53 protein-coding genes, 1 tRNA gene and 2 pseudogenes (1 of these 56 running past the window's edge) are annotated in these 56,702 nt (G+C 66.7%); 31 read left to right on the plus strand and 25 right to left on the minus strand.

Annotated features, from left to right (window positions below):
- Window positions 1-147 precede the first annotated feature (147 nt).
- Together ACJH7A_RS20185 and sigI are read right to left on the minus strand one after the other, a co-directional pair.
- Window positions 148-516 carry an STAS/SEC14 domain-containing protein gene (locus ACJH7A_RS20185; protein ID WP_406774225.1) on the minus strand — a complete coding sequence of 123 codons (369 nt, stop codon included), beginning with the start codon at window positions 514-516 and terminating at the stop codon, window positions 148-150.
- A gap of 43 nt (window positions 517-559) precedes the next feature.
- Window positions 560-1,417, minus strand: coding sequence for an RNA polymerase sigma factor SigI (gene sigI / locus ACJH7A_RS20190; RefSeq protein WP_406774224.1), 858 nt, complete (start codon window positions 1,415-1,417; stop codon window positions 560-562).
- 91 nt (window positions 1,418-1,508) lie between these two features.
- Here sigI and ACJH7A_RS20195 point away from each other — a divergent pair, with 91 nt between their 5' ends.
- Together ACJH7A_RS20195 and ACJH7A_RS20200 are read left to right on the plus strand one after the other, a co-directional pair.
- The gene (locus ACJH7A_RS20195) at window positions 1,509-2,360 is read left to right on the plus strand and encodes an NmrA family NAD(P)-binding protein (protein ID WP_406774223.1); all 852 of its coding nucleotides are present in this window, start codon (window positions 1,509-1,511) and stop codon (window positions 2,358-2,360) included.
- On the plus strand, window positions 2,353-2,796 hold the full coding sequence (locus ACJH7A_RS20200) for a nitroreductase/quinone reductase family protein (protein WP_406774222.1): 444 nt from the start codon (window positions 2,353-2,355) through the stop codon (window positions 2,794-2,796). Before ACJH7A_RS20195 ends, ACJH7A_RS20200 begins: the two co-directional genes overlap by 8 nt.
- 2 nt (window positions 2,797-2,798) lie before the next feature.
- On the opposite strand, the gene ACJH7A_RS20205 is transcribed toward ACJH7A_RS20200, so the two are convergent.
- The 5 genes from ACJH7A_RS20205 to fabG all read right to left on the minus strand — a co-directional run bounded on the left by ACJH7A_RS20205 (window position 2,799) and on the right by fabG (window position 8,111).
- Complete coding sequence (locus ACJH7A_RS20205; protein WP_406802604.1) at window positions 2,799-4,142, minus strand: MFS transporter; 1,344 nt, start codon at window positions 4,140-4,142, stop codon at window positions 2,799-2,801.
- 153 nt (window positions 4,143-4,295) lie between these two features.
- The gene (locus ACJH7A_RS20210) at window positions 4,296-4,979 is read right to left on the minus strand and encodes a GntR family transcriptional regulator (protein ID WP_061005220.1); all 684 of its coding nucleotides are present in this window, start codon (window positions 4,977-4,979) and stop codon (window positions 4,296-4,298) included.
- Window positions 4,963-6,156 (minus strand): acyl-CoA dehydrogenase family protein, encoded by a 1,194-nt coding sequence (locus tag ACJH7A_RS20215; RefSeq protein ID WP_061005218.1) that lies wholly within the window; start codon window positions 6,154-6,156, stop codon window positions 4,963-4,965. The genes ACJH7A_RS20210 and ACJH7A_RS20215 overlap by 17 nt, the downstream gene beginning before the upstream one ends.
- Window positions 6,153-7,373 carry an acetyl-CoA C-acetyltransferase gene (locus ACJH7A_RS20220; protein ID WP_406802605.1) on the minus strand — a complete coding sequence of 407 codons (1,221 nt, stop codon included), beginning with the start codon at window positions 7,371-7,373 and terminating at the stop codon, window positions 6,153-6,155. The genes ACJH7A_RS20215 and ACJH7A_RS20220 overlap by 4 nt, the downstream gene beginning before the upstream one ends.
- Window positions 7,374-8,111, minus strand: a complete 738-nt coding sequence (fabG, locus tag ACJH7A_RS20225; protein WP_135357352.1) for a 3-oxoacyl-ACP reductase FabG — start codon at window positions 8,109-8,111, stop codon at window positions 7,374-7,376. It abuts the gene before it with no gap.
- Window positions 8,112-8,237: 126 nt separating this feature from the next.
- On the opposite strand from fabG, the gene ACJH7A_RS20230 reads away from it, so the two are divergent.
- Window positions 8,238-9,434, plus strand: a complete 1,197-nt coding sequence (locus ACJH7A_RS20230) for an acyl-CoA dehydrogenase family protein (protein WP_406802606.1) — start codon at window positions 8,238-8,240, stop codon at window positions 9,432-9,434.
- 51 nt (window positions 9,435-9,485) lie between these two features.
- On the opposite strand, the gene ACJH7A_RS20235 is transcribed toward ACJH7A_RS20230, so the two are convergent.
- Together ACJH7A_RS20235 and ACJH7A_RS20240 are read right to left on the minus strand one after the other, a co-directional pair.
- The gene (locus ACJH7A_RS20235) at window positions 9,486-9,938 is read right to left on the minus strand and encodes a MaoC family dehydratase (RefSeq protein ID WP_064860726.1); all 453 of its coding nucleotides are present in this window, start codon (window positions 9,936-9,938) and stop codon (window positions 9,486-9,488) included.
- 307 nt (window positions 9,939-10,245) lie between these two features.
- Window positions 10,246-11,404: pseudogene (locus ACJH7A_RS20240) on the minus strand (transposase).
- 250 nt (window positions 11,405-11,654) lie between these two features.
- Between ACJH7A_RS20240 and ACJH7A_RS20245 the strand changes: the two are divergent.
- From ACJH7A_RS20245 to ACJH7A_RS20255, 3 genes are read left to right on the plus strand one after another with little or no spacing between them, the layout of a single operon-like run.
- Entirely contained in the window at window positions 11,655-12,371 is a 717-nt protein-coding gene (locus tag ACJH7A_RS20245; protein WP_061009922.1) for a hypothetical protein, read from the plus strand.
- Complete coding sequence (locus ACJH7A_RS20250; RefSeq protein ID WP_406802607.1) at window positions 12,371-14,500, plus strand: Rv1355c family protein; 2,130 nt, start codon at window positions 12,371-12,373, stop codon at window positions 14,498-14,500. Before ACJH7A_RS20245 ends, ACJH7A_RS20250 begins: the two co-directional genes overlap by 1 nt.
- A 12-nt stretch (window positions 14,501-14,512) precedes the next feature.
- Window positions 14,513-16,402 (plus strand): bifunctional diguanylate cyclase/phosphodiesterase, encoded by a 1,890-nt coding sequence (locus ACJH7A_RS20255; protein ID WP_064860414.1) that lies wholly within the window; start codon window positions 14,513-14,515, stop codon window positions 16,400-16,402.
- A gap of 11 nt (window positions 16,403-16,413) precedes the next feature.
- Here the strand turns inward: ACJH7A_RS20255 and ACJH7A_RS20260 are convergent, their stop codons facing one another.
- Window positions 16,414-17,316: a hypothetical protein gene (locus ACJH7A_RS20260; protein ID WP_131808831.1), complete on the minus strand. Its 903-nt coding sequence runs from the start codon at window positions 17,314-17,316 to the stop codon at window positions 16,414-16,416.
- Between the two features lie 185 nt (window positions 17,317-17,501).
- Here ACJH7A_RS20260 and ACJH7A_RS20265 point away from each other — a divergent pair, with 185 nt between their 5' ends.
- From ACJH7A_RS20265 to ACJH7A_RS20275, 3 genes are all read left to right on the plus strand, one after another.
- On the plus strand, window positions 17,502-18,170 hold the full coding sequence (locus tag ACJH7A_RS20265; RefSeq protein ID WP_346416806.1) for a ScbR family autoregulator-binding transcription factor: 669 nt from the start codon (window positions 17,502-17,504) through the stop codon (window positions 18,168-18,170).
- A 71-nt stretch (window positions 18,171-18,241) separates the two neighbouring features.
- Window positions 18,242-19,474 (plus strand): acyl-CoA dehydrogenase family protein, encoded by a 1,233-nt coding sequence (locus ACJH7A_RS20270; RefSeq protein ID WP_406802608.1) that lies wholly within the window; start codon window positions 18,242-18,244, stop codon window positions 19,472-19,474.
- The gene (locus ACJH7A_RS20275; RefSeq protein ID WP_406802609.1) at window positions 19,475-20,599 is read left to right on the plus strand and encodes an acyl-CoA dehydrogenase family protein; all 1,125 of its coding nucleotides are present in this window, start codon (window positions 19,475-19,477) and stop codon (window positions 20,597-20,599) included. It begins immediately after the preceding gene.
- A 53-nt stretch (window positions 20,600-20,652) separates the two neighbouring features.
- On the opposite strand, the gene ACJH7A_RS20280 is transcribed toward ACJH7A_RS20275, so the two are convergent.
- Window positions 20,653-21,915 (minus strand): amidohydrolase family protein, encoded by a 1,263-nt coding sequence (locus ACJH7A_RS20280; protein ID WP_064860411.1) that lies wholly within the window; start codon window positions 21,913-21,915, stop codon window positions 20,653-20,655.
- A gap of 76 nt (window positions 21,916-21,991) precedes the next feature.
- On the opposite strand from ACJH7A_RS20280, the gene ACJH7A_RS20285 reads away from it, so the two are divergent.
- Window positions 21,992-22,852, plus strand: a complete 861-nt coding sequence (locus tag ACJH7A_RS20285) for a helix-turn-helix domain-containing protein (protein ID WP_207546855.1) — start codon at window positions 21,992-21,994, stop codon at window positions 22,850-22,852.
- A 9-nt stretch (window positions 22,853-22,861) separates the two neighbouring features.
- Here the strand turns inward: ACJH7A_RS20285 and ACJH7A_RS20290 are convergent, their stop codons facing one another.
- From ACJH7A_RS20290 to ACJH7A_RS20305, 4 genes are read right to left on the minus strand one after another with little or no spacing between them, the layout of a single operon-like run.
- Window positions 22,862-23,551 (minus strand): nucleoside/nucleotide kinase family protein, encoded by a 690-nt coding sequence (locus ACJH7A_RS20290; protein WP_268794107.1) that lies wholly within the window; start codon window positions 23,549-23,551, stop codon window positions 22,862-22,864.
- Window positions 23,552-23,561: 10 nt separating this feature from the next.
- Complete coding sequence (locus ACJH7A_RS20295; protein ID WP_131808830.1) at window positions 23,562-24,542, minus strand: hypothetical protein; 981 nt, start codon at window positions 24,540-24,542, stop codon at window positions 23,562-23,564.
- A 23-nt stretch (window positions 24,543-24,565) separates the two neighbouring features.
- Window positions 24,566-25,747 (minus strand): type VII secretion target, encoded by a 1,182-nt coding sequence (locus ACJH7A_RS20300; protein WP_082934870.1) that lies wholly within the window; start codon window positions 25,745-25,747, stop codon window positions 24,566-24,568.
- Entirely contained in the window at window positions 25,744-26,259 is a 516-nt protein-coding gene (locus ACJH7A_RS20305) for a WXG100 family type VII secretion target (RefSeq protein WP_064860409.1), read from the minus strand. Before ACJH7A_RS20305 ends, ACJH7A_RS20300 begins: the two co-directional genes overlap by 4 nt.
- Before the next feature lie 186 nt (window positions 26,260-26,445).
- Between ACJH7A_RS20305 and ACJH7A_RS20310 the strand changes: the two genes are divergently transcribed.
- The 3 genes from ACJH7A_RS20310 (at window position 26,446) to ACJH7A_RS20320 (ending at window position 28,982) form a co-directional block, all read left to right on the plus strand.
- A complete protein-coding gene (locus ACJH7A_RS20310; RefSeq protein WP_234789752.1) occupies window positions 26,446-26,889 on the plus strand; it encodes an alcohol dehydrogenase catalytic domain-containing protein in 444 nt (147 codons plus the stop codon).
- Window positions 26,820-27,419 (plus strand): zinc-binding dehydrogenase, encoded by a 600-nt coding sequence (locus ACJH7A_RS20315; RefSeq protein ID WP_244602347.1) that lies wholly within the window; start codon window positions 26,820-26,822, stop codon window positions 27,417-27,419. The genes ACJH7A_RS20310 and ACJH7A_RS20315 overlap by 70 nt, the downstream gene beginning before the upstream one ends.
- 123 nt (window positions 27,420-27,542) lie before the next feature.
- A complete protein-coding gene (locus ACJH7A_RS20320) occupies window positions 27,543-28,982 on the plus strand; it encodes an AMP-binding protein (RefSeq protein ID WP_256370151.1) in 1,440 nt (479 codons plus the stop codon).
- 9 nt (window positions 28,983-28,991) lie between these two features.
- Here ACJH7A_RS20320 and ACJH7A_RS20325 read toward each other — a convergent pair whose 3' ends face one another.
- Window positions 28,992-29,759: a DUF2127 domain-containing protein gene (locus tag ACJH7A_RS20325; protein WP_061009895.1), complete on the minus strand. Its 768-nt coding sequence runs from the start codon at window positions 29,757-29,759 to the stop codon at window positions 28,992-28,994.
- A gap of 81 nt (window positions 29,760-29,840) precedes the next feature.
- Here ACJH7A_RS20325 and ACJH7A_RS20330 point away from each other — a divergent pair, with 81 nt between their 5' ends.
- The 5 genes from ACJH7A_RS20330 (at window position 29,841) to ACJH7A_RS20350 (ending at window position 35,265) form a co-directional block, all read left to right on the plus strand.
- A complete protein-coding gene (locus ACJH7A_RS20330; RefSeq protein WP_135357316.1) occupies window positions 29,841-31,220 on the plus strand; it encodes a deoxyribodipyrimidine photo-lyase in 1,380 nt (459 codons plus the stop codon).
- Window positions 31,221-31,310: 90 nt separating this feature from the next.
- Window positions 31,311-31,808, plus strand: coding sequence for a TspO/MBR family protein (locus ACJH7A_RS20335; protein ID WP_135357315.1), 498 nt, complete (start codon window positions 31,311-31,313; stop codon window positions 31,806-31,808).
- Window positions 31,809-31,884: 76 nt separating this feature from the next.
- Window positions 31,885-32,229 (plus strand): GerW family sporulation protein, encoded by a 345-nt coding sequence (locus tag ACJH7A_RS20340; RefSeq protein WP_110767598.1) that lies wholly within the window; start codon window positions 31,885-31,887, stop codon window positions 32,227-32,229.
- Window positions 32,230-32,363: 134 nt separating this feature from the next.
- Window positions 32,364-32,777: a hypothetical protein gene (locus ACJH7A_RS20345; protein WP_061009885.1), complete on the plus strand. Its 414-nt coding sequence runs from the start codon at window positions 32,364-32,366 to the stop codon at window positions 32,775-32,777.
- Between the two features lie 202 nt (window positions 32,778-32,979).
- Entirely contained in the window at window positions 32,980-35,265 is a 2,286-nt protein-coding gene (locus ACJH7A_RS20350; RefSeq protein ID WP_406802611.1) for an alkaline phosphatase family protein, read from the plus strand.
- A 68-nt stretch (window positions 35,266-35,333) separates the two neighbouring features.
- On the opposite strand, the gene ACJH7A_RS20355 is transcribed toward ACJH7A_RS20350, so the two are convergent.
- Complete coding sequence (locus ACJH7A_RS20355) at window positions 35,334-37,097, minus strand: acyl-CoA dehydrogenase (protein WP_406802621.1); 1,764 nt, start codon at window positions 37,095-37,097, stop codon at window positions 35,334-35,336.
- Window positions 37,098-37,221: 124 nt separating this feature from the next.
- Here ACJH7A_RS20355 and ACJH7A_RS20360 point away from each other — a divergent pair, with 124 nt between their 5' ends.
- From ACJH7A_RS20360 to ACJH7A_RS20370, 3 genes are all read left to right on the plus strand, one after another.
- Window positions 37,222-37,806 carry a TetR/AcrR family transcriptional regulator gene (locus tag ACJH7A_RS20360; RefSeq protein ID WP_318986061.1) on the plus strand — a complete coding sequence of 195 codons (585 nt, stop codon included), beginning with the start codon at window positions 37,222-37,224 and terminating at the stop codon, window positions 37,804-37,806.
- Between the two features lie 126 nt (window positions 37,807-37,932).
- The gene (locus ACJH7A_RS20365; protein WP_406802612.1) at window positions 37,933-40,131 is read left to right on the plus strand and encodes an adenylate/guanylate cyclase domain-containing protein; all 2,199 of its coding nucleotides are present in this window, start codon (window positions 37,933-37,935) and stop codon (window positions 40,129-40,131) included.
- A 3-nt stretch (window positions 40,132-40,134) separates the two neighbouring features.
- Window positions 40,135-41,610 carry a mechanosensitive ion channel family protein gene (locus ACJH7A_RS20370; RefSeq protein ID WP_346416820.1) on the plus strand — a complete coding sequence of 492 codons (1,476 nt, stop codon included), beginning with the start codon at window positions 40,135-40,137 and terminating at the stop codon, window positions 41,608-41,610.
- A gap of 13 nt (window positions 41,611-41,623) precedes the next feature.
- Here ACJH7A_RS20370 and ACJH7A_RS20375 read toward each other — a convergent pair whose 3' ends face one another.
- Entirely contained in the window at window positions 41,624-42,214 is a 591-nt protein-coding gene (locus ACJH7A_RS20375; RefSeq protein ID WP_318986058.1) for a helix-turn-helix domain-containing protein, read from the minus strand.
- A 164-nt stretch (window positions 42,215-42,378) separates the two neighbouring features.
- Between ACJH7A_RS20375 and ACJH7A_RS20380 the strand changes: the two genes are divergently transcribed.
- Entirely contained in the window at window positions 42,379-43,032 is a 654-nt protein-coding gene (locus tag ACJH7A_RS20380) for a TetR/AcrR family transcriptional regulator (protein WP_318986179.1), read from the plus strand.
- 40 nt (window positions 43,033-43,072) lie between these two features.
- Entirely contained in the window at window positions 43,073-43,807 is a 735-nt protein-coding gene (locus tag ACJH7A_RS20385; protein ID WP_318986057.1) for a TetR/AcrR family transcriptional regulator C-terminal domain-containing protein, read from the plus strand.
- Window positions 43,808-43,865: 58 nt separating this feature from the next.
- Here the strand turns inward: ACJH7A_RS20385 and ACJH7A_RS20390 are convergent, their stop codons facing one another.
- Complete coding sequence (locus ACJH7A_RS20390; RefSeq protein WP_406802613.1) at window positions 43,866-44,168, minus strand: DUF4333 domain-containing protein; 303 nt, start codon at window positions 44,166-44,168, stop codon at window positions 43,866-43,868.
- 131 nt (window positions 44,169-44,299) lie between these two features.
- Between ACJH7A_RS20390 and ACJH7A_RS20395 the strand changes: the two genes are divergently transcribed.
- Window positions 44,300-44,998 (plus strand): lycopene cyclase domain-containing protein, encoded by a 699-nt coding sequence (locus ACJH7A_RS20395; RefSeq protein ID WP_346416822.1) that lies wholly within the window; start codon window positions 44,300-44,302, stop codon window positions 44,996-44,998.
- Window positions 44,999-45,063: 65 nt separating this feature from the next.
- Window positions 45,064-45,795 (plus strand): DUF998 domain-containing protein, encoded by a 732-nt coding sequence (locus ACJH7A_RS20400; RefSeq protein WP_346416823.1) that lies wholly within the window; start codon window positions 45,064-45,066, stop codon window positions 45,793-45,795.
- Here the strand turns inward: ACJH7A_RS20400 and ACJH7A_RS20405 are convergent.
- From ACJH7A_RS20405 to pgm, 6 genes and pseudogenes are all read right to left on the minus strand, one after another.
- On the minus strand, window positions 45,737-47,422 hold the full coding sequence (locus ACJH7A_RS20405; RefSeq protein WP_406774202.1) for a patatin-like phospholipase family protein: 1,686 nt from the start codon (window positions 47,420-47,422) through the stop codon (window positions 45,737-45,739). The two genes, ACJH7A_RS20400 and ACJH7A_RS20405, sit on opposite strands and share 59 nt — an antisense overlap.
- A gap of 70 nt (window positions 47,423-47,492) precedes the next feature.
- Window positions 47,493-48,368, minus strand: a complete 876-nt coding sequence (locus ACJH7A_RS20410; RefSeq protein ID WP_318986052.1) for an alpha/beta hydrolase — start codon at window positions 48,366-48,368, stop codon at window positions 47,493-47,495.
- A gap of 82 nt (window positions 48,369-48,450) precedes the next feature.
- A complete protein-coding gene (gene cynS / locus ACJH7A_RS20415) occupies window positions 48,451-48,906 on the minus strand; it encodes a cyanase (RefSeq protein ID WP_318986051.1) in 456 nt (151 codons plus the stop codon).
- Between the two features lie 123 nt (window positions 48,907-49,029).
- Window positions 49,030-49,102 (minus strand) — tRNA-Ala (locus ACJH7A_RS20420).
- 60 nt (window positions 49,103-49,162) lie between these two features.
- Window positions 49,163-50,421, minus strand: a pseudogene (locus ACJH7A_RS20425) (MFS transporter); the annotation flags it as partial.
- Window positions 50,418-52,052, minus strand: a complete 1,635-nt coding sequence (pgm, locus tag ACJH7A_RS20430; protein WP_318986049.1) for a phosphoglucomutase (alpha-D-glucose-1,6-bisphosphate-dependent) — start codon at window positions 52,050-52,052, stop codon at window positions 50,418-50,420. The gene pgm and the pseudogene ACJH7A_RS20425, both read right to left, overlap by 4 nt.
- Window positions 52,053-52,122: 70 nt before the next feature.
- Between pgm and crcB (ACJH7A_RS20435) the strand changes: the two genes are divergently transcribed.
- The 6 genes in view from crcB (ACJH7A_RS20435) to mbtN are tightly spaced (at most 47 nt apart) and all read left to right on the plus strand, a layout consistent with a single transcriptional unit that may run on beyond the window.
- On the plus strand, window positions 52,123-52,521 hold the full coding sequence (crcB, locus tag ACJH7A_RS20435; RefSeq protein ID WP_226518952.1) for a fluoride efflux transporter CrcB: 399 nt from the start codon (window positions 52,123-52,125) through the stop codon (window positions 52,519-52,521).
- On the plus strand, window positions 52,518-52,883 hold the full coding sequence (gene crcB / locus ACJH7A_RS20440; RefSeq protein ID WP_318986048.1) for a fluoride efflux transporter CrcB: 366 nt from the start codon (window positions 52,518-52,520) through the stop codon (window positions 52,881-52,883). The genes crcB (ACJH7A_RS20435) and crcB (ACJH7A_RS20440) overlap by 4 nt, the downstream gene beginning before the upstream one ends.
- Window positions 52,880-53,971 carry a DUF190 domain-containing protein gene (locus tag ACJH7A_RS20445; RefSeq protein ID WP_406802614.1) on the plus strand — a complete coding sequence of 364 codons (1,092 nt, stop codon included), beginning with the start codon at window positions 52,880-52,882 and terminating at the stop codon, window positions 53,969-53,971. Before crcB (ACJH7A_RS20440) ends, ACJH7A_RS20445 begins: the two co-directional genes overlap by 4 nt.
- A gap of 47 nt (window positions 53,972-54,018) precedes the next feature.
- Window positions 54,019-54,279, plus strand: coding sequence for an acyl carrier protein (locus tag ACJH7A_RS20450; RefSeq protein ID WP_406802615.1), 261 nt, complete (start codon window positions 54,019-54,021; stop codon window positions 54,277-54,279).
- Window positions 54,276-55,853: a long-chain-fatty acid--ACP ligase MbtM gene (gene mbtM, locus ACJH7A_RS20455; protein WP_318986046.1), complete on the plus strand. Its 1,578-nt coding sequence runs from the start codon at window positions 54,276-54,278 to the stop codon at window positions 55,851-55,853. The genes ACJH7A_RS20450 and mbtM overlap by 4 nt, the downstream gene beginning before the upstream one ends.
- Window positions 55,850-56,702, plus strand: the 5' portion of a protein-coding gene (gene mbtN, locus ACJH7A_RS20460) for a mycobactin biosynthesis acyl-ACP dehydrogenase MbtN (protein WP_406802616.1). It continues 317 nt past the right edge of the window; 853 of the gene's 1,170 nt are visible here — the first part of the coding sequence; it begins with the start codon at window positions 55,850-55,852; the stop codon falls past the right edge of the window. The genes mbtM and mbtN overlap by 4 nt, the downstream gene beginning before the upstream one ends.

Raw genomic sequence — 56,702 nt, forward strand, 5'->3', positions numbered from 1 at the left:
CAATCACCACCGCGGCCACACCGCACTCGGAGGCCACCCACCCGCCAGCCGCGTGCCTAACCTCTCAGGTCAGTACAACTAGATCGCGCCAGAAGTAGAGCGGCCCCCTTTCTTCCGAGAGGGGGCCGTTCGCTGTCTGCCGACAGCTCAGCCGGCGGCCCACTCCTTCGCGCGGTCGAGCTCGTCGAGCCCGAAGATCTGCAGTTCGCCGGGAATCATCCAGGCCACGGCATGCAGCGTGTGCGCCACCCACGGCTTGTCCGACACCACGGCAATGCGTTTGAACGCCGAATGGTGTTTGAACAGCGCACCGAAGCCGACCTTGAGATCCTCGACCAGTCCACCGGGGCCGAAGCCCTCGTAGTCGGAGGCGATGACCTCGACGATCCTGATCTCGCCCTCGACGACGAGATCGTCCATCGTGGGCTCGAATTCGCGGATGTCGTCACCGCTGACCCGACCGGACACCCGAATGCCGGTCACGCCCGCGGGCATGTCTGACAGCACTTCGATCATGGCGCCAGCCTACGGCGCCGCCCATCTCGGGAGCCGGGATTGCTCACGCCCCGAACCGGGCCAACGGATCGGCGGTCGCCTCGATCTTGGCGACGAGACCGTCGCGAATCGTCAGGACCACCACCGCGAAAAGCTGCCGGTGCGCGAACGCCAGCAGGACGGGCTGGCCGAGCGGTCCGGCGACGACGGTGGTCCCCGGCCCGAGGTACAGCATGAGATTCTCGGCGACCCGCTGCGGTCCGTGGTTGACGATCGGCGGGAGCGGCGGATCGCTCAGCACCGTGCCGACGCCCCAGACCGACGCGTCCAGCACCGCGGCCAGCGCCTGCACGTCGCCGCCGGCGCAGGCGGTGATGAACTTCTCGGTGACCAGTTGATGTTCGGCCGCCTCGACGTCGTCGGCGCGCACGTCGGTACCCGCCACCTTCGCCCGGGCCCGGCGGGCGAGCTGCCGGCACGTGCCGACCGGGCGGCCGACGGTCTCGGCGACCGACTCGAACGGGACACCGAACACGTCGTGCAGGATGAACGCCACGCGCTCACCGGGGCTCAACTGCCGCAGCACCCGCATCAGGGCACTCGACACCTCGTCGTCGAGGGTGACGCGGTCGGCAGGGTCCGGCTCATTCGACGCCAGTGGCGGCATCTCATCCTGCTCGGTCGGTTGTTCCCGGCGTGCCCGCGCCGACCGCACGAGGTCGAGGCACAGCCGGCCGGCGACCGTCGTCAACCACGCGCGGACATCCTCGATCTCACCGGGCTCTGTCCGCGACAGTCGCAGAAACGCTTCCTGTGCAACATCTTCGGCATCGCCGACGTCACCGAGCATCTGGTACGCGAGATTGACCAGATACGGATGGTGGTGGCGCCACGCCGCGATGAATTCAGTGGTTTCTGTCATCAGTTGAAGACGATCCAGGGTGGTGAAAAGTTACCGCACCGCCGCATCCCGCGGGCCGTAACTTTCCCGTCGGCCACTCCGTCCTTGATTCATGACCATTCTCATCACCGGAGCCACCGGCAACGTCGGTCGCCCCCTCGTCGAACAATTGCACGCCGCGGGCGTGAAAGTCCGTGCCGTCACCCGTAATCCGTCGCCACAGTTCCCGGCCGGGGTCGAGGCCGTCGCGTCCGTCCGGGACGGCATCGCCGGCGCGAGCGCGGTGTTCCTCAATTCCCGTGCCCTCGGTCCGGACCTGGCGTGGACGGTCGACGCCGCGAAAGATTCCGGCGCCAAGCTGGTCGCACTGTCCGCGATGAACGTCGACGAAGACTTCACCCGGCAGCCGTCGCGACTGCGGGGCGACCGCAACAGGGAGGTCGAACAACTGGCTGTCGACTCGGGACTGCCGTGGGTGAGCCTGCGGCCGGCGTTGTTCGCCACCAATTTCATCGGCATGTGGGCCGGGCAGCTGCAGGCCGGCGATGTCGTGGCCGGACCCTATGCCGAGGCCTCAAGCGCGCCCATCGTCGAAGCCGACATCGCGGCCGTCGCCGCACACGCCCTGCTCACCGACGACCTCAACGGCCGCAAGATTCCGTTGACGGGGCCGCAGGCGCTCACCAACGCCGAGTTGCTCGCCGTCGTCGGCGATGTGCTGGGGCGCGACCTGCGCTACCAGGAAATCCCGGTCGAGCAGGTCCGTGAGCGGTTCGTCGCCATCGGCTTCCCCGCCGAGTTCGGTACCGCGTACACCGCGCTGCTCGCCGAAACCGTCGATGCCCCAGCGCCGGTCAGCGACGAGGTGGAGCGCATCCTCGGCCGCCCGGCCCAGACGTTCGCCGCGTGGGTCGCTCAGCACCGCGGCGCCTTCACCCCACGATTGGAGACCATCCATGTCTGAGCCACGACCGCCGCGTTACCTCAAACCGATGAACAAAGTCGTTGTCGCCGTGGGGAAGCTCGGCATCCCCGTCGGCCCCGCGATGGTGTTGACCGTGCCCGGCCGCAAGACCGGCACGCCGCGGAGCACCCCGATGACACCGTTCGTCGTGCACGGCCAGATGTACGCCGTGGCCGGCTATCCAGGCGCGCACTGGGCCCTCAACGCCCGTGCCGCCGGCACCGGCACGTTGACACGGGGCCGCAAGTCGCGGCCGGTGAAGATCACCGAGTTGACCGTCGACGAAGCGCGGCCCGTGCTGCGTGAGTTCCCGGTGCAGGTACCCGTCGGCGTGAAATTCGCCAAGAGTTCCGGCATGGTCACCGAGGGCACACCCGACGAATTCGAGTCGCTGGCAGGCAGACTCGCGGTCTTCCGGTTCGACCCGCTGGGCTGATCTCAGCGGTAGGCGCTGCCCTGTTCGTGGTCGAGATAGGTGTCGGACTTGTTCTTCAAGAAGAACAGATACACCAGCAGCGACGCCGCGATGCAGACGGTGACGTAGACGATGAACAGCGGCACCTCACCCCGGGCCTTGAGAGCCTGGTAGATCAGGGGCGCGGTGCCGCCGAAGATCGAATTGGCCAGCGCGTAGCCGACGCCGACGCCCAGCGCCCGCACGTGGGCCGGGAACAGTTCGGACTTCACCAGCGCGTTGATCGACGTGTACCCGGTGAGAATGACGTACGCCACGGCCACCAGCAGGAACGACATGATCGGCGAGTGCGTCTGGGGCAGGTAGGTGATGAGGACGTAGGTGTAGATCACACCGCCGAATCCGAACCACAGGAGCAGGGGTTTGCGGCCCACCCGGTCGCTGATCATTCCGCCGATCGGCTGGATCAGCATGAGGAAGATCAGCCCGAGCAGGTTGATCCAGGTCGCGGTCATGGGCTGGCTCTTGTAGGTCGCCTTCACCATCGCCGGCGCGTTGACGCTGTACGTGTAGAACGCAACGGTGCCGCCCAGCGTGATCAGGAAGCACAGCAGCAACGGCTTCCAGTAACGCGTGAACAGTTCACGCAGCGAACCGGCGCGCGCGTCCTTTCCTTCCTGGACCGCTTTCAGGGTCTCCGTGGACAGCGACTCGTCCATGCTGCGCCGCAGCCAGAACACCACCACCGCCGCGACACCGCCGACCGCAAAGCCTATGCGCCAACCGAATTCGCTCACCTGCGCGGTGCTCAGCGCCGTGAGGATGATGAGCAAGGTGAATTGGGCCAGCACGTGCCCACCGACCAGGGTGACGTACTGGAACGAGGAGAAGAACCCACGGCGTTCCCTGGTCGCCGCCTCCGACATGTAGGTCGCCGACGTGCCGTACTCGCCGCCGGTGGCGAACCCCTGCACCAGCCGGCAGATGATCAGGATGATCGGTGCGGCGACGCCGATGCTCGCCCGCGAGGGAACCAGGGCGATCACCATCGAGCAGGCGGCCATCAGCGAAACGCTGACCATCAGTGCGGCGCGGCGGCCCCGGCGGTCGGCGAAGCGGCCGAAGAACCACGATCCGATGGGCCGGGTGACGAACGTGACCGCGAAGATCGCGTACACGTAGATCGTCGAATTCTGGTCGGCCTTGTCGAAGAACTGGTTTTCGAAGTACGTGGCGAAGACGGTGTAGACGTAGACGTCGTACCACTCGACGAGGTTGCCCGACGATCCCCGGATGGTGTTCCAGATGGCGCGCCGGGTCGCGGCGCGGCCCGACGGCGTCGGCGTGTCCTCGGTCAGTGCGGTCATGCTGCTCTCCAACGGTCGGCAACGAACGGGTGTGGGCACATCATTGCGGCGAACCGACGCCAAGGAACGGGATCTGGCCACAGCGCCGTTTTCCTTGCACGATTCACAGATTCACACAGACCGTACCCCCGGGCGACACCGGCTCACCGGACTTCAGCCCTCGCGGATGACCCCGCGTGCGCAGAGGTGCTCGGTCAGCGGGGCCACCCCGACCTCGAAGTGTTCGGCCATCGCCGTTCGGGCCGCTTCACCGTCGCCGGCCTGCAGTGCGGCGATCACCCGGCGGTGGTCCCGGATCGACAGATCCGGCCAGCCCTCCAGTGTCGGGAACACGGCTTCAGGCGCGTAACGGGTTATGCCGGACATGAATTGGGTCAGCTTGGGTGAGTCGGCGACGACGTTGATCAGCCGATGGAACTCGTGGTTGAGCTGCACCATGCGGTCGACATCGGTGTGCTGGTAGGCCTGCTCAAGCGCGTCTTGAATCCGGGTGAGTTCCGAAACCTGGGCCGCGGTGATGTTCTCGGCGGCGCGGGCCGCGAGTTCCCCGCCGACGAACGCCTGCACCATGGCCACATCGGAGACATCGCGGGCGGTGACCTCCAGGACCATGAAGCCGCGTCGCGGGTGCTGCACCAACAGCCCCTCGGCCCGCAGGTTCAGCAGCGCCTCCCGGACCGGGGTGACGCTGACACCCAGCTCGGTGGCCAGCTGGTCGAGCCGCAGATACTCCCCCGCCGGGAAGGTGCCGTTGAAGATCCGGCGGCGGACGTAACGCGCCACGTCGTGCGAAAGCTGTGCGGGCGCGGCGAATTCGGGTTCAGATGCGGTATTCATTGAGCAGGCTCTTGCTGATGATGGTCTTCTGGATTTCGCTGGTGCCCTCGCCGATCAGCAGGAACGGCGCGTCCCGCATCAGCCGTTCGATCTCGTACTCCTTCGAGTAGCCGTAGCCACCATGGATCCGGAAGCTCTGCTGGGTGACCTCCGAACAGAACTCGCTGGCAAGGTATTTCGCCATGCCTGCCGCGACGTCGTTGCGCTCCCCCGAGTCTTTGAGCCGCGCCGCATTGACCATCATCAGATGCGCCGCCTCGACTTTCGTGGCCATCTCGGCGAGCTGGAAGGCGATGGCCTGGTGGTCGGCGATCGGCTTGCCGAACGTCTCCCGCTGCTGGGCGTACCGCACCGCCAATTCGAAGGCGCGGATACCGACACCACAGGCCCGCGCCGACACGTTGACCCGGCCGACCTCGATACCGTCCATCATCTGGAAGAAGCCCGCACCCGGCTTGCCGCCGAGTACGTCGTCCGCGCCGGCGCGGTAGCCGTCGAAGATGAGCTCGGTGGTGTCGATGCCCTTGTAGCCCAGCTTGTCGATCTTGCCCGGGATGGTCAGGCCGGGTTTGACCTCGCCGAAGCCGGTCGGCTTCTCGACCAGGAACGCGGTCAGGTTGCGGTGCGGCTTGTCCGCGCCCTCATCGGTTTTCACCAGCGCCGCAACCAGAGTCGAGCTGCCACCGTTGGTCAGCCACATCTTCTGCCCGGTGATGGTGTAGCCACCGTCGGCATCCCGGACACCCCTGGTGCGGATCGCCGCGACATCGGAACCCAGCTCCGGCTCGGACATCGAGAAGGCGCCGCGCACCTCGCCGGTCGCCATGCGGGGCAGGTAACGCTGCTTCTGCTCGTCGGTGCCGTGCTGGCGGATCATGTACGCGACGATGAAGTGGGTGTTGATGACGCCCGAGATGCTCATCCAGCCGCGGGCCAGTTCCTCGACGCACAGCGCGTACGTCAGCAGCGACTCACCGAGCCCGCCGTACTCCTGCGGGATCATCAGGCCGAACAGGCCCATGTCTTTCATCTGATCGACGATGGCCTGCGGGTAGGAGTCCGAGTGCTCGAGCTCCTGGGCCGCGGGAATGATCTCCCGGTCGACGAATTGCCGCACGGTGGCGACGATTTCGCGCTGCACCTCGGTGAGGCCGGCGGTCTGGGCGAGACGAGTCACGATGCCACCCTTTCGAAGACAGCGGCCAGCCCCTGGCCGCCTCCGATGCACATGGTTTCCAGGCCGTAGCGGGCATCCCGCAGGTGCAGTTCGCGGGCCAGGGTCGCGAGCATCCGGCCGCCCGTCGCGCCGACGGGATGGCCGAGCGAGATACCCGAGCCGCGCACGTTCGTGCGTTCCCAGTCCCCGTCGGTGAACTTCCATTCCCGGGTGCACGCCAGCGCCTGCGCGGCGAAGGCCTCGTTGAGTTCGATCAGATCGATATCGGCAAGAGCCAGGCCGGCTTTGGCCAGTGCGACCTCGGTGGCCGGCACCGGTCCGATGCCCATGACGTTCGGCGGCACCCCGGCCACACCCCACGACACCAGCCGCACCAGCGGCGCCAGCCCCAGTTCGGCCGCGCGCTCGGGGGTGGTCACGATGCACATCGACGCCGCGTCGTTCTGCCCACTGGAGTTTCCGGCCGTCACGGTGGCATCCGGATCGTTCTTGCCCAGTACAGGTTTGAGCTTGCCCAGCGCTTCGACGGTGGTGTCGGCGCGCGGATGTTCGTCGGTGTCGATCACCTGGTCGCCGGTGCGGGAGCTCACCATGACGGGCACGATCTCGTCGGCCAGGACGCCACTGCGTTGCGCCGCAACGGCTTTCTGGTGCGACCGCACCGCCAGGGCGTCCTGCTCCACGCGGGATATCGCGTACTGCCGGCGCAGGTTCTCGGCGGTCTCGAGCATGCCACCGGGCACGGGATAGTTCTTGCCACCGGCGGTCGTCCGGCCTCGCGCCAGCCCGTCGTGCACGGTGATGCCACCCCGCGCGCCACCCCAGCGCATGTCGGTGGAGTGGAATGCGACGTTGCTCATCGACTCGGCACCACCGGCGATCACGAGATCGTTTGCGCCACTGGCGACCTGCATGCACGCCTGGATGACGGCCTGCAGTCCCGACCCGCAGCGCCGGTCGACCTGCATGCCGGGAACCGTGACCGGCAACCCGGCGTCGAGCGCCACCACGCGGCCGATGGCCGGCGCCTCACTCGACGAGTAACAGTGCCCGAGAATGACGTCCTGCACCGCCTCGGCCGGAATCCCGGTGCGCTGCAACAGTCCCCGCAGCGCCGCAACGCCCAGCTCGACCGCGGTCAGTGACTTGAACATGCCGCCGTAGCGGCCGATCGGGGTACGTACCGGTGCGCAGATGACGGGACTGGTCGCGGTCATCTAGATGTGCCGTCCCCCGGTGATTTCCAGGACGCAGCCGGTCATGTACGACGACATGTCCGACGCCAGGAACGTGACCACCGACGCCACTTCGCTGGGCTCGGCGGCCCGTCCCATCGGGATCTCCGCCAGTTTCTGGTCCCAGATACGTTGCGGCATGGCCTCGGTCATCGCGGACCGGATCAGGCCCGGCTGCACGGCGTTGACCCGCACGCCGAGGTGGGCGACCTCCTTGGCCGCTGCCTTGGTCAGACCGACGATGCCCGCCTTCGCGGCTGAGTAGTTGGTCTGGCCGATGAGGCCGACCTTGCCCGAGATCGACGAAATGTTGATTATGGCACCGCTTTTCGCCTCCCGCATCACATTGGCCGCGAGCCGGGTGCCGTTCCAGCAGCCTTTCAGGTGCACATCGATGACCTGATCGAACTGCTCCTCGGTCATCTTGCGCATCGTGGCGTCGCGGGTGATGCCGGCGTTGTTGACCATGATGTCGAGGCCACCCCATGCGACGGCGGCGTCGATCAGCGCCTGGACGTCGGCGGCGGACGTCACGTCGCACCGGACGGCCTTGGCCACCTCGGCGCCACCGAGCTTGGCGACAGCCGCCTCGGTCGCCTCGAGATTCAGGTCGCCGATCACGACGCGGGCGCCCTCGGCGATGAAGCGTTCCGCGATCGCGTATCCGATCCCCTGGGCTCCGCCGGTGATCACCGCGATACGTCCGTCCAGCAGCGGCATGGTCGTGCACTCCTCCTGATCGACTGAACCGGTCATCGCAGCACCCGACGACCAGCTTCATACATAAAATATGATATTTCTTGCATCAAACCAGAAGCACCGTCGTGTTGCGCAAGGAGACCCCACATGGCCGAACCCACCGGTTCCCCCGTCGCAGAAGTCAGCGATCAGGATTTCCGCGACATTCTCGACGCGACCCGCCAGTTCGTCCGTACCGCGGTGGTGCCGCGGGAGCTGGAGATCATGACCGAGAACCGGGTGCCCGACGACATCCGGGATCAGGCCAAGAACATGGGCCTGTTCGGCTATGCCATCCCCCAGGAATGGGGCGGCCTCGGGCTCGATCTCGTCCAGGACGTCGAGATGGCGATGGAGTTGGGCTACACCACGCTGGCCGTCCGCTCGATGTTCGGCACCAACAACGGCATCGCCGGTCAGGTGCTGGTCGGCTTCGGCACCGACACCCAGAAGCAGCGCTGGCTGGAACCGATCGCCAGTGGCGACTGCGTGGCATCGTTCGCGTTGACCGAGTCCGGCGCCGGTTCCAACCCGGCGGGCCTGCGCACCAAGGCCGTGGCCGACGGGGACGACTGGATCATCACCGGCCACAAGCGATTCATCACCAACGCGCCCACCGCGAATCTGTTCGTGGTGTTCGCCCGGACCCGGCCGGCCGACGCCGACGGACCCGGCATCGCGGTGTTCCTGGTCCCCGCCGACGCTCCCGGCGTCGTGGTCGGACCGAAAGACGCGAAGATGGGCCAGGAAGGGGCCTGGACCTCCGACGTCACGTTCGACGATGTGCGGGTCGGTCCGGATGCCCTCATCGGCGGCAATGAGGACATCGGCTACCGCGCCGCGCTGACGTCACTGGCCCGGGGACGGGTGCACATCGCCGCCGTGGCGGTGGGCGCGGCGCAACGCGCGCTCGACGAGTCGGTCGCATACGCCGCGACCGCCACCCAGGGCGGCACCGCAATCGGCGAATTCCAGCTGGTCCAGGCGATGTTGGCGGACATGCAGACCGGCGTCATGGCCGGTCGCGCCCTGGTCCGTGATGCCGCGCAAATGTGGGTCAGCGGCACGGACCGACGCATCGCGCCGTCCGCCGCGAAGCTCTTCTGCACCGAGATGGTCGGCAAGGTCGCCGACCTGGCCGTGCAGGTGCACGGCGGTAGCGGGTACATGCGCGACGTGCCCGTCGAACGGATCTACCGCGACGTGCGTCTGCTGCGGCTGTACGAGGGCACCAGCGAGATTCAGCGTTTGATCATCGGTGGCGGCCTGGTGAAGGCGGCACAGCGCTCGGCTGCGGGCCGCTGACGCGACCGCGCGACCTGGCGGTCCGCGCTCTCACCTGGCCGCCTCCAGCAATCATCCGATGATTCGCACGATCGACTCGACCACGGCCGCCGGCTTATCCGATCCCTCGATTTCGACGGTTACTGTCACGGTCGCCTGAACGGCACCGTCCAGCTCGTCGACTTTCGAAATGACCGCACCCGCCCGAACGTTTGCTCCGACCTTGACCGGTGTGATGAATCGCACCTTGTTATAACCGTAATTGACGGCCAATGCGACGTTGTCGACGCGATAGAGCTGGTGCATGAAATGCGGTAGCAGTGAAAGCGTCAGCAAACCATGGGCAATTGCGCCGCCGAACGGGCCCGCGGCGGCGCGCTCAGGATCGACGTGAATCCACTGATGGTCGTCGGTGGCGTCGGCGAACAGATTCACCCGCTCCTGGGTGATTTCCATCCACTCCGTCGGCCCAAGCTGACTACCTGCTGCTGCGACGAACTCGGACAGATTGTCGAAGACCTTCACGCTTGCTCCTCTCGGGCGCGGCCGCTTCCCGGGCCGCACCGCTATTACTTCTAACGCGTCCGTCAGGGCAGCACAATGCACAGATTTTCGGCCGATGCCACCTACTTAGCCACTCAAAGTTCGCCATCTTGGGGCATCGCCTACGCTAACCTGCACATATAGCAATATCCGGGATTGCCAACGTCCATTGCACCAGCACACTCGGTTTGACCAATTCTTCGGCCCGCCGAAGGCCGACAGACAACGTTTCACCACTAGTTGGCTGCAGGACCCCGAGCAATTGTCAATACCTGTGGATCGGGGTGTTTCAGGCGACCTCCGTTTCGGTGTGTTGATCGCCGTCTGACGGTGGTGTCGGTGGGGTGATGTCGGTGGGTCGTTCGAGCAGTTTGCCTTTGTGGAAGACCGCTCCGGCGCGGACGAGGGCGACCAGATGTGGGGCGTTGACGGCCCGCCAGCGGGCTTGGGCGGCGTCGATCAGCTTGTAGGCCATGGCCAATCCAGCGGCCCGTGATCCCGGACCCTTGGTGACCTTCGTTCTCAAACGCACTGTGGCGAAGGTGGATTCGATCGGATTCGTGGTACGCAGATGGATCCAGTGCTCGGCGGGGTAGTGGTAGAACTCCAGCAGGACATCGAGGTCGTCGACGATCTTGGCGACCACTTTCGGGTACTTCGCGCCGAAGGCAACCGCGAAGGCCTTGACCGCGACCTGAGCTTTGTAGCGCGCCATCGCCGACGGCCAGCACTGGGGCGGTCATGCCGCGGCGTTTGCAGTCGCGCAGCAGATCCGCCCACGACTCGCATGACTCCCGATAGCCGTCGGTGATCGCCACGAGTTCTTTGCGGCCGTCAGCGCGCACGCCGAGCATCACCAGCAGGCACAGCTTCTCCTGGTCCAGGCGGACCTTGAGGTGAATGCCGTCGACCCACAGGTAGACGTAGTCGCTGCCGGACAGGTCCCGGGCAGCGAACGTACGGGCTTCGTCTTGCCACTGCGCGGTCAGACGGGTGATCGTGGTGGCCGACAACCCGGCACCCGAGCCGAGGAACTGCTCGAGTGCGGGCCCGAAGTCGCTGGTTGATAGGCCGTGCAGATACAGCAGCGGCAGCACCTCACTCATCTGCGGGGACTTGCGTGCCCAGGCCGGCAAAATCGCCGAGGAAAACCGCTGCCGCTCACCAGAATCGGGGTCGACACGGCGATCGTTGACCCGCGGCGCCTTCACCTGCACGGCACCGGCCGCGGTCAGCACCTCACGCGGCTGGTGATAGCCGTTGCGGACCACCAGTCGGTGACCGTTCTCGTCGAGCTGATCAGCGAATGCGGCGACGTACGCGGCGACCTCGGCCTGCAGTGCAGCGGCCAACATCTGCCGGGCTCCGTCGCGGACGATCTCGTCCAACAACGACCGGCCGGCCTCGCCGCCGTTGGCCTCCTCGGCATCGTGAACTACGGTGAGCATGGGCGTACCTTCCCAACCAGCGCGCCAACGCCGGTCTTGATCGAATACCTGATTCCGTGATGATCATCCTCGGGAAGGTGCGCCCACTTTCAGGCCGCCTCGCCGGGCCTCATCCACAGGTATTGATCATTGCTCCAGGACCCCAACAACCCCGATACTGAATTAGGGAATGCAGTCCGCGCGAGATGCGTTTACCGCAACCGACTGCCAACTGACGTTGCAGTGACTGCTCGAAACGAATGGGGCAACGATGTCGGTGGAGTATGTCGAATACGAATCCAACGTCGATATTCGCTTTCCCGAAAACATCGCCTGGTTCGACACCGATACCGATTGCAGCGTGGTGCTGTCGCAACCCCACACCGACCCGGAACTCTGGAACCGCTACGTGGATGCGGCGGAGCAAAGCTATCGCCGGCACGGCGTCGAAGCGGTCGTCGACGCTGCCGCGATCCGCGGCGGTGCCGACACCGCGCTGTTCTGGACGGTCCTGGACCGCGGCGGCAACATGGTCGGCGGCCTGCGTGCCAAAGCCCCGCTCGGCGGCGCCGATGATTCTCATGCCGTGGTCGAGTGGGCCGGCCGGCCCGGACTGGCCATGGTGCGCAAGATGATCAACGACCGGGTGCCCTTTGGCGTCATGGAGATGAAAACGGCGTGGGTCTCCGACAACCGGACCAGCCAGCACGCCATCACGAATCTCCTGGCCCGCACCGCCTATCACGCCACCAGCGTCATGGGCGTGCAGTTCGTGATGGCCACGGCAGCCCAGCACGTCCTGGAATTGTGGAAATCCGGTGGCGGCGTGGTGGCGCCCATTCCGGCCACGCCGTACCCGGACGAGCGCTACCGCACCAAGATGATGTGGTGGGATCGACGGACCATGGTCAATCATTCTCAGCCGGAGCAGATTACGAAGGCGCTGCACGAGATCGACGCGATATCAACCAGGCTGGTCGCCGGTTGATGCCAGCTCTGGACGCTAACCACATCTCGATCCTCGACCCGCAGAACCCCGCCGACGCGGAATCCCTCGAAGCGCTGCTGCGCGACCCGACGGTGAACACCGTGGACACCTGGGCCGACCAGTTCGCCGCGCTGGCCGAACTCCGGCCGGCACCGACGTCCGATCTCCTCGACGAGCCCGCCCGCTGGGTCTACTACCCGTGGCGCGCGACGGTGCTGAAGCTGCTGGGACCGCGGTCGTATCGCCGACTGCGTCTGGACCGCAACCGGCATCTGGCCACCAGCGGCGAACAGGACCGGCTGGGCCGCCTCCGCATCGGCATCGTCGGACTCAGCTCGGGCCACCTCATCGCTCACTCGCTCGCCGTAGCGGGGTTCTGCGGCGAGCTGCGGCTCACCGATTTCGACACGCTGGGCGTGTCCAATCTCAACCGCATTCCCGCAACGGTTTTCGACATCGGCCTCAACAAGGCGACCGCCGCCATGCGCCGGATCGCCGAACTCGATCCCTACCTCCTCGTCCGGCATTCGTCCGCCGGACTGAGTGCCGACGCCCTCGCGCCGTTCCTCGACGGGCTCGACGTACTGGTCGAGCAATGTGACTCGTTGGAGATGAAACTGCACCTCCGGCACGGCGCCCGCGCCCGCGGGATCCCGGTGCTGATGGCCACCAGCGACCGCGGGCTGATCGACGTCGAACGCTTCGACATCGATCCCACCCGCCCGGTCTTCCACGGACTGCTCGGCGACATCGACCCCGACGCGATGGCGGGCCTGCCGATCGCCCAGAAGTTGCCGTACCTCATGCAGGTCTTCGACCCGGCCAGAGTTTCGCCGCGAATGGGTGCGTCCCTACTCGAGGTGGGCCGCACGCTGTCGGCCTGGCCACAGCTCGTCGGCGACGTAACCGTCGGAGCGGCAACAGTTTTGGAAGCCATCCGCCGGATCGGGCTGGACGAACCGCTGGCGTCGGGGCGCACCCAGGTCGACATCGGCGGTCTGCTCGGCGAATTGGCCGAACCCACCCGCGCGGACCCACCTGCCGACGGCGCCCTGCCGCCGTCCCCTGCGGTCGCCACCGGGCTCGGCCAGGTCGTCGACGCCGCGGTCGCCGCCGCCATCCGCGCCCCGTCGGGCGGCAATTCCCAGCCCTGGCACATCGCGGTGACAGCCGACAGCGTCGTCATCGGCATCGATCCCGCGCGCACGTCGACCATGGACGTCGGCTTCCGGGGCAGTGCGGTCGCCATCGGAGCCGCCGCGTTCAACGCCCGAGTTGCTGCCGCCGCCAACGGTTTTGCCACCGACGTGACCTACACCGAACCCGCCGGCGAGTCCCCGCTGCAGATCGCCCTCCGGCTGCGGCCGGGCGCCGACCCTGAGCTCGCCCGGTGCTACCCCGGGATCTTCGAACGTGAGACCAACCGCCACCGCGGGACGGGCGCACCGTTGCCCCCCGAGGTGTCCGAGACACTCGCGCGGGTGGCACAGCAACACGACGCACGTGTGCACGTGATGGTCGACCACGACGAGATCGCACGCACAGCAACGGTCTTCGCCGACGCCGACCGAATCCGCTATCTCACCCCCACCCTGCACCGCGAGATGATCTCGGAACTGCGCTGGCCCGGCGACGACGGATCGGACTTCGGCATCGACGTCCGTTCCCTGGGGCTCGATTCCGGCGATCTGGCCGTACTGCCCCTGCTGCGCCGGACCGACGTCGTTGCGGCACTCGATGACTGGGATGCCGGCTCCGTCCTCGGGGATGACACAAGTGGTCGCATGCGTTCCAGCAGTGCGATCGTCACCGTCATGATCCGAGGCGCGGCGCTGAGCGACTTCGCCCGTGGCGGTGCCGCCGTGGTCGCCGTGTGGATGGCGGCGCAGGACGCCGGCCTGGCCGTGCAGCCGATGTCGCCGCCGTTTCTCTACGCCCACACCGGAACCGAACTCGGCGAACTGTCCGGCAAGTACGCCGACGAACTCCGCCGACTACAGGACACGTTCCATGCGTTGACCAGCAAAGGGCCGGGCGAGGCCGTGGTGCTCGCGCTCCGAATATCGGATGCGCCACCGGCTTCGGTACCCAGCCGCAGGAGCACCGCCTTTGAGGTCAGCGCAGGTTAAGCTGATCGTCTCATGTCCATCGACGAGTCTCCCCCTTCACTGGATCGCCTGGTCACAGAGGTTGCGACGCGGTTGATGGCGGCGGACTCCAGCAACTCCACCAAGGTGTACACGGACGTTCTGGAGATCCTCGTCAACTACTTCGAGGTCGACGTCAGCTTCCTGCGCCGCAACGACCATGAGATCGGTGCTTCGATCCTCGTCGCGGAATGGCCACTGCGGCCGGAGATTCCGGACCCCGACCCCCTGCGCGTGGTGTACTTCGCCGAGGCCGACCCGGTCTTCGCGGAGACCGAGCACCGCAAGACACCGCTGATCGTGCGCCCCGACCCGGAGCCGGACGACTACCAGCGCCGCATCGAGGCGGACCGCAACGTCCCCCAGATATCACTGGCAGCAACGCCTTTGGTGTCCGGCGACCGCACCACCGGCGCCTTGGGCTTCATCAAGTACGGCAACCGGGAATGGGTCACCGAGGAGATCAACGCGCTGCAGGCCATCGCTTCGCTGTTGACCCAGGCCCAATCTCGGGGTCTCGCCGAGGAGCAGCTCCGGTACCTGGCCGAACACGACGACCTGACCGGCCTGAACAACCGGCGCGCCCTCATCGCCCACCTCGATGCCCGGTTGCAGCCGGGACAACCCGGCCCGGTCACCGCCCTCTTCTTCGACCTCGATCGGCTCAAGGCCATCAATGACTACCTGGGGCACAGCGCGGGTGACTCGTTCATCCGCGTCTTCGCCCAGCGCCTCACCGAAGGGGTCGACAGCAAGACCGTGATCGCCCGGCTCGGCGGTGACGAATTCGTCGTCGTCCCGGCCGAGCCGATATCCGCGACGAAGGCCGAAGCCCTGGCCTACCAGCTTCAGGACTCGCTGCGGCGTCGCGTCTGGATCGACGGCGAACGGCTCACGCGGACAGTGAGTGTCGGCGTCGCTTCCGGTATCCCGGGCTCCGACAACTCCTCCGACCTGTTGCGCCGGGCCGACCAGGCCGTCTTGAGCGCGAAGTCGGCCGGCGGGGATCGTGTCGCGGTGTTCACCACCGCGATGTCCCTGGAAACGGCCTACCGCAACGATATCGAGCTGCATCTGCAGGACGTCATCGAGAACGGCGCACTGCTGCTCAACTACCTACCGGAAATCGACATGCGCACCGGGAAGCTGCTCGCGACCGAAGCGCTCGTCCGCTGGGACCATCCCACACGCGGGCTGCTCCCGCCGGCCGCATTCATCGGTATCGCCGAATCGATCAACCTGGCAGGCGAATTGGGCCGTTGGGTGCTGCGGACGGCCTGTCGAGAGTTCGCCCGGTGGCGCGAGGACTTCCTGGCTTCGAAATCCGGCAGCGATGATGCCGATGACCGCGACGATTTCGAACTACGCGTCAACGTCTCCCCGGTCCAGCTGGTGACCGACGGCTTCGCCGAGTCGGTGGCCGACATCCTCGACGAATTCGGTCTCGACCGCGGATCGGTGTGCCTGGAGATCACCGAGAACGTCGTCGTCCAGGACAGCGAGTCCTCCCGCGCCACCCTGGCGGACCTCCGCAGAACCGGGGTCCGGCTGGCGATCGACGACTTCGGCACCGGCTACAGCGTGCTGTCCCATCTCAAGTCGCTACCGGTCGACATCCTCAAGATCGACCGCAGCTTCGTCACCGATCTGGGTTCCAACCCCGGCGACCTCGCGATCGTCCGGGCGATCATCGCACTGGCCGACTCGTTCGGTCTCCAGATCGTCGCCGAGGGTGTCGAAACCACAGCTGCCGCAACCACACTGCTGCGCCTCGGCTGTCACCGTGCGCAGGGCTTCCTGTTGTCGCGGCCGCTGCCGAGCGACCAGATGGCGACGCTGTACCGCAAGGGACGGGTACCGGTCCGGTTCACCAGCGAGATGTGATCCGAACCGCGCTAGCGCGCAACCAGTTCCACGCGGGCGAATCTGCTGGCGGGCAGGCCCACGATACAGACCTCGAGGGCGCCGGCCGGCGCCGCGGCAGTCTCGACGGATGCGCCCTTGCCGGTGAAATCGGGCGAGATCACGACGCCGTGGCGCGCACGTACGAAGTACGGCCCGTCGGGTGTGTTCAGTTCGGCTCCGATGATCCGGCGGTCTTCGAACAGCAGCGCCTGCAGCGTGCTGGCCGCGCTCACCGCGATATCGCGTTCGGCGGCCGCCGCCGCCAGCCAGTCGAACAATTGGCCCGGTCCGTCGCCCGTGCTCCATTCGATGGCGCCGAGCGAAGACAGCTGGAGCGTCGTGCCCGCCGAGTCGCGCAGGGTCTCCGAGGACCAGCCGCGAACCGTGCTGTAGAGCGCGCCGGTGGCCGAATCCAGGCACACCCGGGCCCAGTCGAGCAGTCCCGCGCCGAAGAACGTCTCGATGGTGCGCGTGTGCGTCTCGGACTCCGTCAGCTCGCGCACGACACGGGCCGGCACCGAAGCGCCGTCCGACGGCGGTTCGGCCGCGTCATCGACTTCGGCGGTCACCGCAGCGAAATAGACGGCGGTGGCGTCGAGCTGCTCGCCGAGGTCGGGCTCGGCCGCTTCGACTTCGCCGGGTCCGCCGGCTTCCGGGGCGGGCTCGTCGTCGGGAATCCCTCGCGGTACGCCGAACTCGTCGATCCTTGCGTCGAGCGTGGCGCCCAGAGTGACGCAATGCACATCATCGCCGCGCAGCCAGCGCCCGTCATCGGCGTGCAGCGCTCCGGCAACCATCACATCTGCGGCGGCGTCGACCGCGGCAATGGCTGTCGCCAGGCCACCGATACCGGCGCCGACGCACAGCACGTCAACTTCTGCGTCCCAATCCAACCTGAAATCCCTGAGTTAAGCGGCAGCGAATTGCAACAATCCGACAGCCAGGGATCGATTTCGCCGTTCGGCTACTTTACATACTCTCGGAATGAACGACACCAACAACGGCCTACGTTATGGCACCCTTAGGATGATTCGGGGGGCTAGCCACAGAACGCGCGCTGACGGAAGGTGATCGACGAATGGGGCGCCAGCCGCGATCCGAAGTGACCCGACGCAAGATCATTGACTCTGCTGTCGATTTGATCAACGAGATCGGTTATCCCGCCGCTGGATTGGCTGACATCATCGAACGCGCCGAGCTGACCAAGGGTGCGCTGTACTACCACTTCGATTCCAAAGAGGCACTGGCCACTGTCATCATCGAAGAGGCAATGGTTCTGCTGCACAACGTGTTCCAGTCCGCACGGGATTCGGAGCACAGCGCGATGAAGTCACTCATCGTCGGCACCTTCATCACCAGCGATCTGCTGGCGACCAACCGCACGGCCCAGGCCGGAACCAAACTGCTGCGGACGTTCGCGGGGTTCAACCCGACCGCGCGACACAGCTACGTCAACTTCGTCGACCAGTTCACCTCGGACATCAAACGCGCCGAAACGGACGGCGACCTGCGCCCCGGCGCGGACCCAGCCGATGTCGCCAACACACTGGTGGCGTGGATCCTCGGCGCGGAGTTGATGTCCAGCGCCGCGTCCGACGGTGACGACCTCCGCGACCGGTTCACCAAGCAGTGGCGCGTTCTGATGCCCGCGATCGTGACGGCGGAATCGCTCGACCGTCATCTCGACTTCATGGTGGCCGCATCCGCGCGACAGACCGACATCACGGAGCACACCGCCACGCCCTGAGTCCACATCGCTAACTAAGTTCACTTCTTTGTTGCTAGGCTGCCATCAGCCCAAGCGACAGAGGAGTCTGCATGGACCTCAATTGGTCGGCCAGCGATCTGGCATTCCGCGATGAAGTACGCACGTTTCTGCAAGAAAATCTGACACCGGACATCCGAGAAGCCGGGCGGCTGATGACGAGCGTGTACAGCGATCACGACGCGAGTCTCGCCTGGCAGCGCATCCTCCACGAGCGCGGTTGGGCAGCACCGGCCTGGCCCGTCGAATACGGCGGCTGCGATTGGAGCTTGACGCAACACTACATCTTCAGCCGGGAGTCGACCCTGGCCGGGGCGCCGTCCCTGTCCCCCATGGGTATCCGCATGGTGGCGCACGCGATCATCCGCTTCGGCACCCCTGAACAGAAGGACTACTTTCTGCCCCGCATCCTGACCGGCGAGGTCTTCTTCTGCCAGGGCTACTCCGAGCCCGAAGCCGGATCCGACCTGGCCGCCCTGACCATGGCCGCCGTTTCCGACGGCGACGACCTGGTGTGCACCGGCAGCAAGATCTGGACCACCCACGCCACCGAGGCCAACTGGATGTTCGCGCTCGTGCGCACCACCCGCAGCGCCAAGAAGCAACACGGCATCACCTTCGTGCTCATGGACATGAGCACACCGGGCATCGAGATCCGGCCGCTGGTGATGACGTCCGGCGAAGAGGTCCAGAACCAGGTGTTCTTCGACGCGGTCCGGGTGCCCAAGAGCAATGTCATCGGACAGATCGACGACGGCTGGACCGTCGCGAAGTACCTGCTCGAGTTCGAGCGCGGCGGCGGCGCCGCCGCCCCGGGCCTGCAGGTGCTGGCCGCCGACATCGCCGCGGCGGCGGCGAAGGCGGCGGGCCCCGACGGCGGCCGGCTGCTCGACGATGCCGCGTTCTCGCGCAAGCTCGCCGATGCACGGATTCGTACCGAAGTGCTCGAGATACTCGAATACCGCGTGCTGGCCGCGCTGGCCGGCGGCGGCCATCCGGGCGCAGCGTCGTCGATGCTCAAGGTCCTCTCCACGGAGTTGAGCCAGACCCTGACCGAACTGGCCATGGAGGCCGCCGGGCCCAGAGGTCGGGCGTACCAGCCGCATGCCACCCGTCCCGGTGGTCCGGTGGCCGAATTCACCCCTCCCGCAGACGGTTACGTCAGTGGTGAGGCATGGCAGGCCGTGGCGCCACTGCGCTACTTCAACGACCGCGCCGGGTCGATCTACGCCGGCAGCAACGAAATTCAGCGCAACATCCTCGCCAAAGCAGAATTGGGGCTGTAAATGGACTTCACCTTCTCCGCGGAACAGGAACTTCTCCGGGACGGCCTGTCCAAGTTCCTGGCCGGCCGGTACGACCTCGAATCCAGCCGTGCGGCAGCGAAATCCGGGCCGGGCTGGCAGCCCGACATCTGGCGGTCGTTCGCCGAGGAACTCGGCATCCTCGGCGCCGCGCTGCCCGAGGACGTCGGCGGCATCGGCGGCGGGCCCGTCGAGGTCATGTTGATCGCCGAAGCGCTGGGTCACGCCCTGGTCATCGAACCGTACGTGGACACCGCGGTGGTCGCCGGCGGCCTGCTGCTGCGATCCGGTAGCCCGGTGGCAGGCCCGGTGTTGGAGGAAATCGCCTCCGGCACAGCGGTTGTCGCACTCGCTGCAGCCGAGGCGCACAGTGGCGACCGCTGGCAGGACGTCCAGACCACCGCCACCCGCGACGGCGACGCCTGGGTACTGAGCGGCGACAAGATCGTGGTGGTCAACGCGCCGTTGGCCACGCATCTGCTCGTCACCGCGCAGACCGCCGGCGGCATCTCGCTGTTCCTGGTCGACGTGTCCGAGCCCCGCGCCGGGCTGACGATGCACAGCTACCGCACCGTCGACGACCGGCGCGCGGCCGACCTGGAACTGCGCGAACTACGACTGCCGGGCGACGCACTCCTCGGCACCGAAGGCGACGCCTGGCCGTCCATCGCCCAGGCGCGCGACGAGGGCGCCGCCGCCGTGTGCGCCGAAGCCGTCGGCAACATGCGAAAGGTGTTGGCCGACACCGTCGAATACGCCAAGCAGCGCCAGCAGTTCGGCCAGCCGATCGGCAGCTTCCAGGCACTGCAGCATCGCATGGTCGACATGCACATGGAGCTCGAACAGTCCGTGTCGGCGGTGTACCTTGCCGTGCTCAACCTGGAAGCCGACGCGCACACCCGGGCACGCGCGGTTTCCGCGGCCAAGGCCACCGTCGGCCGCGCCGCACGGTTCATCGGCCAGAACGCCGTACAGCTGCACGGCGGCATGGGTATGACCGAAGAGCTCGCCATCGGCCACTACTTCAAGCGGCTCACCGCCGTTCAGTACGAATACGGCTCCACCGACCACCACGTGACCCGCTACGCAGAACTGACCCGCGGCTGAGTTCGGCGCCGCGCAACTCTGGGTGTGCCCTCACCTGATCCGGCCGGACCGGATCAGGTGAGCGTCATCTGCTTCTGCGCGTACAGCTTTGCCCACTCGGCGCGCGGCCGGATCGACGTGTCGACGTCGACGGCTTTGGCGCGCAGGGCACCCGCCGTCGCCTGGTCCTTCGGGGTCAACTTGAACGGGTCCCAGCCGAAGAACCGGCAGGAGTTCTGCCAGGTGATCTTGTCGATGTCGGAATCGCTTGCGCCCGCGGCATTCAACTCGGCCAGCACCTGCTCGGGCGCATCGGGCCAGAAGCAGTCCGAGTGCGGATAGTCGCACTCCCAGGCGATGATGTCGATACCGATCTCGTGGCGCAGCTTCAGCGACGTCTTGTCGGTGACGTAGCACGCCAGCGAATGCTCACGGAAGACGTCACTGGGCAGCTTGTCCCCGAAGTCGCGGCGCAGCCATTTCTGGTTGGTGTAGTGCCGGTCGCTGCGATCCAGATAGAACGGGATCCAACCGATACCGCCTTCGGAGAACGCGAATTTCAGGTCCGGGTAGTTGCGCATCGCCGGGCCCCACAGCAGGTCCTGGGCGCACATCGCAGAGACCTGCGTGGCCAGGATGATCAGATTGTCGATCGGGGCGTCCTTGGCCATCGAGATCGCGCCGAAACCGGTGCCGATGTGCAGGCACATCACGACGTTCTCTTCCGACAGGGTACGGAACACCGGGCCCCAGTAGTCTTCGTCGAAGTAGCTCGGCAGGCCTTCCAGGTGCGGCAACTCGGGCATCGTCACCGCCCGGCACCCTTTCGCGGCGACGCGACGGATCTCACGGCACATCGCCTCGGGGTTCCACGTCGGCAGGATCGCGATGGGGATGAACCGGTCCGGGTACGAACCGGCCCATTCATCGATATGCCAGTCGTTGTAGGCCGAGACCATCACCAGGGTGGCCTCTTCGCGGTGCATGTTCAGGTGCCGGGCGGAGAAACCGGTGAAGGTCGGGAAGCACATCGAGGCCAGGATGCCGTTGCGGTTCATGTCGCGCACCCGCTCGTGCACGTCGTAGACGCCGGGACGCATCTCTGCGAACCCGGCAGGATCGCGGCCCCACTCCTCGGCCGGCCAGGAGACCACGGCATTGAGCCCGCTCACTCCTTGGGGGCGGCCCTGGTACATCCACTGGTCGACGCCCTTGTCGTCGGTGACGACGATCGGCGCCTCGGGCTTGTACTTGTCCGGAACGTGGTTGACGAACATGTCGGGCGGCTCCACGACATGGTCATCGATGCTCACCAGGATCAGGTCGTCGGTATTCACTGGACTCCAATTGCTCCTCACGTGCGCGGCATCCTCACGTCCGCGCCTGCACACCTCAGTAGTACCGTCTACAGGCGTGACCGTCTCTGCACTTTCGGACAGAGGTTTATCTCAAACGGCCAAGATGTCCGAGCGGCCGGTGATCGAGCTGCGCCGCGGCGGCCGCGTCCTCGGCGGCAGCTACCTCTACGAGGGCGACGCGCTGATCACCGGCTGGCACTCGCACGAGGTGCACCAGATCGAATACGCACTGCACGGCCTCGTCGAGGTGGAAACCGATGTCGCCCACTATCTACTGCCGCCGCAACAGGCCGCCTGGATACCGGCCGGCCTGCCCCATCAGGCGGTGATGAACCCCGACGTCCAGACCGTTGCCGTGATGTTCGATCCCGGCCTGATCTCGGACCGGTCGGACCGGGCTCGGATCATCGCCGTCTCCCCACTGATCCGCGAGATGATGATCTACGCGTTGCGGTGGCCCATCGACCGGCCGGACGGCGATGCCGTCTCCGACGGGTTTTTTCGCACCCTGGCGCATCTCGTCGCCGAAGCGCTGGACCACGAAGCGCCGCTGAGCCTGCCGACGTCCGAGCACCCGATCGTCGCCGCGGCCATGGCCTACACGAAAGCGCATCTGGCTTCGGCAACGGCCGAACAGGTGAGCCGCGCGGTCGCGGTGTCGCAGCGGTCGCTGCGCCGGCTGTTCCAGGAGTCCATCGGATTATCTTGGCGGACTTATCTTCTCAACGCCCGGATGCTCCGGGCGATGGCGTTGCTGACAGAACCGGGGCAGTCGGTGCAGGCCACTGCCACCGCGGTCGGCTTCGAGAGCCTGAGCGCGTTCACCCGCTGCTTCACCCAGTTCAGCGGGCAGTCACCGTCGGGTTACCGGCGCCAGACCGCGGAGACGGCGCGCGCGCCGCACGAGTCGCGATAAGGGTCGCGATCACGGCCGGTCAGCCATCTCCCAGGTGCGATCACATCGCACCTGGGTCTCGGCGATCAACCGCGCGTTCGGCTCGTCGACCGCACGGACCCAGTGCTCGGCCGCGATCAAACTGCGTCCGCCGGCGATGTGGCGCGCAAGCAGTCGCTGCCGCCGCACCTCGTCGGCGCCGCTGAGGTAGTACAGCCGATCGATCAGCTCCCGCGCACCGGCAAAGCCGTTGGACGGCAACGCCAGATAGTTCCCCTCCGTGACCACGAGCCGGGCCGCCGCGGGCACAACCAGTCCGGCCGCAACAGACTCCTCCATCGCCCGATCGAACCGTGGCACATAGACATCGGCAGTCTGATACGCGTCCCGCACCCGAGCCAACGCCACCAGGAAACCGGCCGCATCGAAGGTGTCCGGGGCACCCTTACGGCCTTTGCGGCCGAGCCGCGCCAGCTGCGCATTGGCGAGATGAAAGCCATCCATGGGCAGTAGGGCCGCGAAATCATGCTGCGCGGAATTGAATTCATCGACGAGATGTGCGGCCGCGGTCGACTTGCCGACACCCGGTGGCCCGGTGAGACCGACAACCACCCGGCCCGACCGCTCATCGAGCAGTCGGGCGACATCGTCCGTCAAGCGGGCCATGGCGCGGACATTAGCCGTTCGGCGCGTCCAAGTCGAAGACGTGCAGCACGCGATACCGGCAATGTCACCGGCGCTGCGGCTCGGGCGCACACGCCGTCAACAGCTCCGTGCCGTCCTTGCCCGCGACATCAGCGGGACTCAGCCAGCCGAATCCCTGGAACCAGTAGGTATCCGGTGCATGCCGGCCCGACTCGGTGACGGCCGGACCGAGGTCGGTTGTGGTGGTTTCCGGCTCCCCGCTGGGGCGGTAGACCCGCAGCAGCACCGTTTTCCGGGTCCGCCAGTCGAATCCGCCGGGCAGCGGCCGTGCCACAGCGAAGCCGGGGTACGGCCCGGTGGCGGTCAGGGAGTCGAACGGGACGGCATTGCGTGCGTCGGCAGCCAGTACCATATCCGTCTGACCGGGCTGGAATGTCAGGATCACCGCGTCCACCGGACCGCAGTACCGGCCGGGCCAGATTCGCAACGTCCCGTCGGTGACGCGCACCCCGAAAACCCTCGGCAGTTGCCGGCCCCGCGCGGGGTCACGCGAACAGAGCGTCAGGAACTTCGTGCCGTCCCGGGCCGCGACGCCCGCAGGATTGAGCCAACCGATGCCCTCGAACCAGTAGGTGTCCGGCGGATGCCGGTCCGATTCCGTGATCGCCTCGCCCAGCTTGCTGACACCGCCGAATGATCGTGGCGACTGCGGAAAGACGGACACGGTGTCCGCGGTGCGCCAGTCGAATCCGGCGGGCAGCGGCGTCACCACATCGAACCCTGGATAGGGCCCGCCGACGGTGAGGTACTCGACTTCGACGCCGGGGTTCGGCGGAGTCGTGCGTGCACCGATGGCTTCCGGCAATGGCGTCGCCTCGAGCTTCAGTTCCGCCTTGGCGCGGCCATCGATGTTGAAGGTGACGTTGACGGCCGTCGTGCCGCGGCATGGTGAGCCGGTCCACACCCGCAGTTGTCCGTCGGTCACCCGGACTCCGAATTGCACCGGTAGCGACGGCTTCCCCAGGGGGTCACAGCCGCACAACGCCAGCAGCGTCACGAAAGCCACACCGAGACAGTGGATTCGCCGGATCACGAGTAACCCCCGTCCGATGCGCCGGCGTTGGTCTCGAACGGATTTCGGCGGCCGGTGAGCTTTTCGGCGGCCAGACTGATCGCGTACTGCTTGGCGAATTCCACGGGTCCCAACGCGGCCCACTGTCCCGAGTGCCGCTCTTCGTGATGCAGGACGCGATCGATGTCCATGTCCTGCTGGCGTGCGCCGCCGGGCCCGTCGTACCACATCTGACCCGACCCGATGATCTTGCGGAGTTGGTCGCCCGCATCCGCCGGGTGATCGATGTTGATCAGGAACACGTCACCATAGGTGGATCCGGCCTGCTGGCTCAGCTGGTTCTGGATGAACCCGCCGCCCAGTCCCATCAGCATGCCGTTGGGTGTGGTGGCGAACCGCCCGCCGCTGCCCGCCAGTCGCGGAACCTGTTCGTAGCTCCAGGAATTCGCCGACTGCCGGTCGACGATGCGCTGCACCTCGGTCGCCGTGTAGGGCGTTTCGGCGAAGTCGGTGGTCGGGTTTCCTTTTTTGTAGCTGGTGCCCGCGTTGAGGATGTACGTCATCAACACGGCCCGGCGGGCGTCGTCGGCGCTGGTCCCCGGCGGTAGCAGGAAGTAGGTGTTGTCGTCGCTGGGATCGCTGCTCGTTCGGTTGTTGTCGACGACGCGCTCCATGCCCTCGAGGATCTCGAAACTCGCCGGGGTGAGCTTCTGCTGCCGTGCGATGTCGACGATGACCTGAGGCGGCACACCCTTTTTCGCCGCATTCTGCAGCCACTCCCGGTAATACCCCGCGCTGGTCCCGCTCAGCAGGCCCGCGTCGCGCAGCGCGTCCTCGTACTTGTTGACGGGGTCGTATCCCGGTTCCCCGGGATCATCACCGATTCGTGCGTCTTTCGCTTCCGGCACGTCGAACGGAATACGTTCGGCAGCTGCTTGGTCGCCGTGCTCGTAAAGGAACGCGGCCGAATCGAGCTTCCCCGCGAACGCGGACATGCCCTGTCCCAGCACCTGCGCACGACGCAGGAGCGCAGCCCCCACCTCGCGACACGCCTGGCCGCTGTCGAGCCCGGCCACCGGGCCCGCGGCGGCAGACAGTTCGGGGCCGCCGCCGTCGTTGACCAGTCCGCCGGCCACGTCCGCCAGCTCCGCTGCGGTTTCCCGCAACGAGGCCACGACGACCGTCAACGGCGCCGTCATGCCAGTTCCCAACCGACCTTGCGGAGCTGATGGCCGGTGTCGCGGTCGGCCGCTTCGAATTTCGCGAGCAGCAGTTTGATCGCGTTCTCGACCTCGATCCGCTTGGCCGCGATCTGCAGCGCCTGGACCGGCGAAACCCGCGCATACCAGCGGAGCCAGAAGCCGGGCGTGACCCCGCCGTCGTCGGCGACGTCCCACTGCGACCCGGCAGCGTCGACTGCCTTCTTCAGACTGGCGCGGAGCTCGGTGAGCTGGGCACCACCTGTCGCCAACGGCTCTGCCACGGCATCGAGCTGGTTCCGATATGCGGTCTGCTCGTCGAGCGATTCGCGCCCCTGCTTCTGCGCGGCATCGGCGGCGGTGCCGGTCCAGTCCTCGGCCAGATGGGCGAATTGCGTTCGTGCCCGGTCGATCTGGGCGCCGACGCGCTGGGCCGCGGCCCGCGCGTCGAGGGATGCGGTCAGCAGCGATTCCGGATCGGAATTCAGCACCTGCGACACCGTGTACGACATGGACCGTCCCCCGTTCCCATCGGTCTCCATTGTCCCCCACGGGCCGCAGGCCACCGGTCACCAAAAATCGCGTCCCCGCGACCAGGATGTCACCTAGTGGGAACCTGCCTTCCACTGACGCTGCGGGCCGACTAAGACCGAATGATGACCTCCCACATCGCGCCCCCGCCCGACACAATGCAAGCAATGGTGCTGACCGAGTTCGGCGGCCCCGAGGTGCTGCACGCCGCCGAGTTGCCCACCCCGGTGCCCGCGGCCGACGAGGTGCTGGTCGAGATCGCCTGCACCAGCGTCAACCCGGCGGACTGGAAAACCCGCGAGGGCAAGCTCTCCGCCTACATCGACTATCACTTCCCGTTCGTGCTCGGCTTCGACCTGGCCGGCGTCATCGCGGCAGTCGGGCCGGGCGTGACCCGTTGGCAGGTGGGCGATCAGGTCTTCGGGATGTCCAACCAGCGCAACGGGAATGACGGCACTACGCCGAATACTGCCTCGCATCGTCCGAGCTGCTCGCGCCACTGCCCGCCGGCTGGAGCCACGTCGACGCCGCGGGACTGCCGGTGGCGGGCAGCACCGCCTACGGCGGCATGGTCGACGCCGGCGGGCTGCAGGACGGCCAGACCGTGCTGATCAACGGCGGCGCCGGTGGCGTCGGCAGCATCGCGATCCAGATCGCCCGGGCGCTGGGCGCGCGGGTCGCGGTGACGTGCAGCCCGAGGAACTTCGATTACGTCACCGAACTCGGCGCCGAGCTGGCCATCGACTACCGCGGCGGCGACGTCGTCGCGCAGCTGCGGGCCTGGGCTCCGTCGGGCGTCGATCAGGTGCTCGACGCCGTCGGGCTGGACACCCTGCTGCCGCATGCCGAGGAGCTGGTGGCTCCCGGCGGCAGCTACGTCGAGATCGAGACCCTCATTTCGCGCGCCGACGAGGAGCGGGTGGCCCGTGCCGCCGAGCGCGGCGTGCGGATCGTCTCCAACATGATCGCGGTCCAGCGCCAGCCCCAGCACCTCATGGAGTTGGCCGCACTCTGCGCCAAGGGCGCGATCCGGCCACCGGAAACCGAGGTGCTGCCACTGTCGAAGGTGGCTGACGCGCACCGCCTCGTCGAGGCCGGGCACGTCCGCGGGAAAGTCATCCTCGCCACGCATTCCGGCTGAGCTCGCCCGGCCAAAGCCCTTGGGACGGAGACTCATCCGACCACCGGGCTGGTAGCGTGATGCGGACGTTCAGGCCGAGGCACGGGAGGCATTGTGGGGCATCGCGAATTGCTCCATCACCTGGTGTCCGACGCCGCTGCCGCAATGCCTGATCGGCCGGCTCTCATCGCCGAGGACGGCACCGTCACGACGTTCGCGCAGTTCGACCGGTCGATCGCGGCGGTCGCCGGCTGGATCGCGTCGCGGACCAGGCGCGGCGACCGCGTCGCGGTGATCGCCGACAACGGCCCGGATTACGCGACGCTCTACTACGCGGTGCCCGGCGCCGGACGCATCCTGGTCCTGATCAATCAGCGGCTCAGTGCCGACGAGCATGTCGCACAACTGGCGACCGCGGCTCCGACCTTGATACTGGGTGACGGCCGCTATCTGGGGCCCCTGAACCGGCCCGAGGCAATCTCGTTCGACAGCGAAGAGTGGACTGCGGCAACTCAATCGGCCGGACGGCCCGGGCCCGACGAACCTGACGCCGACGACCCCGTCTGGCTGCTGTTCACCAGTGGGTCGACGGGAGCGCCGAAAGGTGTTGTGCACACGCATCGTTCGATCACCGCGGCGGTCCGGGGCAGTATCGCCGGCAGGTCGGTCCGTCCGGGCGGTGTCTATCTGCTGCCGTTTCCCATGTGCCACATCGCCGGGTACAACATGCTGGTGCACCACGGTGCCCGGTCGACGGTGCTGCCGGTGGCGGCATTCCGGCCCGATGACTTCGCGGCCGCGGTGAACCGGCACCAGGTGACCTCGTGTTCGTTGGCCCCGACCATGCTGCACAGCCTGCTGGCCCATCTGGACCAGGCCGGCACCGATCTGCCGTCGCTTCGCGACATCGCCTACGGTTCGTCGGCCATTCCGGCCGACCTGCTCCGGCGTGCCCTCGACCGGCTCGACGTGGGATTCCACCAGGGTTACGGAATGACCGAAACCGGCGGCAACGTCACGTTTCTCGGGCCCGAGGACCACCGGGCGGGCGCTGCTGGCGACACCGCCGTCCTCGGGTCGGCCGGCCGTCCCCACGGCGGCGTGCAGATCCGGATCGCGCCGAACGGCGAAATCCTGGTGCGCGGAGACCAGGTGGCGGTCCGGTACTGGCCCGACACGCCCACGACCGTCGACGGCTGGTTGCACACCGGCGACGTCGGATATCTCGACGACGAGGGCCGACTCGTGGTGTCCGACCGGCTGAAGGACATCATCATCACCGGCGGCGAGAACGTGTCCTCGCGGGAAGTCGAGGACGTGCTGTCAGCGCACCCCGACGTGGATCAGGTTGCGGTCGTGGGGGTTCCGGATCCGTACTGGGGTGAGGCCATCTGCGCGGTCGTCGTGCCCAGCGGCGGGGCTCACCCTGACGCGGATGCCCTGACCGCGTATGTTCGCGAGCACATCGCGGCCTTCAAGCGCCCCCGGCACGTCGTGTTCGTGGACGCCCTACCGCTGACGACCAATGGCAAGATCGCGAAACAGATACTGCGCGAACAGCTCCGAGCACGATTCACCAACTAGCGCGGCTGCTCAGGGCGTGGTCGTCGCGAGGCCTGCCCGCTCGACGCTCATCAGGCTCTCGGTCTCGTGCTCCTGCCGGTACGCCGCACCACCGCCGTTGAGGCCGAACAGCCGCTTGCTCCACAACAACCACAGCACGGCGATGATGTTCACCAGCAGCATCGCCACGCGCAGTGTGGTGACCTTTTCCGTCAGCTCGTAGATCTCCAGCGGCAGGAAGATACCGGTGGCCACCACCGCGAAATACTCTCCCCACCGCCACATCCCCCACAGCCCGACAGCTTCCACCAACTCGATCAGCGCATACACCGCAATGCCGATCCCGATCCACAACAGGGTCGTGCCCGACATGGTGAAGGCATCGTTGATGTGCCGAATGATCTTGGAACCGTCGATGTTCCAGCCGATCTGGTCGGCCAGCGGCCGCAGCAGGGGCAGGTCCTTCTCGAACATGTCCCGCAGATGCACACGCGCCGCTCGCACCCTGAAGACGCCGTAGGACATCGCGGCCAGCAGCAGGAATCGGAAGACGCGCTCGACCGCCAGCACCCGCATCAGCACGCGGTCGCGCAGCAGCCGGCCGCGCGGGACTTCGGGTGCCGATTCCGCCGGTCCCTTCCCCCGTGGCGGGCCGACGACGAACGTCTCGCACCTCAGGCAGCGCCACGCCTCACCGACCGGGGTCTGCACGTGCAGACGGGCGGCCAGCTCCGGCTCATCCGGGGCGAACGTTGCGTGGCCGCGGAGTCCGCAGGACCGGAGGGCGAAATCCACCATGTCCGTACCGTATCGACACGAGCTGAGCGGAGCACCCGAATCCGCCCGCCGTAGTTCCGCCGGTTCAAGGAAGATGGACCGATGCCATCCCTACTGTGGTTCCGTCGCGACCTGCGGCTGCATGACCTGCCCGCGCTGGCGGCTGCGATCGACCAGGACCGTGACGTACTCGCGTGCTTTGTGCTCGACCCGCGCCTCGAGGCGTCGTCGGGCCCGCGCCGTCTGCAGTTCCTGGGCGACTGTTTGAGACACCTGAACGCAGAACTCGATGGCCGACTCCTGATCACCCGTGGCCGCCCTGAAGAGCGAATTCCGTTGATCGCCAACAAAGTCGATGCCACTGCAGTGCACATCTCGGCAGATTTCTCGCCGTTTGGCCGACGCCGCGACAGCCGCGTGCAGGACGCCCTGGACGGTATCCCCCTGATATCCACCGGATCGCCGTACCTGATCTCGCCGGGGCGGGTCACCAAAGACGACGACAGCCCATACAAGGTGTTCACGCCGTTCTTCCGTCGCTGGCGTGACCACGGCTGGCGGCAACCGGCCGGCACCGGTGCACAATCGGCACGGTGGATCGATCCGGGCAGCGTGGCGACCGCCGTGTCCAAACTTGCCGACGCCCCAGACACTGGTGTGCCGGCCGGATTCACCGCCGGCGAGGAGGCAGCTCGGCACCGGTGGCAGCAGTTCGTCGACGAGGGACTGGGCGACTATGACGACCACCGCGACCTGCCCGGCATCGACGGCACGAGCCATATGTCGGTGCATTTGAAGTTCGGCACCATTCATCCCCGCACCATGGTCGCCGACCTCGACTTACGCCACAGCAGCCACCTTGCGTACCTGCGCCAGCTTGCTTTTCGCGATTTCTATGCCGCGGTACTGCATCACTGGCCGAACAGCGCCTGGCACAACTGGAACCGCGACTTCGATGTCATCGAGACCGATACCGACGACGCGGCAGAGCGGCTCTTCGAAGCCTGGAAGGCCGGACAGACCGGATTCCCGTTCGTCGACGCCGGCATGCGGCAATTGCATCAGACCGGATTCATGCCCAACCGGGTACGTATGATCGCCGCGTCCTTTCTGGTCAAAGACCTGCACCTGCCTTGGCAATGGGGCGCCCGCTGGTTCATGGAGCAGTTGGTGGACGCCGATATCGCCAACAATCAGCATGGCTGGCAATGGTGCGCGGGCAGCGGCACCGATGCCGCGCCCTACTTCCGGGTGTTCAATCCGACAGCGCAAGGACAGAAATTCGACCCCACCGGCGCCTACATCCGCCGCTGGATTCCCGAACTGGCCGACGTGGTTGATCCCCACCTCAAATCGGGATCGCGGCCGGCCGACTACCCGGCGGCGATCGTCGATCACGGCGAAGAACGCGGCGAAGCGCTCCGCCGGTACCAAGCGGTCGGCGCCCGAAGCGCCGCCGTGCGCGCGTCGCGGAAACCGTAGCGATTCCCCGGCGTATGGCAGCATCGACAGGGGGCACCTGCCAATTGGCCAGTGCCGTCGCGGTTCTGCCGCACCGGGGGAAGGATTGCGATGCGTGTCACGACATTACTGATCACGGGAGTCGCGACAGCCGTCACCGCGGCCGTCGGCGGCGCCGCAACAGCGCCTGCGGTCCGCTCGAGGTGGTATGCGCAACTGCGGAAGCCGGCCTACCAGCCGCCGCGTCAGGTGTTTCCGGTGGTCTGGCCGGCGCTGTATGCGGACATCGCCGCGGTGTCGGCCGCCACCATCGATGAATTGGGGGCAACCGGCCGCGACATCGAGCGACGCGCCTACCGGAACGGGCTCGCACTGAACCTCGTACTCAACGCCGCGTGGTCCTGGTTGTTCTTCAACCGCCGCCGGTTCGGAACGGCGACAGCCGTCAGCGCCGTGCTGACGGTGAGCAGCGCCGATCTGTCAAGGCGGGCCGTCGACGCCATCGGCGGACGGGCCGCACCACTGGCGCTGTATCCGCTGTGGTGCGCTTTCGCCACCGTGTTGTGCGGGCACATCCGGCAACTGAACCGCCGAGCCGGCCAGTCGTAGCCGCGGAGGTCTGGCACTCACCGGGCCATCGACCTACGCTGGCGAGCATCCACGCCCGATACACGCGGAGGCCAGGTTGCCGAATCCGGAAGCTTTTCTCGACCAGTTCGCCGATGACGCGTCCGGGCGGGTGTTCGCCGAGCCGTACCACACGCCTGATGGCTCGACTGTGATCCCCGTCGCCAAGGTCAGCCACGGCGGCACCGGACCGACGGCAAAACCGCTGGGCGTCTTCGTCATCCGTGACAGTGGCACGACCTGGGTGCCCGCCGTCGATGCGGACCGCATCGCGTTGGTCGGTGTCGTGACGGGCCTGGTGGCCGCGACAATCGGCTGCCTTGCGCTGCTGCGGCGCCCGCCGTGGCCGGACCTGTCCGATCACGGACATCTGGCGCCGGGCCGGCGCCGATTCACTTCATAGCTCTCCACATTGCGTGTTTCGCGAGTCCGCTCCCGGGTATCTGGTGTTGCGGGGGTCGTGGAGTTGTTCGACCGCGGGACAGCGCGGAAGAGCGATTCCTCTTTCATCACGAGCACACGCAAGGAGATCAACCCATGACCTTGAAGAAGACCGCAGCGCGTGCAGTTGCAACCAGCATGCTTGGCCTGGCAGGCCTCGGCGTCGGCGCCGGCCTCGCGCAGGCAGACCCGGTCGGCCCGATGCCGACACCGCCATTTCCGTCGCCAAACGTCCCCGGACCAGGCGTAAACGCCGGGACACCGGGCAACCCGCTCCCGCCGGGACGCGGTTTCCTCCCGCCTCCTGGACACGGCGGGCCGATGCCGCAGGACCGTATTCCGTTCACCGCGACGCCGTCGTGGGTCCTGGTCCCGGTGGTGCCGCCGATGGGCACCCCACCGGCACCGGCGCTCCCGGACTGGGCCACCGGCATGCAGGTGGTCTGGAACCCTGACCTGGGCGCTTGGGGCGTCTGGGACATGCAGGGCAGCGCGTTCATCCGCATCTGACCGACAGCAAGCGGCCGCCACCCCGTCGTTTGACGGGGTGGCGGCCCGCTGACGGGGACTGCGGACCTCGCAGCACTCACCAAATCCCCGGAAACTCTACGGATACTCCCAGCTGTATCCCAGGCAGAAATGCTAACTCTGGCGTCAATTCTTTCTACCGTTACCGCTGACAGCCATCAGTGCGCGGGCGGAGGGAACGACCATGGGTTGCTCACGGTACATCGGCCGGGTCGGCGCCCTGGCAGTTTTTCTGGGGGTCGGCGTATCGCTGACGACGGGGCAGGCGATCGCCTACGCCGAGCCGTCGGCGACGGACACCTCGCACGCGACACAAGCAGCAACCCCAGGCAAGCCGGCACCCCACACGCCCACCTCAGAGACGGCGGCACGGGCCGACACGACGCCGGCCTCGACGCCAGACGGATCGGTGCCCTCACCCCACAAGCCCAAGCGGCAGCCGAAGAACAAGGGCGCTGACAGCAAGAACACCGAGACGGCCGGCAAGCACCGCGACGCGAATTCCACCCGCCACGCAGACCGCGCCACCAAGGCCGCGCCGGCCTCGACCACCGGCGAATCCGTCAGCGCCACAACGAAAACCGATCAGCCGCGGCCCACTGCGACGGTCAACCACTCCCCCACACCAGCGGTCGCCGCGACCTCGGCCGTGCCCGCGACGGCATCGGTGGCCCATACCGCCGCCGCACCGCCGGCGGCGGTCGTCACGCCCACCGTGTCGGCCCCTTCCGTACCCAACACGATCAACCAGATCGTCACCGCCGCAAAGCAACTCATCGGCGTGGTGCTGCGGCCGCTGGTATCGACGCTGCCGTCGAACGTACCCGCCAATTCGCCCGCCCTGTGGACGGTATTGGCCTGGGTGCGCAGGCAGATCGAGACGAATCTCCTTCCACCCCATGTGGTCTCCGCCTGGAACGTGACGAGCCCGAACCTGCTGACCAACCCCGGTGCCGAGTTCGGTGATCCTTCGCTGTCCGGCGGCAGCACGGTGTCCATCCCCGGCTGGACCGTCACCGGCACGCCGCCCTATGGCACCAAGCGCCAGCTCCCGTTGGGTCTGCCGACGCCGGGGCCGACACTCCCGGCCATCTTCAACTTCCCCAGTGATCGGCCGACCCCGGGCGACACGCAGTTCTTCGGAGGCGGCAATGTCGCGACCTCCACGCTGACCCAGACAGTCGATCTCAGTGGCGCCGTCGCGGGCATCGATACCGGCACGACACCGTTCAAGCTGAGCGGCTTCCTGGGCGGCGCCATGATCGATCCTTCGGCCGCGTCGATCAAGGTCACGTTCCTCGACGCCACCGGGACGCAACTGGGGGTCGGCAAAGTGGCGCCCGTCGGCCCCTTCGAACGTTGGTTCCAGACCGGACTGCTCGAGCGCAGCACCGAAGGCACCGTCCCGGCCGGCACCCGCACCGCGCAAGTTGTCGTCACCCTGAAAGACTTGAACCCGCTGACCGGCGGCTACAACAACGCGTTCGCCGACGATCTCTCGTTCACCGTCGGGGCGTCGCTGCCTGCACCGTCGCCGCCCACCCCGCCGAAGTCGACGGTCGGCGCGCTCGACCACATCTTCATGGTCTACCTGGAGAACAAGGGCTACAAGGACATCGTCGGCAGCGCCAACGCGCCGTATCTCAACAGCCTGATCGACACTTACGGCGTCGCGACCGACTACTACGCGCTGACGCATCCGAGCGACCCGAACTACTACCCGATCCTCGGCGGCTCCGACTTCGGCCTCAGCTACAACTGCGCGACCAACTGCATCGATGCCACCAACCTCGCCGACCGAATCGAATCGGCGGGCAAGACCTGGGCCGGGTACGCGCAGGGCATGTCCGCCGCCGGGCCCTACGTGTCGACAAGCGACTATGCGCCCGACCAGTTGCCGTTCCTGGCGTACAGCGACATCTACAACAATCAGGCCCGCGCCACCGCGCATCTCCATCCATTGACCCAGCTGGCGACCGACCTCTCATCGTCGGCCACGACGCCCAACTTCGCCTGGTTCGCGGCCAATGAAGCCAACAACGGCGAAGGTCCCATCGACTCCGTCCAGGGCGTCCTCAACTACATCGGGGCGCTGCTCACCAACCACCAGTACAACGTCAAGGCGGCCGATCAGTTCGCTCAGCAGACCATCCCGACCATTCTGAATTCGGCCGTCTGGAACGACCCGACACAGCGGTCGGCCATCGTCGTCACATTCGACGAAGACAGCGACAACCTGTCGCTCGGTTTCGGCAACGGCGGCAATCGTGTTGTCACCGTGGTGATTCCGTCACAGGGAGCCGTCAACGCCGGGATGCGTTCGGGTAACTTCACCAGCACCACCTACGCCAACCACTACAGCCTGCTGCGCACCATCGAGGATTCACTGCAATTGGCGCCGTTGACCAACAACGATGCCTACGCCGTGCCGCTCAACGACTTCTGGGGCACGCCGCCGGTCATGCCGTAACCCAGAAACGACAGTCGGGCCCGAGGAAAACCTCGGGCCCGACGTCTACTTCCGGCTGGGTCGGTGGATCAGAACCAGTCGACCTGCGCTTCGACGGTGGTGCGGTCCAGGCTGGCCAGCAGGTCCAGCTGGGTCGTCACCTTCGGCAGCTCGTAACGGAAGAAGTACTGCGCGGCAGCACGTTTCCCGTCGTAGAAGTTGCCGGTGTTGCCGCCGGCGGCAACCAGCTGCTCCAGCCAGATCCAGGCCATCACGATGTGGCCCGCAGCTTCCAGGTATGCGGTCGAGTTGGCCAGGGTGGTCTCGGGATCGCCTGCGGCCCACAGCGTCGCGGTGACCTCGGCGAGCCGGTCGGTCTGCGCCTGCAGCTCCCGCGCGTAGCCGGCCGTCGCCTCCGACTGCAGTGCGGTCTGGACGGTCTCCCCGATCCGGCGCTGCAGCAGCTTCAGGCCGGCGCCGCCCTGCATGACGACCTTGCGGCCGAGCAGGTCGATGCCGTGAATGCCATGCGTGCCTTCGTGAATGGCGTTGAGGCGGTTGTCGCGGTACTGCTGCTCGACGTCGTACTCGGTGGTGTAGCCGTAGCCGCCGTGAATCTGGATGCCGAGGTTGTTGGCTTCCAGGCACCACTGCGACGGCCAGCTCTTGGCGATCGGGGTGAGGACCTCGAGCATCAGCTCGGCCTCGTCGCGTTCGGCGCCGGTGAAGATCTTGATCTGGTCGACCAGCCGGGCGCAGTACAGGCCGAGCGCCAAAGCGCCTTCCACGTAAGACTTCTGGGCCAGCAGCATGCGCTTGACGTCGGCGTGCTCGATGATCGCGACCTGCGCGCGCGACGGATCCTTGTCGCCGACCGGACGGCCCTGGGTGCGCACCTTGGCGTACTCCAGCGACGTGAGGTATCCGGCGTAGCCGATGGCGGTGGCCATGGAGCCGACGGCCACGCGGGCCTCGTTCATCATGTGGAACATGTAGGCCAGGCCGCGGTGCTCATCGCCCACGAGGTAGCCGACGGCGCCGGGCTCGTCGGTGGGCTGGTGGCTGCCGTCACCGAAGTTCAGCAGGGCGTTGGTGGTGCCGTGGTTGCCCATCTTGTGGTTGAGGCTGACGAGCGCGACGTCGTTGCGGGTGCCGTCGGTCAGGTACTTCGGCACGATGAAAAGCGAGATGCCCTTCACGCCGGGGCCGCCGCCCGGGACCTTGGCCAGGACCAGGTGCACGATGTTCTCGGACAGCTCGTGGTCACCGCCGGTGATCCACATCTTGGTGCCGGTGACCCGGTAGGTGCCGTCGGCGGCCTTGGTGGCCTTGGTGCTGATGTCGGCGAGCGACGAGCCGGCGTCGGGCTCGGAGAGGCACATGGTGCCGAAGTAGCGGCCCTCGAGCATCGGGCGGACCCAGGTGTCGATCTGCTCTTCGGTGCCGTACTCGGTCAGCAGGTTGGCGTTGCCGACGGTGAGGAACGCGTACGAGAAGGTGGCGGGGTTCGCGGCACGGAAGAACGCGGCCGACGACTGCGCGACGACGTTGGGCAACTGCATGCCGCCGACACGCTCGTCGAACGAGCTGGCCATCAGGCCCGCGCCGTTGAAGTCGTCCAGCGCCTGCTTGATCTCGTCGATCAGCACGACCTTGCCGGTCTCGTCCACGAACGGCGGGTTGTGGTCGGCCTTCTTGTTGTGCGGCGCGAAGCGCTTGGTCGCGATGTCGGCGCTCAGATCGAGGACGGCATCGAAGGTGTCCCGCGAGTGCTCCGCGAAGTGCTCGTGCTTGGTGAGCTCGACGACGTCAAGCCACTCGTACAGCAAGAAGTCCAGGTCGCGCCGAGACATGAAATCAGTCACTGGGTTCTACCTTCCAATGCAGCCAGACATTAGCAGTCGCTCATTTCCTAAGCGATTGCTAATATCGCCTATCGGCCGGGTCTATGTCAACTGTGTGTACGATCACCAGCACATGAAGACCGACCGGACCACCGACTCGGCCGCCGCCGAGCGCATCCGGCGGGCGGCCATCGAGGCGTTCGCGGAATCCGGCTACGGCGGCACCTCGACCCGTCAGATCGCCAAACGCCTCAACATGAGCGCGACGGCCATGTACCCGCATTACCGGTCGAAGGAAGAACTGCTCTACGCCATCGCCCTGGAAGGGCACGGCAGCCTGCTGGCGACGCTGCGGGCCACCGACGATGCCGGCGCGCCGAGCGCGGAACGCTTCCACACGGTCGTCGCGGCCTTCGCCACCTGGCATGCGGAGAACAGCAAGCAGGCCAGGGTCGTGCAGTACGAGCTCCACGGTCTGACCCCGGCCCACTACCGCACCATCGCCCCGCTGCGGCACCAGGTCACCGCCGTGATCGCCAACATCATCGAATCCGGCATGGCGACAGGTGAATTCCACGTCGACAACCTCGACGACGTCGTGATGGCCATCTCGTCGCTGTGCGTCGACGTGTGCCGCTGGTTCCCCTCGCGGACGCACCGCGATCCCCACAAATTGGGCGAGATCTACGCCCAGGTCGCCGCCCGCCTGGTGCGCTGACCGCACTCTGCGGAAGTTCCTTCGGCGGCTCCGTCGCGCCCCCGATTTTTCGGGCTCTACCTGCCATAACCGGCCAGTGAACCGTCGGCGGTCGTGATGTACTTGCTGCCGACGACAGGAGGCCCGATGGTCAACCCTCCACCGGAGGATCGCGAACAGGTCGCGACGGCGGCCGACGACAGCCCGTCCATCACGGGCGACGCGCCAACGACCGAGGTCCGGTTGCGCCGGGTGCGCGGCAGATTCAGCATCCAGTCGAAGCTCATCACGATGCTGCTGGGCGCGAGCATCGTCTCGGCCGCCATCGTGGGTTTCATCGGGTACCAGACCGGACAGGCCTCGTTGCGCAACGCCGCTTTCGATCGGCTGACGCAGGTCCGTGAGACGCAGTCCCGGCAGTTCGCCGCGCAGGTCACCAACCTGAAGAACGCCCTGCTCATCTATACCGGCGGGCCGGCGATGGCCGAAGCCGTGCAGGCCTTCAGCACCGGGTTCAACGAATTGGCCAATGCCACAATCGATCCCGCCGAGCAGCAGGCGATCGTCGACTACTACAACCAGGAACTGATCGACCCCGTCGAACGGGCGACGGGGGCCAAGCTGAACCTCGACGTGCTGTTGCCGTCGTCCAACGCGGCCAAGTACCTGCAGGCGCGGTACACCGTCGCCGCGGCACGGCCCAACGGCCCACCGCCGCCGCCCGACCCCACCGCCTGGGGCGCCGCCTCGGCCCGCTACAACCCGTTCTTCCAGGAGATCGTGCGGCTGTTCGGCTACGGCGACGCCCTGTTGATCGACGCCACCGGCAACGTCGTGTACTCGGCCAAGAAGCGTGCGGACCTCGGCACGAACGTGCTGTCCGGTCCATACCAGCAGGGCAACCTGCACGAGGCCTACGCCAAAGCCATGGGCGCCGACCGCGTCGGGTACGTCGCCGTCACCGACTACCAGACCTATCACCCGGCCGCCGACCACCCGATCGCCTGGATGGCCGCGCCGGTCGTGACGGGCGGCCGCACGGTGGGAGTCGTGGCGCTGCAATTCCCGATCTCCGGGCTGAACGCGCTGATGACATTCAACGGCAAGTGGCAGGCGAACGGTCTGGGCTCGACCGGCGAGACCTACCTCGCCGGCACCGACGATCTCATGCGGTCGAATTCCCGCCTCTTCGAGGAGAATCGGCAGACCTATCAACACGATGTCGTCGCGGCCGGGACACCCGCCGAGTTGGCTGAGCGCGCCGTCCGGCTCGGCGGTACCACGCTGATACAGCCCGTCGGCGGCCCCGCCACCCGTGCCGCGCAGCGCGGCCAGTCGGGGGTGCTGATCGCCACCGACTACCTCGGTCAGGAAACGCTGCAGTCGTATGCACCCGTGACCGTCGGCCCCGACGTCAACTGGTCGATCGTCGCGAAGATCGATACCGCGGAAGCCTTTGCGCCCGAACGCGTCTTCACCAGAACCATGGGCGTGGCGGTGACCGCGATCGTCATCCTGGACTGCCTGGCCGCCATGGCACTCGCGCAGCTGTTCGTCCGGCCCATCCGACGGCTCGAGGCCGGCGCCCAGAAGGTCAGCCGGGGCGACTACGACGCGATGATCCCGGTGCGGACGCGCGACGAATTCGGGGATCTGACCAAGACATTCAACGACATGAGCCGGCTGCTCGGGATCAAGGACGACCTGCTGCGCCGCGAACGCCGCGAGAACGCCCAGCTGCTGCGCTCGCTGATGCCCGAATCGGTCATCGAGCGCTATCGCAGCGGCGAGGAGACGATCAGCGAGAACCATCAGGACGTCGCGGTGCTCTTCGCCGACATCGACGGTCTCGACGCCCTCTCCAGCGCGCTACCGGCCGACGAATTCCTCACGGTGGTCAACGAATTGGTGCGCCAGTTCGACGACGCCGCCGAACGCAGCGGAGTCGAACCGGTGCGCATCCTGCGCAACGGCTACACGGCGAGCTGCGGTTTGAACGTGCCCCGGCTGGACAACGTCGAGCGCATCGTCAACTTCGCCATCGAGTTGCAGCGCATCGTCGCCCGTCTCAACGACGAGGACAATCTGCAGCTCGGTTTCCGGGCCGGCATCGACACCGGCACCGTCACCAGCGGCCTGGTGGGCGGCGCCACCATGATGTACGACATGTGGGGCAGCGCAGTCGATTTGGCCTATCAGATTCAGGCCGGCGGCGCCGAGCCCGGGATCTACATCACCGGGCGGGTGTACGACGCCGTGCACGACACCCACCGGTTCACGCCCGCCGGGCAGCACATCGTCGACGATGTCGAAGAGCCCATCTGGCGGCTGGCGGGGCGGCGGTAGGCCGTGTACTCCTCCGGTTCGTCATGGTTCCTGTGGGTCGCGGCGATCGCCATCGGGCTACCTGTCGGCCTGATCGTCCTGACCGAGTGGCGGCGCGCCCTGATCCGCCGGCGCAGCCCGCTCGCCGCGCCCGTCGGGCTCCTGCGCACGTATGTGCTCCCCGTGATCGCCGTCCTGCTGCTGATGCTCAAGGTGGCGGTCGTCCCCGCCCGCGACGTTCCCATCCGCATCGTGGCGACCGTCCTGGTGTTCCTGGTGCTGCTGCTGGTGCTGTCCGGCTTGAGCAACACGATGTTCGCGAACGCCCCGGAGACCTCGTGGCGCAGCCGCATCCCCCGCATCTTCCTCGACGTCGCGCGGATGGTGCTCATCATCCTGGGCTTGGCGGTGATCTCCCGGTACATCTGGGGCAGCAACGTCAAGGGCGTCTTCACCGCGGTCGGTGTCAGCTCCGTGGTCCTGGGCCTCATGCTGCAGCACTCCGTCGGGCAGATCGTGTCCGGGTTGTTCATGCTGTTCGAGCAGCCGTTCCGGATGGGCGACTGGCTGGACACCGCCGCCGCGCGTGGCCGCGTCGTCGAAGTCAACTGGCGCGCCGTCCACATCGAGTCCAGCACCGGCGTACAGATCACGCCCAACTCGGTGCTGGCCGGCACGTCCTTCACCAACCTGAGCCGGCTGGCCACCTCGCACACCACCATCACGACGACATTCGCCGCCACCGACCCACCCGACCAGGTGTGCGCGATGCTCACCCGGATCGCGGCCGCCCTACCCAACCGCGGCGACGACGTCGAGCCCACCGCCGTGCCGATCGGCGATCACAAGTACCGCACCACCATCGGGCTGAAATCGCCCGGGGACGACGACGCCGTGCAGGCCACCTTCCTACGCTGGGCCTGGTATGCGGCTCGGCGCGACAAGCTGCATCTCGACGGTGTGGCCGACGACTACTCCACCCCCAAACGTGTCGACGAGGCGCTCGAGGAGGCGGCGGCACCCGCGCTCCGGCTGAACAAAGCCGACCAGCAGGCTCTCGCGCCGTATGCGCGCCTGATCCGGTACGGCACCGGCGAGCTCATCCAGGCACCCGGCGAGGTCCCGAAAACCATCACGGTGGTGGTGTCCGGGCGGGTCCGATTGACCGTGCCGACGGCCGACGGTTCAGTCGCCGGCGTGCGTACCCTCGACAAGGGGGCTCTCCTCGGCGTTGCCGCCTTCACCCACCAGGCGAACCTCGCTTACGTCCACGCCATCGACGAGGTCACCCTGCTGCAGATCGAACACGACGAAATCCAGCGCCTGCTGGCCGACCGCCCGCAGCTGTCGCGGGAGTTCGGTCGCGTCATCGACGAACGCCGCAGCGAGGCCAGGGCCACCATCAAGTCAGCGGGGAAAACGGACCGCGCCAAGGTGATTCGAGATGCGGCAGCACAGCTCGGCACTGCCGGTGGAGCCAAGGCGTTGGATACCCCTTAGCTCATCACAGGCATCACGTTTCAGCCATCCCGTCGAGCTTGCTGATGTGTCGCTCGAAGAACTCGATGATGTCGTCACGACCGCCTGACACCCCAAGCGACGCATGCATGGACAGCAGTTGCGACGTCCCGACGATCAAGAACGTCGCTACCGCCGGCGATAGGTCCTCGGCGGCGATGCCATGCCGCACGAGGACGGACCTGATGGTCTCGACCTGCGCGTCCAGAATCTGCTGCGCCGCGCCCGCGACCTCAGATTGCAGCGCTTTACGATGATTGGCGAGTGCGACGTACTCTGTGAGCAGTCGAGACTCACGGTTGTCGATGAGGTAATTCCACAACGCCCGCAACGGGTTCGGCGCCAGCAGGATATGCGCCTGCGCGGCCAATCCGAGCTCGGTCTTGCGCCGGATAGCAGCCAAGAACAGATCGTCCATGGTGCGGAAGTAGTAGTGGACCAGCTGCGGCTTCAGTCCAGCTCTTTCAGCCAGCCGCCGCGAGGTCACCGCGGCGTAACCCTCCTCGAGCATCAGCGCCTCAGCAGCATCGAGCAGGGCGCCGCGGTTCTTGGACTCGGGACCAGCGATCCTGCGTTCCGATGCCATAGCGTCACCGTCCAATCTCGGTCGCGGCGCGCCGCGTCGATCTCGATGCACACCACGGAAGCGTGGCGACGCCACGATGCTAAGCATGTGCTCGGCACAAGCGGCCACCAGCCTGCCCTCGGGTACAGTTCATGAGTGTTTTCCGCCGATGACATGGGCGTGTGGTGACCGGCCCGACAGACGATCCGATCTGGAAACAACGCGCGGTCGAGCGCTCCCTCAAGACGGCGAAACTACGGGCAGCCCAACGAGTACAACGATTCATGGACGCCGCTCAGTCGATCATCGCCGAGAAGGGCAGCACGGATTTCACGGTCCAGGAGGTCGTCGACCGCTCCGGCCAGTCGCTGCGCAGCTTCTACCTGCAGTTCGATGGCAAGCATGAACTACTGCTGGCGCTGTTCGAAGATGCGCTGGCCCGCCTGGCCGACCAGATCCGGTCCGCGATCGACGCCGAGATCGACCCACTGAAGCAGCTCAAGAACGCCATCGCGCTACTGCTCGAATTGTGTCGTCCCGGCCCGGCACCCGGGCGACCGCTGTTCACCGACTTCGCTCCACTTCTCATGGCCACTCACCCAGCTGAGGTGAAAATTGCCCATGCGCCGCTACTGTCATTGCTTACCGAATTGATGGAAAATGCCAGTGCGGCTGGGGAATTGCGCTCAAACGTCAACCCGGCACGGATGGCAGTCATAACCATGCAGACGGTGATGTCCGTCGCCGAACCCACCGGAATCACCGGCGACTCAGACACGGATCCCATCACCACCGAGGAACTCTGGGATTTCTTGGCCAACGGCTTCGTCGCGCCGTGATGAGAATTGGATACCGATTTCCGAGAGGAGGTTGCCCGCAGTGACAAAAGTGGCGGCAGCAGATAAGCGCCGGCGGCGCGAACGCGGTTCCATCAATCCCGACGACATCGTCAGCGGTGCATTCGAACTCGCCGAACGGGTTTCGATCGACCATCTCAGCATGCCGATGCTGGGAAAGCATCTCGACGTCGGTGTCACGAGCATCTACTGGTACTTCCGCAAGAAAGACGACCTGCTGGACGCCATGACCAACCTCGCCGTACAGCGGTATGCGCTTTCCACGCCCTATGCCGTTGGCGAAAACTGGCGGTCTGCACTACGCAGCCACGCCCGCACGATGCGACAACTGTTCCTGGACAACACAGTCATGTGCGACCTGATCCTCATTCGCTCCCCACATGCCCAACACGCCGATCGCTTGGGCCTACAAGCCGTCGAGCAAGCCATCTCCAGCTTGGTCGAAGCCGGGCTGACGCCGGAGGCCGCGTTGGATGTCTATGCGGCGGTATCAGTCCACGTGCGCGGATCGGTTGTGCTGCAACGACTTCGGGACAAGGCGGCGCTCAACGAGGGGCGAGGTGGGCGCCGCGACACTCTCCATGCCGATCCCGCTACCACACCACTGCTCGCGCAGGCGCTTCAGGACGGTCAGCAACTCCACACTCTGGACGAGGCGAATTTCGACTTCGGTCTCGAGTGCATTCTCGACCATGCTGAGCGCCTGATCACGGTCAACACGAAGCCGGCACGAGTGCGCAGACCGGTGCGCCCGTGAGCCAGCGGACACCACGCCGGCCGATGCTGCCGCACGGAGAACACCGCTCGCGTGGGATCTAGCTCCGGTTCGTCCTGATGTCGAAGCCGACCTTCTCGCCATCGACGCTGGTGATCTTCAGGTGCGCCTTATATGGCCCGTCCGGTCCCGTGAAGGTGCAGTCGAATTCGCCGCCGACCTTGGCGTCGATGCCCGACGGGCACTTGACATCGGTCGGGTGGAATCCGGTCTTGCTGGTCACCATATCGGTCACCGACTGCGCGGCGCCTTCCGGTTTGATGGTCGAGGTACACGCGCCCAACTGCAGCGTGAGCACCCCGACGATGACGGTCGTGCCGATGAAGCCGGTGGATCGGGTCATGACGGGAACGTAGTGGCAGGCAGTTGGAAACGCGTTGGAAAACGGCCGCAGCGTCCGGCCGCGGGCGATTAGCCGCGCGGTCAGCGGGTATCACGACAGTTGCCCTTTCACCTGCCGAGGTAATCGCGACGATGAGGTTTGCATATCTGGCCGGAAGCTTGGCGTTCCTCCTCATCTGGCTGGCGCTGTGGTGGCGTTCGAGCCGGCTGCGCCGCATGCTGATGCTGCGGGTCAGCGCGGCAACCGCGCTGCTGGGACTCACCGAACCGCTCTACGTTCCCGAATACTGGCACCCACCAACGCTTTTCGACCTGAATCTCAAGACGGGTTTCGATATCGAGAGCGTGTTGTTCTCGTTCGCCATCGGGGGAATCGCCACCGCGGTGTACGGCGCCTTGCGTACGAACCGACAGCTGCGCCGCAGCGCAGCCGCACCGCGTGGGCCTCGTCAGCTCCTCCACGCCGTCGCCATCGCGGTCCCGATACCGGTGCTCGTCCTGCTCACCCTCCTGACGAGCCTCAACCCGATCATCACGACCATCGCGGCGCTGAGCGCGGGCGTGGCAGTCAGCGCGGCCTGCCGGCCGGATCTGATCGCCCGGATGTTGACGTGCGGTTTGCTGTTCTTCGGCCTCTACTTCGTCTTCTTCGCGCTGTTCAACATCGCATTTCCCGGCTACATCGACAGCGTCTGGAATCTGCCGGCACTGTCCGGGGCCGTCATCGCGGGCGTACCTGTCGAGGAGTTGTCGTTCGGCTTCGTCTTCGGCCTGATGTGGTCCAGCGTCGCCGAGTACGTCGTGTGGGCGACGGTCGACCCATCGGCGTGACGGCACGACGGCGCCGCGGGCTCGCGTTTGCGGTGGGCACCGGCAGAAGTGGGTATCAGCCAGACATGAATGCCGAGATGATCCAAGATCGCCGCGCGTCGCTGTCGTTCGTCGTCGCGCTCACCGCGCTCGTGGGCGTCTTGGCTTACTGCGACTTCCCAGTGGAGTGGCTGGTCAACTCCCAGCTCAGCCCCCTGCGCTCGTACGTCAGCGAGCTGGCCGTCGCAGGCCAACCGGCGCGTTCGTTCTTCCGGGTGAGTGACGTCGTGGCCGGAGTCGGCTTGATCGCCGTTGCCAATCTGCTGATGCGTTGGCCGCCGACAACGCAGGCGTCGGTCGCGCATCTGTGCGCGATGGTCGCCGGAATCTCGTCGATGGCCGATGGCCTGTGGCCCATGCCGTGCGCGCCATCGATCGACATGAGCTGCCGCGCAAAGGAAGAAGCGATTCACACCACGCAGGTCGTCCAACCCCATACCGCTTCCAGCCTCATCGGGTTCACCGCACTCGTCTGTGCCATCGGCCTCTACGGGGCAGTGCTGACACGTCACCCGGGCTACGGCAGGCTCGGCGCCGCCGGACTCTCTGCTGCAGCCGCGGCTGCCCTCCTCGGCGGTGTCGACGTCGCCATGTGCCTGACGTCCTCGACGGCCTGGGCCGGGCTGGTGGAGCGGCTACAGATCGGCGTCATATCTGCGTGGCTGGCTGCTCTGGTAATCCGCGCGGCACGTGACGGCGTCACTGTGATCGACGGATGCGGTCCCCCACGGCCGCAACCCGGCGCCGTACCCGAGTGACCCGTGGTACGTACTCGGCCGCGCGCCGGGCACCGTCCAGAATCGTGGTCATCGGCTGCAGCGGTGCGGAGACGCGAATCGGCGTCCGATCGACCTGCGGCGGCTGATTTCCCTGCCACCACACCGGTTCGGTGAGCCGCTGCACGAACGGCACCGAACTCTCCACCGAGGCGTTGCCCCACTCGATCGCGCGATCGATGGCTTCCGGCGCGGCGGCCAACGTGACGGGAGACAGCGTGGGACTGAACCGGATGACGCGGTCGGCGAACGGCGCGTTGCGGACCATCTGCAACTGCAGCGCCTGGGTGATCGGTTGCAGCCAAAGGTGTCTCGGGTTCCATTGCGGGTGGAAGCAGTCCCAGCCGATGTAGCACGCGTTGCGGGTGCCGAGCCGACCGTCCTGAATTCGCTTCCACGCCAGCTCGATCGGGACGTTACTCGCCGCTCCCCCGTCGACCAATGCGGCGACATCCTTCTCCACGAGCAGCTGATCGAGCAGGCCCCACATCCGCGGATCACTCGACTCATGATGCAGAATCCCCGGGATCGCCGACGAAAAGCTCGCGGCGTCAACGACATTGAAGTCGGCCGTCAGATCGTCGCCGCCGAGCACGATCGGCTTGACGACGCGCGAATCGATGAACGCAGCGACCTGCCACAGCCGGTTGACGACGCCGGGCGCGTAGCCAAGCTTGAGGTGCTCGAGCGCGCGCACCCCCATCATCGTGAAATGCGACGGATGGAACTGGCCGGGCAGCCGGTCGAAAGACTGCTTCCGGACCCCGGCGACGACGGTCTCGTACGGGATCGAGAGATCGGTCATCCGCATCGGTTCACCGTCCTCGCGCGTGAACATCTCCTTGGCGAACTCGTTGAACTGCAACGAGAACAGTCCGTTGAGTCCGTGGCGACGACGGGTCCGGGCCGGGGCCAGGACGCCGCGGTAGGTGACGGTCTTCGCCCAGGCGACGTAGTCCTCGATGGGCACCGGCAGCACGCGCGCCATGACGCTGCCGACGATGGCGCCGAACGAGTTGGTCAACATGTACGCGGGCGGCAGCCCCGCCGCGAGCATGCGCTGCATGCCGCCGAGGTAGACGTAGCCGGCGCCGCCCCCGCCGCCCAGCACCGCGACGTAGGTCTTGTAACCGAGTTCGGCGTCGAGTTCGGCCGCGGAGAAGTCATTGCCGTGACGCTCCAGCAGCACCGACCGCTCGTAGTCGACGTCTTCGGCGAAAGTCTCGAGGATCGCCTTCGCGGCATCCAGCCGTTCCTGTGCGGTGGTTCGCCCGCGCAGTGCGTGGTAGAGCGCGTCAATCACCCGGGCACGGAAGCCGGCGATCTCGTCACCGACCGTCACATCGCCACGGCCGCGGGTGCCGCCCGGCCCGGCGGCACCCGGTTCGAACACCGTCAACCGCGCGAAGCTCAAGAGGTAGCGCAGGCGCCGGAACTGCTCGGGGCTGAGCACGTCGGGGCATTCGAGGTCGGCCCGAACCAGCGCGGCTTCCATGTGCTGCAGTGCGAGAGTCGGATTGCTGCCCGGAAGGCCAGGGGGTTCCGCGGCTTCTATCACCGCCAGCTCGGTGGACACGTCGCCGAACGGTACGAGCTCGGGATTCACCATCAGATCATTGTTCGCCACCGGGCATCCGGCCGCGGCGGTTGGGTCGGATTGCCAGAACTGCCCGACAACGTCAACTCTGCCGCGACTCGGCCAGCACGTCCGAGAGCCACTTGATCACCAGATCGGGCTGCTCGTCGATGATGAAGTGACCGCAGTTGGGCACCTCGGTGATGTTCAGATCGTCGGCGTGGTCCTTGAAGCCCTCCAGCAGCGACGGATGCACCGCCACATCGTCGAGACCGAACAGCACCCGCACCGGCATCGCGAGCTTCTGATCGTCGTAGGGACCACGCGCCAGTTTCGCGAACTCCTTGCCGACCATGGCGCGGTAGATCTTGGAGCCCGCGACACGACGGTCCCGATCACGGAAGCAGCTGCGGAAGAAGTCCACCGACTCCTGGGGCATGCCACTGCGGCGGATGAACCACCACAGCGTCGGCGACAGGTGCGACAGCGGCCCGACCACCGGAGCGCCCACGACAAGTTGGTACGCGAGTTTGTGGGCATGCCGTGCGACCCGGCCCGGCTCCTGCCACACCGGCGGGATGTTCAGGATCGCCAGCCGCGTGACGCGCGTCGGCGCCTTCAACGCCACCAGCTGCGCGGTCCAGCCGCCCCAGTCATGACCCACCAGGTCGAAGGTGTCCAGCCCCAGCGCCGTCGCCGCGGCGAGCACGTCGGAGGCGAACTGCTCCTTCTCGTAGCCCTTCGGCGTGACCTCGCTCCAGCCGGCGCCGCGCAGGTCCATGGCGTGCACCCGGTAGCCGGCATCGGCCAGCGCCGGGATGACCTTGTGCCACATGAACCAGTTCTCCGGCCAACCGTGCAGCAGGACGACCGGGCGCCCCGCCTCCGGCCCGGCCACGGCGACGTGAATCTTCACGTCGCCGGCCTGCACGTATTCATGGGTCACGCCATCGACGGTCGGCATGCTGCGCTGAGTCATGCGCGCATCTTACCGCGCGGTAAGTTCGATGATCGAGAGGTGGCGGATTCTTCGATCGGGACGCTGACGCGGTCCGCAGCGATCAGTTCGTCGCCGCGTTCCACTCATAGGGCAGGAACTTCCCGTCGAACGTGATCACCACGCGGTCACCGCCCGGGTGGGGCTTGCGTTGCAGGTCGAGGCTGAAGTTGATGGCGCTCATGATGCCGTCACCGAACTGCTCGTGGATGACCTCCTTGAGCGCTGGACCGTACACCGAGAGCGCTTCGTAGAGCCGGTAGATGGTCGGGTCGGTGGGCACCGCGGTCGGCAACCCGCCGCGCATCGGAACGGCGGCCAGCACGGGAACGACGGACTCGTCGAGACCGAGCAGTGCCACGACCTTGGCGCCCAGTTCGGCCGGCACCGGGTGCTGGCCGAGCAGTGCCGCGATCGTCCACACCAGCGGACGCTCGACCGCATCCGCCAACTGTTGCCACGTCAGGCCTTTCGCCAGGCGCGCGGCGACGATCGCTTCGGTTACTTGATCTCGTGTCATGCGGTACAGCTTCGTGGACCGGTGTTACTGAGGAATTACGAGTTCGGCGCTGCCGCACCAGCAATGCCCGCCTCCGGAAACGAGAAAACCCGCCCTGACCGAAGTCAGAACGGGTTTTACTTGTGGAGCTAAGGGGACTCGAACCCCTGACCCCCACACTGCCAGTGTGGTGCGCTACCAGCTGCGCCATAGCCCCTTAAGTGGTGCCTGATGAAGCTACACCACTGGCACCACGGTCGACAAAACGGCTGGTCAGAGGGACCCTTCCACCGGCTCGTGGCCCAGTGGACAGATCGGGGTCTCCTCTTCGTCACCGGAATGACGCGTTTCCGGGGCCAGCGACCAACACACCGCAGCCGCCAGCAGGATCACCCCGCCGACGCCGAAGGCGGCGGTGAACGACACGTGCTGGGCGATCTGTCCGGCGGCCAGGGAGCCGACGATCGTGCCGAGGTCCGACATCATCTGAAAGGTCGCCACGGCGGTGCCGCCGCGCGCCCGGTTGCCGATGATGTCCGCGACAGCCGCCTGCTGTGGCGAGACGAAGACGCCACTCGCCGCACCCGTCACGAACGCGATCACGAGGAACACCGGCAGCGACGTGGTCCAGCCGAGCAGCGCCGTCGAGGCGGCCGACACCGTCAAGCCGACGATCATCAATTTGCGGCGGCCCACCCGGTCGGACAAGTGCCCGCTGGGAATCACGGCACAGACGTTGCCGATCGCGAACATCGCCAGCACCAGGCCGGCCATGCCCGCGCTGCGGTGCAGCACATCGACGACGAACAGCGGCACCAGCGCCACCCGCAGGCCCAGCGCCGCCCATCCGGCCGCCAGGTTCGACAGCAGGGCGGCCTGATAGGCACGGTTACGCAGCACGGTTCGCACCGACACCGTCGGCCCGATCACCTCCTCGTCGCGAGCGGCCAGCGTCGAGTTCCGCAGGCTGACGAACACGACGACCGCGGCGACCACCAGCGCCATGCCGTAGATGGCGAACGGTACGGACAGACCCAGCCCCGCAGTCAGGCTGCCGACCACCGGCCCGGCCACGCCACCGATCATGAATGCGCTCGAGAACAACCCGGCCACCCGGCCACGGGCGTCGAACGGCGACAGCCGGATCATCAGCGCCAGCGACGACACCGTGAACATCGCCGAGCCCGCACCACCGAGGGATCGGAACACCAACAGCTGCCAGTAGGTCTCCGCAAACGCGCAGGCCAGCGTCGACAACGCGACGATCAGCAGGCCGGTGAGATAGACGCGCCGCTCACCGAGCTTCTGCACCAACAGGCCGCTGGGCGGCGCGAAGATCAGCCGCATCGCGGCGAACGCGGTGATGACGAAGGTCGCCGCGCTGATACTGACACCGAAATTGCGGGCGTACGCCGGCAGTACCGGGGCCACCACGCCGTAGCCGAGTGCGATGACGATGTTGGCGCCGGCCAGCACCCAGATCTCGGCCGGCAGTCGGGTCGGGGTCGGACAGTCGCCCTCCGTGACAGCGCTCACGCTATGACTGTATTCACCACTTCCCGCGCCGCGGCCTGAACCTGCGCCAGATGCTCCGGACCCTTGAACGACTCGGCGTAGATCTTGTAGACGTCCTCGGTCCCCGAGGGCCGCGCGGCGAACCAGGCGTTCTCGGTGGTCACCTTGAGCCCGCCCAGCGGCGCGCCGTTGCCCGGCGCAGTGGTCAGCTTGGCGACGATCGGCTCGCCCGCCAACTCGGTCGCGGTGACCTGCTCGGCCGACAGCTTCGCCAAGCGGGCCTTCTGTTCGCGGCTGGCCGGCGCGTCGATGCGAGCGTAGGTCGGAGCACCGTACTTTTCCGTCAGCTCGGCGTAGCGCTGCGACGGCGACTTACCGGTGACCGCCAGGATCTCCGAGGCCAGCAGCGCCAGGATGATGCCGTCCTTGTCGGTGGTCCAGACGGTCCCGTCCGTGCGCAGGAACGACGCCCCGGCACTCTCCTCGCCGCCGAATCCGATTGTGCCGCTGAGCAATCCGTCGACGAACCACTTGAAGCCGACCGGCACCTCCACGAGCTTTCGCCCCAGTCCGGCGACCACCCGGTCGATGATCGACGAGCTGACCGCGGTCTTGCCGACCGCGGTGGAACCCGGCCACCCCGCTCGATGCGTGTAGAGGTAGTCGATGGCCACGGCGAGATAGTGGTTCGGGTTGAGCAGGCCCCCGTCGGGCGTGACGATGCCGTGCCGGTCGGAGTCCGCGTCGTTGCCGGTGGCGATCTGGTAGCGGTCCCGATTCGCGATCAGTGACGCCATGGCGTTCGGCGAGCTGCAGTCCATCCGGATCTTGCCGTCGGTGTCGAGCGTCATGAACCGCCACGTCGCGTCGACCAGAGGGTTCACGACCGTGAGGTCCAACTGATGCCGCTCGGCGATGGCAGCCCAGTAGTCGACGCTCGCGCCACCGAGCGGGTCCGCGCCGATGCGCACGCCCTCGGTGCGAATGGCGTGCAGGTCGACCACATTCGGCAGGTCCTCGACATAGGCATTGAGGTAGTCGTGCCGCTCCGTGGAGCCCAGCGCACGGGCCAGCGGTATCCGCTTCACGTCGCGCAGCCCGTCGCGCAGAATCTCGTTGGCGCGCTTGGCAATCACACTCGTGGCATCGGTGTCTGCCGGACCGCCGTTGGGCGGGTTGTATTTGAAGCCACCGTCGCGCGGCGGGTTGTGCGACGGGGTGACGACGATGCCGTCGGCGAGGTCGCCTTCACGGCCGCGGTTGAAGGTCAGGATCGCGTGACTGACCGCCGGCGTCGGCGTGTAGCGGTCGGCCGCGTCGATCATCGCGACGACCTCGTTGCCGGCCAGCACCTCGAGCGCCGTGACCCAGGCCGGCTCGGACAGGGCGTGCGTGTCACGTCCGATGAACAACGGTCCGGTGATGCCCTGCGCGGCGCGATACTCGACGATCGCCTGTGTGGTGGCCAGGATGTGCGGCTCGTTGAACGCCGCGTCCAGGCTCGAACCGCGGTGGCCCGACGTACCGAAGACCACCTGCTGGTCGACGTTCTCAGGATCGGGCGCCACGGTGTAGTAGGCGGTGACCACGTGGGCCACGTCGATCAGGTCATCTGGCTGGGCCGGTTGGCCGGCGCGCGGGTTGGCCGTCATGGCCTCGATTCTGCTACCGCTTCTCCCCCGGTGTGCACCGGTCGGCGTTCGGCCACCATACTTTTGCCCTATGTTCGGCCACGACAACCGAGAATTGGCCGCCGTCTTCGTCGGGGGCGCCATCGGCACCGTCGCGCGCGCCGCACTCGCCGTCTTCGCTGCACCCCATCCCGCGCACTGGCCCTGGCCGACGTTCGTCGTCAACATCGTCGGCGCTTTCCTGCTCGGCTACTTCACCACCCGGCTGCTGGAGCGGTTGCCGGTGTCGAGTTACCAGCGCCCCCTGCTCGGCACGGGCGTGTGCGGTGGCCTGACCACATTCAGCACCATGCAGGTCGAGACGGTGCGGATGCTCCAGCACGGCGCCTACGGACTGGCCGCGGGCTACACGGTGGCCAGCATCGTCGCCGGACTGGCCGCGGTGTACCTGGCCACGGTCCTGGTGCGACGGGTTCGGGTGCGGGCATGACGGCGGTCATCTGGCTGGGCGTCGCGCTGATCGGTGGCGTGGGAGCCGTGTCGCGGTTCCTCGTGGACCGCGCGGTGTCGAAACGCAAGAGCAGCAGTTTCCCGTTCGGCACCTTCGTGGTGAACCTCAGTGGCGCCTGGCTGCTCGGCTTCTTCGGTGGCCTGGCGTTGAGTCCCAATGTCGCACTGCTGGCCGGCACCGCGTTCGTCGGCGCCTACACGACGTTCTCGACGTGGATGCTGGAAACCCAGCGCCTCGGCGAGGAGCGACAGGTCTGGTTCGCCCTGGCCAACATCGTGGCGAGCGTGGTGCTGGGCCTGGCCGCCGCGGCGCTGGGAATCTGGATGGGTGGCCTGCTGTGAGCGAAGCTGCGGACTACCTGAAACTCACGACGTATTTCGGTGAGCGGCAACGTATTTCCGGCCGGTTCCTGGCCGAGGAGCTGCTCGACCTGTACGCCGCCGAGAACGTCGCCACCAGCGTGGTGCTGCGCGGCATCGCGGGATTCGGGCCGCGGCACCAGCTGCGCACCGACCAGACCTTGAGTCAGTCCGAGGACCTGCCGGTCGCCATCGCCGCGGTGGACACCGCCGACAAGATCGCCGCACTGGCCGAGCAAACAGCGGAACTGACGACGCGCGGACTGGTCACGCTCGAACGCGCTCGCCTGCTCACCACCGCAAAGTCCGGCGCGAGCTCATTCCCGTCGCTTCGCTCGCCCCACCACACCAAGCTCACCGTCTATGTCGGCCGCCAGCACCGGATCGCTGGCCGGCCGGCCCACATCGCGGTGTGCGACCTGCTCCACCGGAACGGATTCGCCTGCGCCTCGGTCTTTCTCGGAGTCGACGGCACGGTCCGTGGCCGCCGTGAGCGCGCCCGCTTCCTGAACCGCAACCTGGACGTTCTTGTCATGATCATCGCGGTCGGCGACGGCGACCGCGCCGCCGCGGTCCTGCCGGAGCTGGAGCGGCTGCTGCCCGACCCGTTGGTGACGGTCGAGCGGGCCGAGCTCTGCAAGCAGGCGGGGGCGCTACTGGCCCGCCCGGGTGCGCTTCCGGCGTACGACGCCGCCGGAACTCCGCTGTGGCAGAAGCTCATGGTGTACACCACCGAGGACACGCTGCACGGCGGCGAGCCGGTGCACCGCGAGATCGTGCGCCGCCTGCGCGGCATCGAGGCCAGCCGCGGCGTCACCGTCCTGCGCGGTATCTGGGGCTTCCATGACCGACGCAAGCCGCATGGCGACAGATTGTTTCAGCTCGGCCGTCAGGTTCCCGTCACGACCATCGTGGTCGATACTCCGGAAAACATCTCTACCGCTTTCGATCTCATCGATGAAGTGACCGCCGAGCACGGAGTGGTCACCTGCGAACGCGTGCCGGCGTTGGTCTCCATCGACAACGGAAACCGGGACGGCGGTACCAGTCTGGGCCACTTCCTCACTTAGAAGGTAAGCCTAGCCTAAACACCTTCAGTCGACTACGGTCCCTCGACATGGAGACAACTGAATCGGTAAGCAGTGGCTTGGCCAAGATCATGCGGGACGACATGGGCGTGGACATCAAACGCGTCACCCGCGAATCACGGCTCATCAACGATGTCGGTTTGGACTCGGTGGCATTCGCCGTGGGCATGGTCGCAATCGAAGACCGCTTCGGCGTCGCACTGTCCGAGGAAGACCTGCTCAGCAGCGAAACCGTCGGCGACCTCGAAGACGCGATCGCCGCGAAACTCCCTACCGCCCAACGCTCATGAGCGCCTCCAGCCTCGCCTCCGCCCTGTCCGCGGTGATGACGCGGTCCACGCGCGACCTGGTGACGCTCGATCCGAAAACCGGTGACTGGCAACGGCATCCCTGGCAGGAGGTGCACGCCCGGGCCGAGAACGTCGCCGCACACATCGACGGACAAAGCCGCATCGGGCTGGTCGGCGAGCCCACGGCGGAATTCCTGGCAGCCATCTACGGCGCGATCTTCGCCGGCGCCGCAGTGTCCATCCTGCCCGGGCCGGTACGCGGCGCCGACACGGCCACCTGGGCCGCCACCACCCTGAACAGGTTCGCCGGTATCGGCATCGGCACAGTGCTGAGCCACGGCAAGCATCTCGACCTGTTGCGCACGGGCGCCACCGATGTGGAACTGCACGACGTCAATGCCGTTGCCCACGAACGTCGTTCGACAACCTTCGTACCTTCTCGCACCGCCGACTTCGGCATCCTGCAGGGCACGGCGGGATCGACCGGCACGCCCCGCACGGCGCAGATCCCCGCGGACGCGGCGTTGGCGAACCTGCGTGGACTGGTCGCGCGGATCAATGTCACCGACGCCGATCGTGGACATTCGTGGCTGCCGATCTACCACGACATGGGCCTGGCGTTCATGCTCACCATGACACTCGGCGGCGGCGAGCTGTGGCAGGCGCCGACCACCGCGTTCTCCGCGTCGCCGTTCAACTGGCTCAAGTGGTTGACCGAGAGCAAGGCAACCATGACCGCGGCGCCCAACATGGCGTTCGGGCTGCTCGGCAAGTACGCCCGCCTGGTCACCGATGTCGACCTGGGCGCACTGAGATTCGCTCTCAACGGCGGCGAACCCGTCGACTGCTACGGCACCGATCGGTTCGCGACCGAGATGGCCAAGTTCGGCTTCGACGCGAACGCCCTGTGCCCGTCGTACGGGCTCGCCGAATCAACCTGTGCGGTAACCGTTCCCGCCCCGGGTGGCGGACTGCGGTGCGACGATGTCACCGTGTCGATCGACGGCGACACCGCGGTGCGCAGGTACGCGGTGCTCGGCCGGCCCATCGACGGCATGGAAGTCCGCATTGCCCCCACCGACGTGCCCCACGAGCTCACCGGACGCGAAGTGGGCGAAGTACAGGTGCGCGGCACCTCGATGATGGCGGGCTATCTCGGACAGGACCGCATCGATCGCGAAGAATGGTTCGCCACGGGCGATCTCGGCTACTTCACCGCCGACGGCCTGGTGGTGTGCGGCCGGCGCAAAGAACTCATCACCGTGGCCGGACGCAACATCTTCCCCACCGAGGTCGAGCAGGTGGCCGCCCGCGCCGACGGCGTGCGCGAGGGCGCCGTCGTGGCGGTGGGCACCGAAGGCTCCGGCGCCCGACAGGGTTTGGTGATCGCCGCGGAGTTCAAGGGCGACGACGAGTCGACCGCCCGCAGCCAAGTGGTGTCCCTGGTCGCCTCCGAGTGCGGCATCGTGCCGGCAGACGTGGTGTTCCTCAAACCGGGCGCCCTGCCGCGAACCTCGTCGGGGAAACTCCGTCGCCTCGAGGTCCGACGCACCCTGGAAACGGTGGGATCATGACCACGGTCGAGTCGTGCACCATCGAGGCCTATCGCGAACTGCTGGGCGAGGTCTTCGACGACCGGGTCCGCGACTGGACCGCGGAAGCCGAAGAAACCGACCGCTTTCCGCGCAAGCTCATCGAATACCTGGGCCGGTCAGAGGTTTTCGCCGCCAAGTGGGGCGATAGCCAACATCCGGACGTGGCAAAAGTGTTCGCCCTCGCCGGGGAGTTGGGCAAGCTCGGATCCGCGGGAATCGGCGTCGGGGTGAGCCTGCACGACTCGGCCATCGCCATCCTGCGCAGGTTCGGCAAGTCCGACTATCTGCGCGATATCACCGAGCAGGCCATCCGGGGCGATGCCGTATTGTGCATCGGCGCGTCGGAAGAGTTCGGAGGTTCCGATCTGCAGATCGTCGAGACCGAAGTCGTCTCCGCGCGTGGCGGTTTCGAGGTCCGCGGCACCAAGAAGTTCGTGTCGCTGTCGCCCATCGCCGATCACATCATGGTGGTCGCCCGGAGCGTCGACCATGATCCGGAGAGCCGCCACGGCAGCGTCGTCGTGATCTCCGTGCCGACGGCGCAGGTCGAGGTACGCACGCCCTATCGCAAGGTGGGCGCCGGGCCCCTCGATACCGCGGCGGTCCACATCGACACCTGGGTGCCGGCCGACGCTTTGGTGGCGCGGGCGGGTACCGGCCTGGCCGCCATCTCCTGGGGACTGGCGCAGGAGCGGCTTTCCGTCGCCGGTCAGATCGAGGCCAACTGCCGCAGGATCATCGGAATCACGTTGGCCCGCATGATGAAACGGCGCCAGTTCGGCCATACCTTGTACGAGCATCAAGCATTGCGGATGCGACTGGCCGACC

This window comes from Mycobacterium sp. SMC-17, assembly GCF_045310915.1.
Lineage (GTDB): Bacteria > Actinomycetota > Actinomycetes > Mycobacteriales > Mycobacteriaceae > Mycobacterium.

Excerpts from the sequence above, each read along its gene's own strand:
- ACJH7A_RS20185 (WP_406774225.1), bottom strand. The coding sequence starts at position 516 with ATGATCGAAGTGCTGTCAGACATGCCCGCGGGCGTGACCGGCATTCGG.
- sigI (WP_406774224.1), bottom strand. The coding sequence starts at position 1,417 with ATGACAGAAACCACTGAATTCATCGCGGCGTGGCGCCACCACCATCCG.
- ACJH7A_RS20195 (WP_406774223.1), top strand. The coding sequence starts at position 1,509 with ATGACCATTCTCATCACCGGAGCCACCGGCAACGTCGGTCGCCCCCTC.
- ACJH7A_RS20200 (WP_406774222.1), top strand. The coding sequence starts at position 2,353 with ATGTCTGAGCCACGACCGCCGCGTTACCTCAAACCGATGAACAAAGTC.
- ACJH7A_RS20205 (WP_406802604.1), bottom strand. The coding sequence starts at position 4,142 with ATGACCGCACTGACCGAGGACACGCCGACGCCGTCGGGCCGCGCCGCG.
- ACJH7A_RS20210 (WP_061005220.1), bottom strand. The coding sequence starts at position 4,979 with ATGAATACCGCATCTGAACCCGAATTCGCCGCGCCCGCACAGCTTTCG.
- ACJH7A_RS20220 (WP_406802605.1), bottom strand. The coding sequence starts at position 7,373 with ATGACCGCGACCAGTCCCGTCATCTGCGCACCGGTACGTACCCCGATC.
- fabG (WP_135357352.1), bottom strand. The coding sequence starts at position 8,111 with ATGCCGCTGCTGGACGGACGTATCGCGGTGATCACCGGCGGAGCCCAG.
- ACJH7A_RS20230 (WP_406802606.1), top strand. The coding sequence starts at position 8,238 with ATGGCCGAACCCACCGGTTCCCCCGTCGCAGAAGTCAGCGATCAGGAT.
- ACJH7A_RS20245 (WP_061009922.1), top strand. The coding sequence starts at position 11,655 with ATGTCGGTGGAGTATGTCGAATACGAATCCAACGTCGATATTCGCTTT.
- ACJH7A_RS20250 (WP_406802607.1), top strand. The coding sequence starts at position 12,371 with ATGCCAGCTCTGGACGCTAACCACATCTCGATCCTCGACCCGCAGAAC.
- ACJH7A_RS20255 (WP_064860414.1), top strand. The coding sequence starts at position 14,513 with ATGTCCATCGACGAGTCTCCCCCTTCACTGGATCGCCTGGTCACAGAG.
- ACJH7A_RS20265 (WP_346416806.1), top strand. The coding sequence starts at position 17,502 with ATGGGGCGCCAGCCGCGATCCGAAGTGACCCGACGCAAGATCATTGAC.
- ACJH7A_RS20270 (WP_406802608.1), top strand. The coding sequence starts at position 18,242 with ATGGACCTCAATTGGTCGGCCAGCGATCTGGCATTCCGCGATGAAGTA.
- ACJH7A_RS20275 (WP_406802609.1), top strand. The coding sequence starts at position 19,475 with ATGGACTTCACCTTCTCCGCGGAACAGGAACTTCTCCGGGACGGCCTG.
- ACJH7A_RS20300 (WP_082934870.1), bottom strand. The coding sequence starts at position 25,747 with ATGACGGCGCCGTTGACGGTCGTCGTGGCCTCGTTGCGGGAAACCGCA.
- ACJH7A_RS20305 (WP_064860409.1), bottom strand. The coding sequence starts at position 26,259 with ATGTCGTACACGGTGTCGCAGGTGCTGAATTCCGATCCGGAATCGCTG.
- ACJH7A_RS20310 (WP_234789752.1), top strand. The coding sequence starts at position 26,446 with ATGGTGCTGACCGAGTTCGGCGGCCCCGAGGTGCTGCACGCCGCCGAG.
- ACJH7A_RS20325 (WP_061009895.1), bottom strand. The coding sequence starts at position 29,759 with ATGGTGGATTTCGCCCTCCGGTCCTGCGGACTCCGCGGCCACGCAACG.
- ACJH7A_RS20330 (WP_135357316.1), top strand. The coding sequence starts at position 29,841 with ATGCCATCCCTACTGTGGTTCCGTCGCGACCTGCGGCTGCATGACCTG.
- ACJH7A_RS20335 (WP_135357315.1), top strand. The coding sequence starts at position 31,311 with ATGCGTGTCACGACATTACTGATCACGGGAGTCGCGACAGCCGTCACC.
- ACJH7A_RS20345 (WP_061009885.1), top strand. The coding sequence starts at position 32,364 with ATGACCTTGAAGAAGACCGCAGCGCGTGCAGTTGCAACCAGCATGCTT.
- ACJH7A_RS20350 (WP_406802611.1), top strand. The coding sequence starts at position 32,980 with ATGGGTTGCTCACGGTACATCGGCCGGGTCGGCGCCCTGGCAGTTTTT.
- ACJH7A_RS20355 (WP_406802621.1), bottom strand. The coding sequence starts at position 37,097 with ATGTCTCGGCGCGACCTGGACTTCTTGCTGTACGAGTGGCTTGACGTC.
- ACJH7A_RS20360 (WP_318986061.1), top strand. The coding sequence starts at position 37,222 with ATGAAGACCGACCGGACCACCGACTCGGCCGCCGCCGAGCGCATCCGG.
- ACJH7A_RS20365 (WP_406802612.1), top strand. The coding sequence starts at position 37,933 with ATGGTCAACCCTCCACCGGAGGATCGCGAACAGGTCGCGACGGCGGCC.
- ACJH7A_RS20375 (WP_318986058.1), bottom strand. The coding sequence starts at position 42,214 with ATGGCATCGGAACGCAGGATCGCTGGTCCCGAGTCCAAGAACCGCGGC.
- ACJH7A_RS20390 (WP_406802613.1), bottom strand. The coding sequence starts at position 44,168 with ATGACCCGATCCACCGGCTTCATCGGCACGACCGTCATCGTCGGGGTG.
- ACJH7A_RS20395 (WP_346416822.1), top strand. The coding sequence starts at position 44,300 with ATGAGGTTTGCATATCTGGCCGGAAGCTTGGCGTTCCTCCTCATCTGG.
- ACJH7A_RS20400 (WP_346416823.1), top strand. The coding sequence starts at position 45,064 with ATGAATGCCGAGATGATCCAAGATCGCCGCGCGTCGCTGTCGTTCGTC.
- ACJH7A_RS20405 (WP_406774202.1), bottom strand. The coding sequence starts at position 47,422 with ATGGTGAATCCCGAGCTCGTACCGTTCGGCGACGTGTCCACCGAGCTG.
- ACJH7A_RS20410 (WP_318986052.1), bottom strand. The coding sequence starts at position 48,368 with ATGACTCAGCGCAGCATGCCGACCGTCGATGGCGTGACCCATGAATAC.
- cynS (WP_318986051.1), bottom strand. The coding sequence starts at position 48,906 with ATGACACGAGATCAAGTAACCGAAGCGATCGTCGCCGCGCGCCTGGCG.
- pgm (WP_318986049.1), bottom strand. The coding sequence starts at position 52,052 with ATGACGGCCAACCCGCGCGCCGGCCAACCGGCCCAGCCAGATGACCTG.
- crcB (WP_226518952.1), top strand. The coding sequence starts at position 52,123 with ATGTTCGGCCACGACAACCGAGAATTGGCCGCCGTCTTCGTCGGGGGC.
- crcB (WP_318986048.1), top strand. The coding sequence starts at position 52,518 with ATGACGGCGGTCATCTGGCTGGGCGTCGCGCTGATCGGTGGCGTGGGA.
- ACJH7A_RS20450 (WP_406802615.1), top strand. The coding sequence starts at position 54,019 with ATGGAGACAACTGAATCGGTAAGCAGTGGCTTGGCCAAGATCATGCGG.
- mbtM (WP_318986046.1), top strand. The coding sequence starts at position 54,276 with ATGAGCGCCTCCAGCCTCGCCTCCGCCCTGTCCGCGGTGATGACGCGG.